Genomic DNA, 54,993 nt, shown 5'->3' on the forward strand with positions numbered 1-54,993 from the left:
AGACGATCAAGAAGAGCTTCCCGCCGGGGGTCGAGTATCGGATCGCCTACAACCCGACCGAGTTCATCGAGGAATCGGTCCACGAGGTCTACAAGACCCTGTTCGAGGCCGTGGCCCTCGTGGTCGTCGTGGTCATCGTCTTCCTGCAGAGCTGGCGCACGGCGCTGATCCCGGTGATCGCGATCCCGGTCTCGCTGATCGGCACCTTCGCGGCGATGGAGGCGTTCGGCTTCTCCATCAACAACCTCACCCTGTTCGGCCTCGTCCTCGCCATCGGCATCGTCGTCGACGACGCGATCGTGGTGGTGGAGAACGTCGAACGGAACATGGCGGAGGGGCTCTCGCCCGGAGACGCCGCGCACAAGACCATGGACGAAGTGGGCGGCGCGGTACTCGCCATCGCCCTCGTCCTGTCGGCGGTGTTCATCCCCACCGCCTTCATCCCCGGAATTTCCGGACAGTTCTACAAGCAGTTCGCGCTCACCATCGCGGCCTCGACCATCATCTCGATGTTCAACTCGCTGACGCTGTCGCCGGCGCTCTGCAAGCTGCTGCTCAAGCCCCACCACGAACATGCCAAGCCGAAGTTCTTCCTGACGCGGTTCGTCGCCTGGCTCGCCGACCTGTTCAACCGGGGCTTCGACAGGCTGTCGCATGGCTACGCCGCCACGATCCGATTCCTCACCGGCCGCACGATCGGCCTGCTCGGCATGATGGTGGTGTACGCCGCGATCATCGCCGGCACGCTGCATGTGGCCACCACGACGCCCACGGGCTTCATTCCGCAACAGGACCAGGGCTACCTCATCGGCGTCGTCCAGCTGCCCGCAGGCTCGGCGCTGGAACGGACCACCGCCGTGGTGCGGCGGGCCGCCGACATGGCCCTCAAGGTCGACGGCGTCGCCGATGCCGTCATCATCTCGGGCTTCGACGGGGCGACCTTCACCAACACCACCAACGGCGCGGTGATGTTCCTGGTTCTGAAGGGGGCAAAGGAGCGCGCCACCACGGGCAGAACGGCGGCGGCCATCACCGGCGACGTGTTCAAGGCCACCGCCTCGATCCAGGAGGCGCGGGTCCTGTTCATTCCGCCGCCCCCGGTCCGCGGCCTCGGCACCGGCGGCGGTTTCAAGATGCAGATCGAGAGCCGCCAGAACTCGGCCATCGCCCCCCTGCTGGCCGCCACGAACGAGATCCTCGGTCAGGCGAACCAGAGCAGCGACGTCCAGCGGGTGTTCACCACCTTCGGCAACGACACGCCCCAGCTCTTCATCGACATCGATCGCACGATGGCGCGGATGCTGAACGTGCCGCTGGCGTCGGTCTTCGCCACCCTGCAGACCAATCTCGGCGGCGCCTACGTCAACGATTTCAACACGTTCGGCCGCATCTACCAGGTGCGTGCGCAGGCCGACGCCGCCTTCCGCCTGGAGAAGGGCGACATCGAACGGCTCAAGGTCCGTTCCTCCACCGGCGCCCTGGTGCCGATGGGGACACTGGCTTCGATCCGCGAGATCAGCGGGCCGCAGATCGTGCAGCGGTTCAACCTGTTCTATTCGGTCCCGATCCAGGGCGACGCCAAGCCCGGCATATCCACCGGCCAGGCCCTCGCGGCGATGGAAAAGATCGCCCAGTCCCTGCCGGAGGGCTACGCCTACGACTGGACCGAGATCGCCTTCCAGCAGAAGGCGACGGGCAACACCGCGATCTATGTCTTCGGTCTCGGCGTGCTCCTCGTCTTCCTGGTCCTGGCGGCGCAGTACGAATCCTGGGCGCTGCCGCTGGCGATCATCCTCGTCGTCCCGACGGGGGTGCTCTCGGCCCTGGGGGCGGTCCAGTTCAGGGGGCAGGACAACAACATCCTGACCCAGATCGGACTGATCGTGCTCATCGGTCTGGCGGCGAAGAACGCGATCCTGATCGTGGAGTTCGCCCACCAGCTCGAAGAGACGGAGAAGAAGGGGCCGGTCGCCGCCGCGGTGGAAGCCTGCCGCCTGCGCCTGCGCCCGATCCTGATGACGGCCTTCGCCTTCATCCTCGGTACGGTGCCCCTCGTCATCGCCACCGGACCAGGCGCCGAGATGCGTCAGGCTCTCGGCACCGCGGTCTGCTTCGGCATGATCGGCGCAACGTTCTTCGGCCTGTTCCTCACCCCGGTCTTCTACGTGGCGATCCGCAACATCCTGATCTGGTTCGCCAAGAAGCGCGGCAAGGATCCGCACGACACCACCCCTGACAAGCACGACCCCCACGCGACGCCTTCGCACGCGTGACGACAGGCTCCGGCGCGTGAGGTCGCGTGCCGGAGCCACGGAAAAGGGGTTGCGCACAGGTGACCGTGAAGCTAAGACCCCTCTGCCCTTCACGGGGCGTCGACGCGTAGCGCGGCCCGGTCAGCGCACTGGTCTCAGGGCCAGTCACCGGAACGGCCATTGACGCGAACGACAGGTTCAGAGCGGTTCTTGACGGAGTATAGCGCAGCCCGGTAGCGCACCTGTCTGGGGGACAGGGGGTCGCAGGTTCAAGTCCTGCTACTCCGACCATTAAAACGCGGTGACATCGGCAAGACAGCAGATGTCCTCCGCTCTGACGTTGAAGGCCGGGGCGCGCTGTCCCCGGCCTTTTTCGTTTCCAGGTCGTGTCGGTCGGTCGGGAGCCGGGCAGCGATCATCCGGCTCGGGTACGAGCGTCAGGCCGACGCCCGGTTGAAGGTCGCGCCGATGGTCTCGTCGCCCCGCCAGACCACGCGGCACACCTCGATTCCCGCGATACAGGCCGAATGCAGGATGAAGGTTTCGGGGACCAGGGCGGTCTCGGGAAGGGTGAGTCGGACGCCGGAGGCGGAGACGTCGTAGACGATGCAGGGAAGCGTCGTGTGCTCGTCTACGGCGATGAAGCCGGCCTCGTCCTGGCGCTGCCGCTCCTCGATCCGACGCTCATTCATGATCACCTCGTTGCGAGCCTGATCCGGAGGATGGCCGGCGGTGTGCGAAAGAACCGAGAGCGCAATTCCTCAAATGCGACGGATCGGAGCTCAATTCAGCGCCCCCGGGGCCGTCAGAAGAAGATCGGCCGCGCTGCCGCGTGGTGTTCGGCGAGGATCGCGTCCGTGGCCGGATCGATCTCCTTGAGCACCGCGTCGTAGCCCCAGAGATCCGCCAGATGCTGCAGGACCCGGCGGGCATCGTCGGCCTGGAGCGTGATCCGGTTCAGCGCCTTGTGATGGACGATGAGGCGGCGGTCGCCCTCCAGATCGACATCCACGACCTCGATATCGGGATCGAGCCAGGCAACGTCGTATTGCCGGGCGAACGAGCGGCGCAGCTTGCGGTAGCCGCGCTCGTCATGGATGGCCTCCACGCGCAATTCCGCCTCGTCGGGGTCGTCGACCACGTGGAACAGTCGCATGTCGCGCATGAGCTTGGGGCTCAGGAACTGCGCGATGAAGCTCTCGTCCCGGTAATTCGCCCAGATGTCCCGCAGGGTCGCCATGGCGTCGCCCGTGCCCGCGATGTCGGGGAACCACTCGCGATCCTCCTCCGTCGGCTGCTCCACGATGCGGGCGATGTCCTGCATCATGGCAAAGCCGATGGCGTAGGGATTGTGCCCACCATAGCCGCGCTCGTTGTAGTTCGGCTGGCGGACGACGTTGGTGTGCGACTGCAGGAATTCGAGATAGGCCGCCTCGCCGATCAGCCCCTTCTCCGAGAGCGAGTTCATGATCCGGTAGTGGCAATAGGTGGCGCAGCCCTCGTTCATCACCTTGGTCTGGCGCTGGGGATAGAAATACTGTGCCACGAGGCGGACGATCCGCAGGATCTCGCGCTGCCACGGACGCAGGCGCGGGGCCGCCTTCTCGAGGAAGTAGAGCAGGTTCTCCTGCGGCAGTTCGAGGAGGGCCTTGCGCCGCTCCAGGGCGGCGTCGGGCCGGAGCCCGGCGCTCTTCTGCGGCAGGGTGCGCCACAGGTCGTTGTAGATCTGCTCGCCGTGCTCGGCCCGCTCGCGCTCGCGCCGCTGTTCCGAGGCGAGGTCCGGCCGCTTCTTGCGCGGATAGCGGTGGACGCCCTGGCTCATCAGGGCGTGGGCGGCGTCGAGCACCTGCTCCACCGCGTGGTGACCGTAGCGCTCCTCGCAGCGGGTGATGAACCCCTTGGCGAAGTCGAGGTAATCGAGGATGCCCTCGGCATCGGTCCATTGCTTGAACAGGTAGTTGTTCTTGAAGAAATGGTTGTGACCGAAGGCGGCGTGCGCGATCACCAGGGTCTGCATCGTCGCCGTGTTCTCCTCCATGATGTAGGAGATGCACGGGTCCGAATTGATGACGATCTCGTAGGCGAGGCCCATCATGCCGCGGCGATAGCCGGCCTCGTGCTGGGCGAAGTGCTTCCCGAACGACCAGTGCTTGTAGAACAGCGGCATGCCGATGGAGGCATAGGCGTCGAGCATCTGCTCCGCCGTGATGATCTCGATCTGGTTCGGATACCAGGATAGGCCGAGTTCCTGGCCGGCGATGGTCTCGCAGGCGTCGTGGATGCGGCGGATCGTGTCGAAATCCCAGTCGTTGCCGGTGAACAGAGGCGGCTGGCCGCCCGACATCGTCGGCGATGCGGGGAAATGGAGGTTCGTGACCATCGTCGTCCTTCTCTCCGAGCGTTCCGGCTCTCCTCCCCTCCCCCGTGCGGGAGGAAGGGGTCAGCTCATTCTACCGGGACCGGTTCGTCGCGGAGCCGGCTCCCCACCCTCGGTCCGATCTCCGCGCGTCACGCCTCCGCTTCGGCGCGCGCGTCCTTGCGCCCGAACAGTTCGCGGAAGACCGGGTAGATGTCGCGCCGGTGGTTGACCTTGCGCATGGCGATGGCGCCACCGGATTTGGCCAGAGCCTCGTAGGTGCGCCACAGGGTGGTGCGGTGCTCGACGAACCCGGCGCGGGGGCCGTTCTCGTCGCCGACTTCGAGATAGGCGAAGTGCTGACAGGCGGGCAGGATATGGGCACGCAGCAATTCGGTGGAGGTCGGGCCATCGCTCGACACGTTGTCCCCATCCGAGGCCTGGGCCGCGTAGATGTTCCAGTCGTTGGGGTCGTAGCGCTCGGTGATGACGCGTTTCATCTCCACCAGCGCCGACGACACCAGGGTACCGCCGGTCTCGCGCGAGCCGAAGAACGTCTCTTCGTCCACCTCCGTCGCCTTGTCGGTGTGGCGGATGAAAACGATCTCCACGTGCCGGTAGCGCCGCGTCAGAAAGATGTGGAGCAGGATGTAGAAGCGCTTGGCGAGATCCTTCATGTGCTCGGTCATCGAGCCCGACACGTCCATCAGGCAGAACATCACCGCCTGGGCGATGGGGCGCGGATAGGGCTCGAACCGGCGATAGCGCAGGTCGATCGGATCGACATAGGGGATCCGCCTGGTGCGTTCGCGCAGGGCCTCCAGGGCGAGCCTCATGTCGGGGAGAAGGGGGTCGCCGAGATCGGCCTCGTCGATGCGGCCCTCGAGCTCCGCGATCTCCTCCGGCTTCGGACGCTTGAGGGCGATGCGCCGCGACATGGAATTGCGCAGGGTGCGGGTGAGCGCGAGGTTGGCCGGCGAGCCCGACACGGTGTAGCCGGCGCGCCGCAGGCCTTCCGTCTCCACGATCGAGAGCCGACGCTTGGCCAGATCCGGCAGTTCTAGGTCTTCGAGGAACAGTTCGAGGAACTCGTCCCGCGTCAGCACGAAGTTGAACGCATCCTCGCTGTTCTCGGAGCCCTCTCCGCCCTGGCCCGACCCCTTGCCTCCGCCGCCGCCCGGCGGGCGCTCGATGCGGTCGCCTTCCACATAGGTCTTGTTGCCGGGCAGGATGTAGTCCTGCAGGCCGGTGCCGGACTGGCGGCTGAAGCGGGGCTCGCGCACGCCGTCTCCGGGAACCGTGACGCGCCCGTCCTTGCCCAGATCCTTGATGTCCTTCTCGCGGGCGGATTCGCGCACTGCGCGCTGGGCCATGTCCTTGACCCGGCGCAGGAAGCGCTGGCGATTTGGAAGGCTCTTGCCTCCGGGATTCAACCGACGGTCAACGATGTGCATCCGGTGCTTTCGTCCTCGCCCTCAAGACCCTGGCCCCTGAGACCCTAGCAGGTTCGACGGTCGTGTCCGGCAGGCATCCCGATGCCCGCCGGCCTTTCGCCGCGACCGGACGTGTCGCCGTCCTAACCCGCCTGCTTCACCCTCATGTACCACTCCACCAGACGGCGAACCTGCCGCTCGGTATAGCCTCGCGCGATCATGCGATCGACGAACTCACCGTGCTTCTTCTCCGTCTCTCCGTCCTTCTTGGAACCAAACGAGATGACCGGAAGCAGTTCCTCCACCTGGCTGAACATCCGCCGCTCGATCACCTCGCGCAGCTTCTCGTAGGACGTCCAGGACGGATTGCGCCCGCCATGCTGAGCCCGCGAGCGGAGGGCGAACTTGACGACCTCGTTGCGGAAATCCTTCGGGTTGGCGATGCCCGCCGGCTTCTCGATCTTGGTGAGTTCCTGGTTGAGAAGCTCCCGGTTGAGGAGCTGACCCGTCTCGGAATCCTTGAAATCCTGATCCTCGATCCATGCATCGGCGTAGTCGATGTATCGGTCGAACAGGTTCTGGCCGTAATCGTGGTAGGATTCGAGATAGGCCTTCTGGATCTCGTGGCCGATGAACTCGGCGTAGCGCGGCGCGAGTTCGGTCTTGATGAACTCGAGATAGCGCTTCTCGGTCTCCGGCGGCAGCTGCTCGCGGCGCAGGGCCTGTTCCAGCGTGTACATGAGATGGACGGGGTCGGCCGAGACCTCCGTCGTGTCGTGGTTGAACGTCGCCGCCATCACCTTGAAGGCGAAGCGGGTGGAGATGCCGTCCATCCCCTCGTCGACGCCGGCGGCATCCTTGTATTCCTGCATCGAGCGGGCGCGGGGATCGACCTCGCGCAGGGACTCGCCGTCATAGACGCGCATCTTCGAGAAGGCGTTGGAATTGGCGTGCTCGCGCAGGCGGGAGAGCACGGAGAAGCGGGCCAGCATTTCCAGCGTGCCGGGGGCGCAGGCGGCCTCCGCCAGTTCGGAACCCGAGACCAGCTTCTCGTAGATCCGCTGCTCTTCCGTCACCCGCAGGCAGTAGGGCACCTTGATGACGTAGATGCGGTCGATGAAGGCTTCGTTGTTCTTGTTGGTCTTGAAGGTCTGCCACTCGGATTCGTTCGAGTGGGCGAGAATGACGCCGGTGAACGGAATCGCCCCGATATTCTCGGTGCCGACGTAATTGCCCTCCTGCGTCGCCGTGAGCAGGGGGTGCAGCATCTTGATCGGCGCCTTGAACATCTCGACGAATTCGAGGACGCCCTGGTTCGCCCGGTTGAGGCCGCCGGAATAAGAGTAGGCGTCCGGGTCCGCCTGGGACAGGGTCTCGAGACGGCGGATGTCGACCTTGCCCACCAGGGACGAGATGTCCTGGTTGTTCTCGTCGCCGGGCTCGGTCTTGGCGATGCCGATCTGGCGCAGGCGCGACGGCCGGACCTTGATGACCTTGAACTGCGAGATATCGCCGTTGAACTCGTCGAGGCGCTTCAGGGCCCACGGGCTCATCAGGCCGGTGAGGCGACGGCGCGGAATGCCGTAGCGTTCCTGGATCTCGGCGCCCATCACCTCGGGGTCGAACAGTCCGAGGGGGCTCTCGAAGACCGGGGAGACCTCGTTGCCGGCCTTCAGCACGTAGATGGGGTGGACCTCCATCAGGGCCTTGAGGCGCTCGGCGAGGGACGACTTGCCGCCGCCGACGGGGCCGAGGAGGTAGAGGATCTGCTTGCGCTCCTCCAACCCCTGCGCGGCGTGGCGGAAGAACGAGACGATCCGCTCGATCGTCTCCTCCATGCCGTAGAACTCGGAGAAGGCGGGATAGACCCGGATCGTCCGGTTCATGAACACGCGGCCGAGACGGGGGTCCTTGGCGGTGTCCACGAATTCCGGCTTGCCGATCGCGTCGAGGATGCGCTCGGCCGCGGTGGCGTACATGAGGGGCTCGTCCCGGCACGCCTCCATGAACTCGGACAGGCTCATTTCCGTATCGCGGCGGGCCTCGTAACCGCGGGCAAAGCTCTGGAACAGGTCGTTCGTCGATGGCATTGGCATCCCGATCCCTTCACGACTGACACAGCTTCATCCTGTCTCGGCTCGGATGCAACTGACAGGCCCAGTTTTGTCGCAGTGCGGTCGCGACGGCAATCGAGCGTGGGAAGCATGCCACAGTGGGCGGCCCGGCGGCGGGAATCGCAGCCGCCGGGCCTCGCGTGTCGGAGGGGCTCAGGGCGGGATCAGAGGTCCGTGGCGCCCTTCTTGGTGTCGTCCCCACCCTTCGTGGCCGAGCCGCCAACGGTGATGTTGATCGTCTGCGTCATGGTCTTTCCGTCGGCCTTCTTCACCTCGACCACGACTTCGTCGGTCCCGGTGAAGCCGTCCTTGCTCTGATAGAAGACGCCCGTCGCGGCGGTCTTCTTGTTCGGGCATTTGTGGCTCGCCGGGGTGGTGACGCTGCCGGTCTTGGTGATGAGAGAGCCGTTCTTGGGCGAGGTGCTGATGCGGATCTCCGGCATCGAGCCCGGCTTGCAATCGTCCTTCAGGTTGGAGGCGATGAGGATGCGGACGCTCTTGCCGGGGGCCGCGGTCTCGGTGCGGGTCGCCGTGTCCTGGGCCAGGACCGGGGCGCTGGCGATGGCGAGAAACAGGCCGGCGGCGAGGAAGGCATTCGATTTGGCGGCGTACATCGGGCGGTCTCCGGTGATGCCTGGCGACCTTATGGGACGAAGAGGGTGCGACCGCCGTGGCCGGATGGATGTGGGAAGGGCGGAGCCCGCCGTCGAGGGCATCGAGGCGTTTCCTTCGAATCCCGAGCGCGCGATCGCTCCGGCCTGGATCGCCGGTTCAGGAGCGGATCGCGGGATCCGACGGGTCGCGGAGCTTTCTCAACGCGTCGCGGCAGGCATGGAGATCGTCGAGGACGGCCTGCAGGGTCGACCGGTCGGCACCGAGCCGGTCGTCCTCGCGTGCCGTGGCGTGACCGGCCTCGTCGTCCGCCTCGTCTTCCCCGGCTTCCAGATCCCGCGGGATCGGAGCCGCCACCTCGGCCTCGCCCCGCCCCACCGACTGGACGAAGCGGATGCCGTTCTCCTTCAGGACGCGCTGAGCGCCACGAATGGTGTAGCCCTGTTCATGCAGAAGGCGCCGGATGCCCTTGATCAGGTCCACGTCTTCCGGCCGGTAGTAGCGCCGGCCACCCGCGCGCTTTACCGGCCTGACCTGGGCGAACTTCGTCTCCCAGAACCGGAGAACGTGCTGCGGCACGTCGAGCTCGTCGGCCACTTCGCTGATCGTGCGAAAGGCGCCCGGGCGCTTCTCCACCGTGTCGCGGCCGTCAGCGGAGCCGGACAGGCTCACCTCGAACGGACCCTCTCCGCCCCGCGCCGTCTCGACCGGAACCTTGGCTGCCAACGGCATGATGGACCTCAATCGTCGTCTTGTTCGGCGGTGCCGTTGACGCCGTTAATCCGGGACTTGAGCACGTTGGACGGCTTGAACACCATGACCTGGCGCGGCTCGATGGCCACTTCGACGCCGGTCTTGGGATTGCGGCCGACGCGCCGGCCCTTGCCGCGAACGACGAAGGATCCGAACGACGACAGCTTCACCGTTTCACCGGAGGCGAGGCAGGTGCAGATCTCCGACAGCACGGTCTCGACGAGGGCCGCCGATTCCGTCCGCGACAGGCCGACCTGCTGATAGACGGCCTCGCTCAGATCGGCGCGTGTGACCGTCTTTCCTGCCATGCGTCATTCCCCAAACGAATCGTATTTTTTGACGTATCTCTATGATCGGACACGCTAATCTGCGTTGGGCCGCAGGTCAACAGGACTTCATGGTTCAGCGTCGGGACTGTGCCCGGCCACGCACTCGTCTCACCAGCGGATCAGCGCCGCACCCCAGGTGAAACCGCCGCCGATGGCCTCGATCATCACGAGGTCGCGGCGCTTGATCCGGCCGTCCTTCCGGGCCGCGTCGAGGGCGAGGGGGATCGAGGCCGCCGACGTGTTGCCGTGCCGGTCGACGGTGAGCACGACCTTGCTCCTGTCGATGCCGAGCTTGTCGGCGGAGGCTTCGATGATGCGCCGGTTCGCCTGATGCGGCACGAACCATGTCAGGTCGTCCGCGCTCGTCTCCGTGGCCGCGAAAGCGTCGGCGATGACATCCGTCACCGAGCCCACGGCGAAGCGGAAGACCTCCTTGCCCACCATCCGCAGGTGACCGGTGGTGCCGGTGGAGCCGGGTCCTCCATCGACGTAGAGCTTGTCGCGGTGCCGTCCGTCGGAGCGCAGATGGCTGGTGAGCACGCCGCGATCCTCGCTCGTCCCCTCCCCGTCCTGGGCCTCGAGGACGATCGCCCCGGCACCGTCGCCGAAGAGCACGCAGGTCGTACGGTCCTCCCAGTCGAGGATGCGCGAGAAGGTTTCGGCACCGACCACGAGGGCGCGGCGCACGCTCCCGCTCGCGATGAACTTGTCGGCCGTGGAAACGCCGTAGACGAAGCCCGCGCAGACCGCCTGGATGTCGAAGGCGAAGCCGGAGCGGATGCCCAGCCCCGCCTGGATCTGGGTCGCCACCGATGGGAACGTATGGTCCGGCGTCGAGGTGGCGCAGATGACGAGATCGATATCCTCCGGCCCAAGTCCCGCATCGTCCAGGGCGGCCTTCGCGGCCGCGATCCCCAGGGTCGACGTGGTCTCGCCGTCACCCGCCAGATAGCGCTGGCGGATGCCCGTGCGCTGGACGATCCATTCGTCGGACGTGTCGACGGTCCTCGTCAACTCGTCGTTCGTCACGAGACGTGCCGGCAGGGCAGAGCCCGTCCCCACCACTACGGAGCGTGTAACCGCCATGTCAGATCCGATCCGGCATCGACCACCTCATGCGGAGGCGGCAACGGGCGTGAGTTCGAGCATGTCGCGAATGGTCCGCATCAGGTCGTGCCGCGCCATGTCGTGCGCGAGATCGACGGCGGCCGCGAAACCGTGAGCGTCCTCCGAGCCGTGGCTCTTGATGACGATACCCTCCAGACCGAGGAAGACGCCGCCATTGGCCCGGCTCGGGTTCATCTTGTCGCGCAGGGCCTTGAAGGCCTGCCGGGCGAAGAAGTAGCCGATCTTGGCCGACAGGGTCCGGCTCATGGCCGCGCGCAGGTAGCTGGCGATCTGCTTGGCGGTGCCCTCCGCGGTCTTCAGGGCGATGTTGCCGGTAAAGCCCTCGGTGACCACCACGTCGACGGTGCCCTTGCCGAGGTCGTTGCCCTCGACGAAGCCGTGATAGGCGAGGTTCGGCAGGTCGGTCTCGCGCAGGCGCCGCGCGGCTTCCTTCACCGCCTCGTTCCCCTTCATCTCCTCGGTGCCGACATTGAGCAGGCCCACCGTCGGTTGATCGAGATCGAAGACGATCCTGGCCATGGCGGCACCCATCAGCGCCATCTCCACCAGATGCTCTGCGTCGGTGCCGATGGTCGCCCCCACATCGAGGACGACGCTCTCGCCGCGTACGGTCGGCCACAGGCAGGCGATCGCCGGTCGCTCGATGCCGGCCAGGGTCTTCAGGCAGATCTTCGACATGGCCATGAGCGCGCCGGTATTGCCGGCCGAGACGGCCGCATCGGCCTCCCCGTCCTTGACCGCCTGGATCGCGCGCCACATCGAGGATTTTCCGCGGCCCGAGCGGACCGCCTGGCTCGGCTTCTCGTCCATGGCGATCGCCACGGTGGTGTGGCGGATCTCCACGGCACCCTTCAGGCGCGGCTCGGCCGCCACCAGCGGGGTAAGGATGGCCTCGTCCCCGAACATCAGGAACGTCATCTCGGGATGGCGCTCGCGCGCGATGGCGGCGCCCGGCACCACGGTCGTGGGACCGTGATCGCCGCCCATGGCGTCGAGCGAGATGCACACTCTTTGAGACATGTGGTTCGGCCGGAGGCCTCTTTCAGGACGGGCAGACCCTTCTTGGCGAAGGGCCGGGCGAAGGATCGACGGGACGCCCTTCGGCGTGAAGGGATGGATGAGAGGCCTGGACCCGCATCGGCGGGCCCCTCCTCGGCGCGGCGGAAAATAGCGGTTCGAGCCCGGCGGGCAAACGAAATCTCAGTTTTTCCGGAATCCGCGGTTCGATGCCGGCTCCGTCACCCCGATCCTGCGCGGCCCGGGCCGGGCGTCAGGCATCGTCGCCCTTCAACGTCTTGAGGATCGCCAGCGGCGATTCCCGCTCCTCGGCCACCGGCTCGAAGGCGATACCGGGCTTGCGCGGATAGGGATCGAGGCCGAGGGCCAGGAACTCGGCGGTGACCTGCCCCAGGTCGATCGTGCCGTTGACGATCGGATCCGGGATATCGGCCTCCTCGTCGCTGGCTTCCTTCTCCGGGTCGCGATCGCTGAACACGATCTCGACGGGTTCGGAGACCTCCGCCTCGAACGGTTCGAGGCTGATCGTGCAGACCTGGGTGACGACGGCCGAGACCGTACCGGTGATGACGAGGTGAGCGGACGTCCCGCTCCATTCCAGCCGGCCCACGAGGTCGCGGACGGCCGGGATGCGGAAATCCGCGGCCAGGGCCGCCTCTTCCTCCGGTGTCGCCTTGATGACGATTCCGGCCCTGTCCCTGGGCAGGCGGTCGACCCGGAATGGCCGCGACAGGGGCCCGGCCGTCGACTTTGCCGTCATGTCAGATATCTCCCGATTGGTTGAGGTTCAGCGGGGATGGGAAGCCCGGCCCGTGCGATACGAGCCGGTCGAGGTCGCGTCCATCGAGGAGATCGACGCTTCTCAGCACGTAGCGGGCGAGGCCCGCACCCGCCTCCGGCATGTCGGTGCCGATGACGTTGCGCGCCAGGGCGGCCTTGAGGCCGTCCTCGTCCCGCGCATCCAGGGCGCCGTCATAGCCCGCCGCGCGACCGTAGAAGGCCGCTCCCAGCTTCTTCATGCGCTTGGGCACGCCGAAATCCCCCACGCCGAGTTCGCGCAACGAGGCATCGAGCTGAAGGAAGACTGCGTTCACCAGATCCTGGGCGATGTCCGCCGCCGGCGGCGGCAGCTGGTTCATCCGTCGCAGGACCAGGATGACGTGGAGCGTCAGGCACTCGAAGCGGCCTTCCACGCTGTCGGGCACACCGAGACCGGTATAGAGGGCCGGCACCCGCGAGGCCTCGTTGATCCGCAGGTGCAACGCCTCGACGACGCTGGCGCGGGCGGAGCCGCGCTTGAAGAATCGCGCGATCATGCCGTCCACCGGAGGCGAGAGGGGTGTGGCCGAGCTTGCCTTGTCAAAACCATAACCTCGCGGTACGGCAACCGGCAGCCACGGCGCAAGCTCCACCGGACCGTACAGGTGGGGATCAGCGCCGGGCCATGACGCTCACGCGTCGTGTTGTCTCAACGGATCAAGGGTGGCTGATGTCGCGCCGTTTCGTCTCGTCGATCAGCCGTCTCGCCGTCATCGGCTTCGTCGGTGTGGGAATCTCCGGTTGCATCGGTGAAGACCTCCGCCACGGATACCAGATCGATCAGGCCGCCCTCGCCACGGTGAAGCCGGGCATGAGCGCGGAGCAGGTCCTCCAGATCCTCGGCTCCCCGTCCACGGTCTCCACCGTCGGCAACAAGACCTGGTACTACATCACCCAGAACTCGCGCCGGACGGTGCTGTTCCTCGGTGAGCGGGTGGAGGACCAGAAGGTCACCACCGTCTATTTTAACGCCGCCTTCAAGGTGGAGCGCATCGCCCTCTACGGCCTGCAGGACGGCAAGGTGTTCGACTTCATCGAGCGCACGACGCCGACCAGCGGCGCGGATCGCGCCTTCCTCGGCCAGCTGTTCCGCGGCCTCACCAAGTACGAGCCGTTCGGCAGCGGCTCGGGCACGAGCATCGTGCCGGGTGCCAAGAACGGCCTCTAGCGCAGCAGCTATTCAAGCGAATTGAAAAAGCCGCGCGCCCCATGGGGCGCGCGGCTTTTCCGTGTCGATCGCGACGGTGGAACGACGAAAGCCTAGGCGGCCGCCTTTCGGGCGATGGCGGCGAGGGCCTCGCGCGGGTCGATGCGACCGTCATAGAGCGCCCGCCCGGTGATCGCGCCGGCCAGCATCGCGCAGTCCGGCTCCAGCAGGCGATGGACGTCCTCGATGGAGGCCAGCCCGCCCGAGGCGATGACCGGGATCGTGACGGCCTGCGCCAGGGCGAGGGTCATCTCGATGTTGAGCCCCTTGAGGATGCCGTCGCGGGCGATGTCGGTGTAGATGATTGCGGCCACGCCGGCATCCTCGAACCGCCGTCCGAGTTCCTCGGCCGTCGTGCTGGAGGTCTTCGCCCAGCCTTCCACCGCCACGCGGCCGTCCTTGGCATCGACACCGACGGCGATCTTGCCCGGATACAGGCGGGCCGCCTCGCGCACGAAAGCCGGGTCGCGCACGGCGGCCGTGCCGATGATGACCCGGCTCACACCCTTCTCGATCCAGGCCTCGACGGTGCGCATCTCGCGGATGCCGCCGCCGAGCTGAACCGGAAGGTTGGTGCGGGCGAGGATGGCATCGACGGCCGACGCGTTCATCGGTGCGCCGGCGAAGGCGCCGTCGAGATCGACCACGTGAAGCCAGGAGAAGCCCTGCTCCTCGAACACGCTCGCCTGAGCGGCCGGATCGTCGCTGAACACGATGGCTTGCGCCATGTCTCCCTGGACGAGGCGAACGCAGCGCCCTTCCTTGAGATCGATCGCCGGAAACAGGATCACGGTGGATGTCGCTTTCTGAATGTCGATGGGCCGATGGGCCGGTTACGGGCGCCAACGCAGGAAGTTCGCGAGGAGTGCCAGACCGAGATGCTGACTCTTCTCGGGATGGAACTGGGTTCCGGCCACGTTGTCGCGTGCCACCAAAGCGGTGACCGGACCGCCGTATTCGCTCTCGGCGACGACATCCGTCCGGTCCACCGGATCGAGGGCGTAGCTGTGGACGAAATAGGCGTGCAGCCCATCCTCCCCCGTATGGATGCCGTCGAGGAGGGCATGCGGCCGCTCGGACCGGAGGGTGTTCCAACCCATATGCGGGATCTTCAGGGCGGGGTCGGACGGGCGGATCTGGCGAACGTCGCCCGCGATCCAGCCCAGCCCCGGGGTGGTCTCGTATTCGAGGCCCCGGCTGGCGAGGAGCTGCATGCCGACGCAGATGCCGAGGAACGGGCGGCCTCGCTCATGTGCCGCACGCGTCATCGCCTCCACCATGCCGTCGACGGAATCGAGGCCCTTGCGGCAATCGGCATAGGCACCGACACCGGGGAGCACCACGCGGTCGGCAGAGGCCACCACCTCCGGGTCGCTGGTGACGACGATGCGGGTCGTGCTCAATCTGGCTTCCCGCCCCGCCCGCTCGAAGGCCTTCGCCGCCGAGTGCAGATTGCCCGACCCATAATCGATGATCGCTACGGTCTCGGACATCACGAACGACGGGGCTCAGCGAAGGGAAACATGCCGATGGCGGTCTCGCTCGGACGCACCGTGGCCGTGGAATAGGCGCTCGGACCCGGCCGGATCACCGCGGGCGTGGCCAGCCAGCGGTTCACGGCCTTGATTTCGGCGTCCTCGACGGACTCGGCGACGACGGCATCGCGGGCGGGGCGACCGCGCCTGGCATAGGTCCAGCGGCGCAGGCTGGACGCCTCCATCCCCACGAGGAGGAGGAGCAGGACCGTGACGAGGAAGCCCGAGACGGTGCCGAGGCCCAGAAACCGTCCGGCGAAACCGGCGGCCACCAACAGAGCCAGCACGCCGAGCCCCGCCAGCCAGAGCCGGTGGAAGAAGAACCAGAGCGGACCGAAGACGAAGGCCCGGAGCGAGAAGCCGTCCGGGACCAGGATGGCATTCTCGAGGCCGTGAGATTCGCCCGCGATGGCATCCGACGACAGATGGAACGTGTAGGTGCGCATGCGTGTGTCCGCCTCTTTCCGCCCGTGAGAGCCCTACAGAGACCCCTTCGTCGAGGGGATGCGACCATCCTCGCGCGGATCGACCACAACGGCTTTCCGCAAGGCGCGGGCCAAGCCCTTGAAGCAGCTCTCCGCGATATGGTGCGCGTTGTCACCGTACAAGGTCTCCACATGCAGGGTGATCCCGGCATTCATGGCGAAGGCCTGGAACCACTCGCGCACCAGCTCGGTGTCGAATTGCCCGATCTTCTCCGCCTTGAACGTGGTGCGGAAGACGAGGAACGGCCTCCCGGAAATGTCGATGGAGACCCGTGTCAGCGCTTCGTCCATGGGCAGATGGATGTCCGCGTAGCGGGCAATGCCGCGCTTGTCGCCCAGCGCCTGGGCGAAGGCCTGACCGAGGGCGATTCCGGTATCCTCGACGGTGTGGTGGTGATCCACGTGGAGGTCGCCGGTGACCTTGGCCTCCACGTCGAACAGCCCGTGCCGGGCGAAGAGCTCCAGCATATGATCGAAGAACCCGACTCCCGTCGAAATCGTCGCCTTGCCGGTTCCATCGAGCCCGAGGGACACGCTGACGTCGGTCTCCGCCGTGCGGCGGCTGATGCTCGCGGAACGCATCGTCGAGGGGTCGCTCATGGTTTGACCGTCACGTGAAGGGCCGTCTTTGGAAGGATCGGCCGAAAGACCGATGGCACGGCCCGGCCCGATGCCGGACGGCGACACCGGTCCATCGATCCGGATGGGATATCGGGATCAACGCTCTAGAGGCAAATACCGTCCTCTGGAAAGGCCTCGCCATCGAATGCCGGGTCGGTCAGGCGGTGAGCACGCGCCCCGCCACCGCGTCCAGCTTGGCCAGCAATTCGGGATCGCGGTGGGACGGGGCCGTCATGATCGCGCCGTCGAGGGCGCGATGCGAGCCGGCGGGACACTCCTCCCGCTCCGCCGGGAAATCGCGGGCGATCCGCGAGACGAGGCGGGCCGCCTTGTCCGCATTCGCGCGGGCGACGGCGACGACGGAGGCCACGTCCACATCGGCATGGCCCGGGTGCCAGCAATCGAAATCCGTCACCATGGCGATGGTGGCGAAGGTGATCTCCGCCTCGCGGGCGAGCTTGGCCTCGGGCATGTTGGTCATGCCGATCACGTCGTAGCCGAGGCCCTTGTAGGTGCGCGATTCGGCAAAGGACGAGAATTGCGGGCCTTCCATGCAGACATAGGTCCCGCCGCGATGGATCGGCAGGCCCTCCTCCGCCGCCGCCGCGGCGATGCGGGCCTGAAGTGCCGGTCCGACGGGATGGGCGAAGGGCACGTGAGCGACGCAGCCGTTGCCGAAGAACGAGGAGGCCCGCCCATGGGTGCGGTCGACGAACTGGTCCACTAGGACGAACAGGCCGGGATGAAGCTCGCTTCGGAACGACCCGCAGGCCGAGATCGAGACGAGGTCGGTGACGCCGGCCCGCTTCATCGCGTCGATATTGGCGCGGTAGTTGATGCCGGAGGGAGACAGGCGGTGCCCGCGTCCGTGCCGCGCCAGGAACACGACCTTGGTCGTTCCGATCCGGCCGATCCGCAGCGAATCGGAGGGCTCTCCCCAGGGCGAGGCGATCGCCTCCTCGCGGACGTCTTCGAGGCCCGGCAGATCGTAGACACCGGATCCGCCCATCACGCCGAGCACTGCTGCGGTCATGCCGAATCTCCTGTCGTCGTCTCGATGGCGCGCCGGGCGTGCCGTCACGGTGGAAACGAAAACGGGCCCGCGCCAGCGAGCCCGTTCGTCGTGATCCGCCTTTAAGGGGCTCAGCTCGTCTTGTGAAGCTCCGGCTGCAGGCCGTGAGCCTCGCCGCCCACATCCGCCCAGACCTTCTTCTTCACGTAGTAGAGGAGGCCCGACAGGATGATCAGGAACAGGATCACGCGGAAGCCCAGGGCCTTGCGGGCCTCCATGTGCGGCTCGGCGGCCCAGGACATGAAGGCCGCCACGTCGTGGGAATATTGCTCCGTCGTCTCGGGAACGACGGGATTGCCGTCGGCGCCCTTGGCGTAGGTCACCTGCCCGTCGCTGATGGGCTTTGCCATCGCGATGAGGTGGCCGGGATAGTACTTGTTGTAGTTCGTGCCCGCCGGCACATCCATTCCCTTCGGGGCGTCCTCGTAGCCGTTCAAGAGCGCGTGGATATAGTCGACGCCCTGCTCCGAATAACCGATGAAGGGCATCGCATCGAAGATGAAATACGGGAAGCCGCGCTCGTAGGTGCGGGCCTTGGCCAGGACCGAGAAATCGGGCGGGGCCTTGCCGCCATTGGCGGCGGCGGCGGCCTTTTCGTTCGGGAAGGGCGCCGGGAAGGCGTCGGCCGGACGGCCGGGCCGCTCGAACATGTCACCCGAATCGTTGGGGCCGTCCTTGATCTTGTACTCGGCCGCCAGAGCCTTGACCTGACCCGCCGTGAAGCCCGGCCCGCCATGCTCGGCGAGGTTGCGGAACTTCACGAGGTTCATGCTGTGGCAGTTCGAGCAGACCTCCCGGTAGATCTGGAAGCCGCGCTGGAGCTGGGCCTCGTCGAACTTTCCGAAGATTCCGGCGAAGCTCCACTTCTCGCGGGGCGGGTTCGGGGTCGAGTGGCCGTCCTCGGCGCCGGCCGAAGCCGAGCCGAGGAGGATCGCCACGAGGGTGGCGGCGAGGATGCGCGATGTGTTCATGCTGCTCACGATCCGCACCTCAACCCTTCGACGATGGCGCGGCGGCCGCACCGGCTGGCAAGCCCGAACCGCCATATTGCGGATGCGGTCCGGTCACGCTCTCCAGGATCGATCCCGGCATGGCCTTCGGCGTCTCGAACAGCCCCACCAGCGGCATCACGATGAGGAAATGCGCAAAGTAGTAGGCGGTGCAGAGCCGCGAGGCGAGGACGTAACCGCCTTCCGGAGGCTTGGCGCCCAGCCAGCCGAGCACGACGCACACGGCCACGAACAGCCAGAAGAACTGGCGGTAGATCGGGCGGTAATTCGCCGAGCGGACGCGGGACGTGTCGAGCCAGGGCGCGAAAGCGAGGATGATGACCGCGCTGAACATCAGGATGACGCCGCCGAGCTTGTCCGGCACCGCGCGAAGGATCGCGTAGAAGGGCAGGAAGTACCATTCCGGCACGATGTGAGCGGGAGTCACGGAGGCATTGGCGGGGACGTAATTGTCCGCATGCCCGAGGTAGTTCGGCTGGTAGAAGATCCAGTAGGCGAAGAAGACGAAGAACACGACGACGGCGAACACGTCCTTGATCGTCGCGTAGGGCGTGAACGGCACCGCGTCCTTGCCGGTCTTGATCGGGATGCCGGTCGGGTTGTTCTGGCCGGTGACGTGCAGCGCCCAGACGTGGAGGACCACGACGCCGAGGATCATGAACGGCAGGAGGTAGTGCAGCGAGAAGAAGCGGTTGATCGTCGGGTTGCCGACGGAATAGCCGCCCCAGAGCAGGCTCTGGATCGTGTCGCCGACGATCGGGATCGCGGCCAGGATGTTGGTGATGACGGTGGCGCCCCAGAAGCTCATCTGGCCCCACGGCAGGGTGTAGCCGAGGAAGGCGGTGGCCATCATCAGGAGGTAGATGATCACGCCCAGGATATAGAGCACCTCGCGCGGGGCCTTGTACGACCCGTAATAGAGCGCGCGGAAGATGTGGACGTAGACGGCCACGAAGAACATCGAGGCGCCGTTGGCGTGCATGTAGCGCAGCAGCCAGCCGTAGTTCACGTCGCGCATGATGTGCTCGACGGAGTTGAAGGCGTTGCCGGCGGACGGGTCGTAATGCATCGCCAGCCAGATGCCGGTGACAATCTGCGACATCAGCATGGCCATCAGGATGGCGCCGAAGGTCCAGAAATAGTTGAGGTTCCGCGGGACCGGGAAGGCGATGAACGACGAATGGACCAGCCCGACGATGGGCAGCCGCGATTCGAACCACTTGGCGATCCGACTCTTGGGGACGTAGGTGGCGTGACCGCTCATGTGGTTACCCGCTTCGAAGTCTGTTTCGCTCCGATCCGTCGCGTGCCCTCGCGCGCCGGACCTCCTCCCTCACCGCCCGAGGGCGATGGTCCCGAGATCAGGCGACGGCCTTGCCGCCGTCTTCGCCGATCCGGATCTTGGTGTCGTTCAGGAACGCATAAGGGGGAACCGGCAGGTTGGTCGGCGCCGGTCCACGGCGTACGCGGCCGGACGTGTCGTAGAGCGAGCCGTGGCAGGGGCAGGACCAGCCTTCGTACTGGCCCTGATGCCCGATCGGGACGCAGCCGAGATGGGTGCAGTTGCCGTAAACCACGAGCCATTTGGCGTGGCCTTCCTTGACGCGGGCGGAGTCGGGCTGAGGGTCGATGAGCTCGCTGAGCTTCACGTCCTCCGATTCCTTGATCTCCTTCTCGGAGCGGCTCCGCACGAAGATCAGCTTGCCGCGCCAGAACACGTTGACGATCTGGCCCTCCTGGATCGGCGTGAGATCCACTTCGAGGGGGGCACCGGCGGCGATCACTTCCGCGTCGGGCGCCATCGACGCCACGAAGGGCCAGGCCAGGGCGCCGGCGCCCACGGCGAGGCCCGCACCGGTCGCCAGGAACAGAAAGTCGCGCCGGGAGCCTTCGGGGCCGGGCTCGGGAGGGGTGTTCGCCAAGATGGACACTCCGTCAGGGTGGCGCCGGTTCGACGACCCGCAAAGAGAGGACGCGCCGCTTCCATTCGCCGAGATTTAGAGGCGCTCGAAAGAAGCACGCAGCGCAGACGCAGACACGATTGCACAGGTCTGTGCAATGCGACCGGGCGTCACCCGAGGCGAGCCTTCTGAGGCGCATTTTTCTGGCACGTCAGATGCGAATTTGTCCAGGGTAGGTCCGTGACGGCAAACCGTATTCGTCACGGGGGCGAAACGACGCTGCCGCTCAGCCAGAGCCAGCGCCGCACCAGCATCACCGCAACCACCGCCAATCCGGCGCAGAACCCCATCCAGATCCCCGATCCGCCGAAGCCGAGGCCCCAGGCGGCGAGGATGCCGGACGGAATGCCGACGATCCAGTAGCCGAACAGGGCGATGGCCATGGGAATGCGCGTGTCCTGCATCCCCCGCAGGGCGCCGAGGGCCACCGACTGGATGCCGTCCGCCATGGCGAAGAGCGCGGCAAAACCGATGAAGGTCACCGCATAGGGAATCACCGCGGCGTTGCCGGGGGCGTCGAGGTCGAGGAACAGCCCGATCAGCGGACGCGGCAGGGTCACCTGTGCCAGCGCGCACGCACTCATGAAGCCGAAGCCGAGGAGGATCGCGATGGTGCCGGCCCGGCGCATGGCCATGCGGTCCCCCGCCCCGAAGGCGCGGCCGACCCTCACCGTGGCGGCCTGACCGATGCCGTTGGGCACCATGAAGCAGATCGCGGCGATCTGGATCGTCACGGCATGGGCCGCGAGCGGCGCCGTGCCGAACAGACCCATGCCGAGGACGGCGGCCTCGAACAGGCTCGCCTCGGCGAGGCCCGTCGCCGCCATGGGCAGGCCGAGACGGAACATGGTCGCGAGGCGCGCGGCGTTGGGGCGCCAGACCCCGAGGAAGAGCCGCCGCCGCCGAAGGGACGGCGCCAGCGTCATTACGCCCACGAGGGCCGCGAGGGACAGGAACGCGGCCAGCGTCGTGGCGAGGCCGACGCCGACCAGGCCGAGGCCGAGAAGACCCGGCCCCTCGAAGGCGAGCCAGATCGCGAGCCCGACATTCACCGGCAGCGCCGCGAGGCTGATGGCGAGGGGCCAGCCGGGCCGCTCAAGGGCGGAAAGGCTGGCGCGCAGGGCCATGAAGGCCAGGGCCGGCCACATCGACCATTGCAGGGCCCGCATGTAGAGCCCGGCATCCTCGGCGAGCTTCGGTTGCTGCCCCATGGCCAGCAGCAGGGGTTCGGTGTGCCAGAGCGCCAGCATCACCGGGAGGACTGCGATGGTGACGGCCCAGAGGCCGGCTCCCACGATGCGGCGGACGTCGTGATCGGCGGTGTCGCCACGGCCGACCGCGCCCGCGATCAGGGGGGAGACCGCCGAGGCGAGGCCGATCCCGCAGATGAACAGGATGAAGTAGAGGCTCGTCGCCAGGGCGCCCGCCGCCAGCGGTTCCGCGCCGAGGCGGCCGAGGAGCACCACGTCGGCGGTGACGAGGCCGTGCTGCGCGAGGTTGGTGAGGATCAGCGGGGCGGCGAGCACCAGCGTCGCCCGCAACTCCGTCAGCCAGGGGCCGCGCGAGGGACGCCCCCGCTCGGCTGCCCCGGCGGTGAGATCGAGGGCGATCACTCCGCCGCATCCTCGTAGCGGGCGGGCGAGGCGTCGCCGAGGAAGCCGCCGGACTGGCGCTCCCAGAGGCGCGCATAGAGGCCGCCGCCGCGGATCAGCTCCGCATGCGTCCCCTCCTCCACGATGCGGCCGGCATCGACCACGATCAGCCTGTCGAGGGCGGCGATGGTGGAGAGCCGATGGGCGATGGCGAGCACGGTCTTGCCCTGCATAAGCGTGTCGAGACTGTCCTGGATCGCCGCCTCGACCTGACTGTCCAGGGCCGACGTCGCCTCGTCGAGGATCAGGATCGGCGCGTTCTTGAGGATGACGCGGGCGATGGCGATGCGCTGGCGCTGGCCGCCGGAGAGCTTGACGCCGCGCTCGCCCACCTGGGCGTCGTAGCCGGTGCGGCCCTTGTGGTCCACGAGGCCGGCGATGAACGCATCGGCTTCGGCCAGTTGCGCCGCCCGGAGGATTTCCTCCATCGACGCGTCCGGCCGGCCATAGGCGATGTTGTCCCGGATCGAGCGATGCAGCAGCGAAGTATCCTGGGTCACCATGGCAATGGCCCCGCGCAGGGATTCCTGCGTCACCCCGGCGATGTCCTGGCCGTCGATGAGGATCCGCCCGCTCTGGATGTCGTGAAGGCGTAGCAGGAGCGCGGTCAGGGTCGTCTTGCCGGCGCCGCTGACGCCGACCAGACCGACCTTCTCGCCCGGGCGGATATGCAGATTGAAATCCTCGATCACGGCGGGCGTGCCGTCGCCGTAGCGGAAGCCGACCCGGTCGAAGCGGATGTCGCCGCCGCCGACCGCGAGGGTCCGGGCGTCGGGGCGATCCACGATCCCGTGCGGCCGCGAGATCGTCTGCATGCTCTCCTGGATCACGCCGACATTCTCGAAGATGCCGCGCACCGTCTGCATCACCCAGCCGGACATCGCCATCAGCCGTAGGACGAGGGCGAGCCCCGCCGCCGCCTCGCCGGTGGTCATGCCGCCCCGTCGCCACAGGACGAAGCAGGCCGTGGCGGTGGCGACGATGAGCGCGCTGTTGAGGAAGCCGAGCAGCGTCGTGGTTGTGGTGACGAGCCGGAACTGTTGGAGATGGGCGACCGTATGCACGTCGATGGCGTCGCGCACGGCGGCGCGCTCCTCCCGGTCGCGGGCAAAGAGCTTCACGGTGAGGATGTTGGTGTAGCTGTCGACGATCCGGCCGATGAGGAGGGACCGCGTATCGGCGGTGACGAGGGAACGCGCACGGGCACGGGGCACGAACCACCAAGTGAGCGCCGAATAGGCGGCGACCCAGACCACCACGGGCAGGGCCATCCAGAGGGAGATGGAGCCGAACAGGCCCACCGCCGTGACGGCGTAGATCGCCACGTAGAGCAGCGTATCGATGAAGACGACGGCCAGTTCGCGCACCGCCGGGCCGACCTGCACGACCCGGTTCGCGAGTCGTCCGGCGAAATCCGCCTGGAAATACGAGAGCGAGTGACCGAGGGTGTAGAGATGCGTGCGCCAGCGGACCTGATTGGTCGCCTGCGGCACGAGGAGCTGGTTGGACATCACTTCGTGCAGCCAGATCGTGAATGGGCGAACCACGATGAGCAGCATCGCCGCAAGACCGAGCTTCCATCCGTGGTCCTGCAGCACCGTCGCGCGGTCGGCCGTGTTCAGGAGATCGATGAACCAGCCCATGAGCAGGTAGAGCGACGCTTCCACCGTTCCGGCGGCCACGGCCACGAGGAACAGCATCAGCAGGGCCGTCCGCATCGGCCTGAGATAGAAGGCGGCGAAGCCCGTCACCGTCTTGGGCGGCATCCGCCCGTCTTCGAAGGACGCGAACGGATCGATACGGCGCTCGAGCCAATCGAGAAACATGGTCTAGTCCGGTGTTGGAGGTCTGTCTCAGGTAGTCGGCCTTGACGGACCGCCAACCGTGAGGCGATGCCGCAGACGCAATGCAGCTGCCCGGTCCGATGCTCCGTCTCGCCCTCTACCAGCCCGACATTCCCCAGAATACCGGGACGATCCTGCGGATGGCGGCCTGCCTCGACGTCGCCGTCGACATCATCGAGCCGGCGGGGTTCGACGTTTCGGACCGTCACCTGCGCCGATCGGGGCTCGACTATCTCGACCATGTGGCGATCACGAGGCATCGCTCCTGGGCCGCGTTCTCACAATGGCGGACCGAGACCGGAACGCGTCTCGTCCTCGCCACCACCGCCGGCGCCCTCCCCTACACCGCCTTCGCCTTCCTTCCCGGCGACTGCATCCTGCTCGGCCGGGAATCGGCGGGCGTCCCCGCCTCCGTCCACGAGGCGGCCGATGCCAGGATCGTCATTCCGATCCGCGAGGGAATGCGCTCGCTCAACATCGCCGTGGCGGCGGCGATGATTTTGGGCGAGGGGCTCCGGCAGGTCGGCCCGATCCCGTGAACCACCGTTTGAACGGTGTGCAGTTCAGCACTTGAACGGTGTTCAAATATCGCCGAGACCATGAGTGTGAACAGCGTTCAAACGCCGGAGGCACACCATGCTCAAACTGTTTCGGCTTCTCACCCGCGGCGCGGCCGCCCGGGCCGAGGAAGAGGTGATCGATCGCCACGCCCTGCTCATCCTTGATCAGCAGATCCGCGAGACGCGGGTCTCGCTGGAGCGCAGCCGACTGGCCCTCGCCGCCGCTGTCGCCGGCGACAAGGCGGAAGAACGGCGTTTCGCCGAGGTGGAAACCCGCGCGGCAGATCTCGAAGAGCGCGCCCTGGCGGCCCTGGCGGCGGGACGCGAGGACCTGGCCACCGAGGCGGCGGAGGCCATCGCGGAGCTCGAATCCGAACGCGACGCCATCGGCGAGGCACGCCTGCGATTCGCCCGCGAGGTCGCCCGCATCCACTCCGTCGTCGCCGACGCGACCCGGCGGCAGGGCGAGTTGGAGCGCGGACGCCGAATCGCCGCCGCGGCGGAGGCGGCACGACGCCTGGGCGTTCAGGCCAACCCCGGCGAACGGGCGACACTCAAGGAGGCTGAGGCGACCCTGAGCCGGCTGCGTGCGCTCCAGACCGAGGCTGCCGACACGCAGGCCGCCCTTGCCGAGACCGAGCCCGGCCTCTCCATCGCCGAACGGCTCGAACGCGAAGGCTTCGGCTCCAGCACCCGCTCGAGCGGCGGCGCGGTCCTCGAACGGCTCCGTCGCAAGGTCGAGGCACGCGCCGCGACCTGAATCCCTCGCCAGTCTCACGCCACGCTTGGCTTCACCCTGTCACACCAAGGACACCAATCATGACCAACGAACCCACTCAGCATTCCGGCGCCTGGGTCACCTTCACCTACGCCTCGTTCATCGGCTCGGCGGCCATGGTCGGCCTCGGAATCCTGTTCATGCCCATGGACATCTGGATCAAGGGCTACCTCGCCATGGGCACGATCATGCTGGTCCAGTCCTGCATCACCGCCACCAAGACCATCCGCGACGTCCATGAGGGCCGCCGCATGGTCAACCGGATCGAGGATGCCAAGACCGAGCGCCTGCTCATGTCGGTGGGGAAAGATTGACCGGACCTCGATTGACGATGGGCGGGAGGGATGGGACATCCCTCCCCCATGACGATGTCCGACACGACCCCGCCGCCGCCTCCGGCCGCCGAACTCGCCCTCCTGAAGGACGAGGTGACCACATGGTTCGCGAGCCTGCGCGACCGGATCGTGGCGGAACTGGAGGCCATCGAGGCTGAGGCCGAAGGGCCGTTCCATCCCGATGCCCCGGCCGAGGCCGGACGTTTCGTGAAGACCCCCTGGCAACGCACCGACCATAGCGGCACGCCCGGCGGCGGCGGCACCATGGCGATGCTGCATGGCCGCTTGTTCGAGAAGGCCGGCGTCCACGTCTCGCAGGTCTTCGGCGAGTTCGCGCCGGAATTCCGTGCGCAGATGCCGGGCGCGGCGGAAGACCCGCGCTTCTACGCCACGGGCATCTCGCTCATCGTCCATCCCTGGAACCCGCATGTGCCGACGGTGCACATGAACACCCGCTTCGTCTCCACGACGAAGACGTGGTTCGGCGGCGGGGCCGATCTGACCCCCGTCCTCGACCGGCGCCGGACGCAGGACGACCCGGACACTCTGCGATTCCACGCGGCGATGAAGGCGGCCTGCGACGCCCATGCGCCGGCGGCGGATTACGACCGCTACAAGGCGTGGTGCGAGGAGTACTTCTTTCTCAAGCACCGCAACGAGCCCCGCGGCATCGGCGGAATCTTCTACGATTATCACTGGACCGGCGATCCGAAGGCCGATCTCGCCTTCACCAGGGATGTCGGCCTCGCCTTCCTGGACGCCTATCCGGCCATCGTGCGCGCGAATCTCTCGACGCCGTGGACCGAGGCAGACCGGCTCGAGCAGCAGGTGCGGCGCGGGCGCTACGTGGAGTTCAACCTCCTTTACGACCGGGGCACCATCTTCGGACTGAAGACCGGCGGCAACGTCGCCTCGATCCTGTCCTCGCTGCCGCCCACCGTCCGCTGGCCGTGAGCGACGACCTACCGACGCGCTATGCGCCGCAGCAGGATGCGGCGCTGAAAGCCATCGCCGAGTGGCGCAAGGCCGGCGGTCCGCAGGTGTTCCGCCTGTTCGGCTATGCCGGCACCGGCAAGACCACCCTGGCCCGCCGCATCGCCGACGATGTGGAGGGGACGGTCGTCTTCGGTGCTTTCACGGGCAAGGCCGCCTCGGTGATGCGGTCGAAAGGCTGCCACGACGCCGCGACGATCCACAGCCTGATCTATCGCAGCAAGGAGACCGAGGAGGGAGGGCCGGCCTTCACCCTCAACCGCACCGGGCCGGTCTCCAAGGCGGAACTCGTCGTCATCGACGAATGCTCCATGGTCGATTCGGATCTCGGCAACGACCTCCTCTCTTTCGACAAGCCGGTCCTGGTCCTCGGCGACCCCGCCCAATTGCCGCCGGTGCGCGGCGGCGGGTTCTTCACCGAGGCCGAGCCCGACGTGATGCTCACCGACGTCCACCGGCAGGCCGCCGACGACCCGATCGTGCGCATGGCGATGACGATCCGCGAGGGCGGCCGGCTCAGCATCGGCGAGTACGGCGAGAGCCGCGTCGTCTCGCGGCGCTCCCTCGACCCGTCGAGCGTGCTCGACTGCGACCAGGTGCTCGTCGGCATGAACAAGACGCGGCGGCTCTACAACAATCGCCTGCGGGAACTCGCCGGCCACACCGACCCGATGCCGGCGGTGGGCGAGAAACTGGTCTGCCTGCGCAACGACCGGACCAAGGGGCTGCTCAACGGCTCGACCTGGACGGTCCATGCCCTTCGGGCCGCGCCCCGCGCCGATACCGTCCGCCTCGACGTGGTGCCCGAGGACGACCCGGCCCTGCGCCGGCGGCCCATCGACATCAAGGTGCTGCGGGCGGTGATGTCCGGCTCCGAGGAGGAGATCCCCGCCTTCCTCAAGCGCGAGACCGACGAGTTCACCTATGGCTACGCCCTGACGGTGCACAAGGCGCAGGGCTCGCAATGGGACAACGTCGTGCTGTTCGACGAGTCCTTCGCCTTCCGCGAGCACCGCGCCCGCTGGCTCTATACCGGCCTGACCCGCGCCGCGCGGCGGATCACCGTGGTGGTGTGAACGGGGGCGCCAATGTCTTGCCCGAATCATCGTCCTCTGAGACAACGGATGAGAACGAAGGGGGAACCGACATGGTCTTGACGGGACGGTGCCGCTGCGGCGCGATTCATTACAGTGCCGAGGGCGAGCCGAGCCACTCCGCCCTGTGTCATTGCGCCGATTGCCGGCGCTCGTCGGGTGCTCCCGTGGTGGGCTTCGCCCTGTTTCCGGCCGAGCGGGTGGCGATTTCGGGCCGTCCGACCGATTACGAATCCTCGCCCGGAATCATCCGGCAGTTCTGCGGAACCTGCGGCACCGGGCTGTTCTACCGCAACGAGGCGGTCTTCCCGGGCCAGATCGACATCCACACCGCGACCCTCGACGATCCGGAGGCGCTGCCGCTCCAGGTCCGGATCCAGCTTGCGGAAGCGCCTTCATGGTTCGCCGGGTTCCAGACCCTGCCGGCCTTCGAGCGCTACCCCGCATAGGGCATTTTCAAGCGAGGTGGATGCCGGCTCGCGTGAAGACAATGCGACCACACAGCAGGCTGGAGCATGTTCCGTGATCCAGAGATGACGGAACATGCTCTAGCGCGGTAACGCCCCGGCGGTGGTTGGAGTCGGACGCCCGAACGACTACCTGACACCGGTCAGAACCAGACCGGAGCCAGCCTTGTCCCATTCCGAATCCGGCGGCCCGCCGCAGATGCACGCCACCACGATCCTGATGGTCCGCAAGGGCGGCAGGGTGGTCATCGGCGGCGACGGGCAGGTCAGCCTCGGCCAGACCATCGTGAAGGGCAATGCCCGCAAGGTGCGCCGCCTCGCCAAGGGATCCGTGATCGGCGGATTCGCCGGGGCGACGGCCGATGCCTTCACCCTGTTCGAGCGCCTCGAGGCCAAGCTGGAACAATATCCGGGGCAACTGACCCGCGCCTGCGTCGAGCTCACCAAGGATTGGCGCACCGACCGCTACCTGCGCCGGCTCGAAGCGATGATGCTGGTGGCGGATAAGGACGTCAGCCTGCTCCTGTCCGGCGCCGGCGATGTCCTGGAGCCGGAGGGCGGGGTCATGGCCATCGGATCGGGCGGGAACTACGCCCTGGCCGCTGCCCGCGCCCTGGAGGATGGCGAGCACGACGCGGAGGCGATCGTCCGGCGGGCGCTCGGCATCGCGGCGGAGATCTGCGTCTACACGAACGGCAATGTCGTCATCGAGCAGCTGGAGATTTCTGCATCTTAATGCCGACCCGAAGCTCGGATTAACGTAAACTTGTCGATGTTCCCCTAGCGCTATCGCCTGTCTTTCTCGGAAAGCTGGCCGACGACGATGCGCATCAGGACGAAAATTCTCGGTTTCGTGGGGCTCTGCTCGATGGTGACGCTCGTCGTCGCCACGATTAGCATCGTGTCGTTGCAAGCCTTCAACACAGCGCTGACGGATGCCAAATTCGCGTCTCAGCGGGCCCTCGATGCCGCGAACATGAACCGGCTCGTCACCAGCGTCGTGGTCGAGTCGCGCGGCATCTATGCCGCGAAAGACACGCAGGATGCCGAGAAATACGCGGTCCGGCTGAAGAAGAACCTGGAGGCGATGAACGCCCTCATCGCCGCATGGGCTCCGAAAGTGCCTGCGAGCGAGCGTGCGCTGTTCGACAAGATCACCGCCGAGGCCGCAAGCTTCACCACCCTTCGCACGGAAACCGCACGTCTCGGCACGCAGGTTTCGCCGAAGGCCGCCGCGGACCAGGGCTTCAACGAAGTCAACCGGGCCAACCGCCAGGCTTTCCAGGACGGTATCGAGACGCTCGTGGCCCACAGTTCCGCCGAGGTGGAGGCCATCGATCGACGGGTGGACGATCTCTACGACGAGCGCCTGAACCTGCTCCTGGCCCTGGCCATCGGCGGAACCCTCGGCAGCCTCCTCATCGGCGGTTTCGTGGGAACGCGGGAGATCGCCCGGCCCCTGGCCGGCGTCTCCGCAGCGATCCGCCGCCTGTCGGAGGGCGATCTTACCCTGCCCGAGGCGAAGGCCCGGCGGGACGAGATCGGCGAGATCTGGACCAGCATGCGGGTCTTCTCGGCGACGATGAAGGAGTCGGCGGAGCTGCGCACCAGCCAGGACCAGGCCGCCGGCATCGCGTCCCAGCGTCGCCGGGGCGAGAGAAACGAACTCGCGGATCGCTTCCAGGGCAGCGTCGGGAACCTCGTCGAGACCCTGGCCGGCTCGGCTGCCGAGATGGAGCTCACCGCCCGCTCCATGGCGGCCAACGCCGACCAGACCAACCGGCAGTCCACCGCGGTGATGAACGCGGCCAACGAGACGGCGATGAACGTTCAGGCCGTGGCGGCGGCCACCGAGGAACTCGCCGCCACCGCCAACGAGATCGGCGCACAGGTCAGTCAGACATCCGCCGCCGCGGCCGGCGCCGTGGAGAGCGCCCGCCGGACGACGGAGCGTGTCCGAATCCTCGCCGACAGCGCGTCCCGCATCGGCGACGTGGTCGCCCTGATCTCCAGCATCGCCAGCCAGACCAACCTGCTCGCCCTGAACGCCACGATCGAGGCGGCCCGCGCCGGTGAGGCCGGCCGCGGCTTCGCGGTGGTCGCCGCCGAGGTGAAGGGACTCGCCGCCCAGACCGCGAAGGCGACGGACGAGATCACGGCGCAGATCGCGACGATCCAGGACGCCACCCGCGATACGGTGGGCGCCATCGAGGAGATCGGCTCCACCATCGGCAGCGTGCACACGATCGCGATGGGCGTCGCGGCGGCGGTAGAACAGCAGCAGGTGGCGACGCAGGAAATCGCCCGCAGCGTCAACGATGCCGCCCGCGGAACCCAGGCTGTCACCGACACCATCGCGGACGTGCAGGTCGCGGCGGTTCAGACCGGAGCGGGCGCATCTCAGGTGCTGGCCGCGGCCGAACAGCTGACGCGCCAGTCCCTGAGCCTGGGACACGAGGTCGAGGGCTTCGTCGGCGGCATCCGGGCCGCCTGAGCGCTGTCCCGATGCATCTGGAAAGGACGGCCGCCGACGCTTAGATCGGGACCGTGCACGATCCCGATCCCATGCCGGCCCGCTCACATGGCACCGCCTTCGGCTCGCCCCGGCCGCGTACGCGCGGGCGGAGCGTCGTGACGGATCGACTGCGCGCCCTCCCCGCTTTCAGGGCAGCGCCGCTGCCGCATCCGACCGGAGCGTGATGACAACCTTCTCTCCCCGCGAAATCGTCTCCGAGCTCGATCGGTTCATCGTCGGCCAGCACGATGCCAAGCGCGCGGTGGCCATCGCCCTGCGCAACCGCTGGCGCCGGCAGCAGCTCGTCGGTCCCTTGCGCGAGGAGGTGGCACCCAAGAACATCCTCATGATCGGCCCCACGGGCTGCGGCAAGACGGAGATCGCCCGCCGTCTGGCCAAGCTCGCCGGCGCGCCGTTCCTCAAGATCGAGGCGACGAAGTTCACGGAGGTCGGCTATGTCGGCCGTGACGTGGAGCAGATCATCCGCGACCTCGTGGAGGTCGGCATCGGCCTCAAGCGCGAAGAGAAGCGTCGCTCGGTCCAGGCCAAAGCGGAGGCGGCGGCGGAATCGCGCATCCTCGACGCCCTGGTCGGGCCGACATCGGGCCAGGCCACCCGCGACAGTTTCCGCAGGAAGCTGAGGGCCAGCGAACTCGACGACAAGGAGGTCGAGATCGAGCTGTCCGGCGGATCGCCCTCCGGCCTGCCGATGTTCGAGATCCCCGGGATGCCCGGCGCGTCCATGGGGGCGGTCAATCTCGGCGACATGCTCGGCAAGGCCCTCGGCGGCCAGAAGGGCAAGCCGAAGCGCATGACCGTGCGCGAGGCCTACGCCCCCCTGCTCGCGGAGGAATCCGACAAGCTGGTGGACACGGAATCCCTCACGCAGGAGGCGATCCGCGAGGTCGAGAACAACGGCATCGTCTTCCTCGACGAGATCGACAAGATCTGCGCCAAGGAAGGCCGCTCGTCCGCCGATGTGTCCCGAGAGGGCGTGCAGCGCGACCTGCTGCCGCTGATCGAGGGAACCACCGTGGCGACGAAGCACGGCCCGGTGAAGACCGACCACATCCTGTTCATCGCCAGCGGCGCGTTCCACGTCTCGAAGCCGTCCGATCTCCTGCCGGAATTGCAGGGCCGACTGCCGATCCGGGTCGAGCTGCAGCCCCTCACCGTGGAGGATTTCAAGCAGATCCTCACCACCACCGAAGCGAGCCTGCTGAAACAGACCGTGGCGCTCATGGCGACGGAAGGCGTGATCCTGGATTTCACCGACGACGCCGTGGACGCGCTGGCACGGGTCGCCGTCGAGGTGAACAACTCGGTGGAGAATATTGGCGCCCGACGGCTCCAGACCGTGCTGGAGCGGGTGATCGACGACATCTCCTTCACCGCCACCGACCGGTCCGGGGAGACGGTGCCGATCGATGCGGCCTATGTCCGCGAGCGGGTGGAGAGCCTCGCCGCGAACGCGGATCTCAGCCGGTTCATCCTGTGATCCGCCTCATCCTTTCCGGCCGGCGCGGATGAGTTCACGGCCGATCGGCCGGCTCGGCTCGCTCTTCAGCACGACGGAGGTCGTGACCGGACCGAACCGGCCGATCGCGTCGACGATCGCCGCGAGGTCACCCGGCGTCGGCACGATCGCTTTCAGAATGAAGCAATCTTCGCCGGTCACGCGGTGGACCTCGCAGATATGCGGCAGGGCGGCGAAATGGGCGAGGCAGGCCCGGATATGCTCGTGGGCCGTCTTGAGCCGGATGATCGCCATCATCCCGAGCCCCAGCGCGGCATGGTCGAGCCGCGCACCGTAGCCGGCGATGATGCCGCTCTCCTCCAGTCGCTTCACCCGCTCGGACATGGCGGGTTGCGAGAGGCCGACGCGGCGGCCGAGTTCCGAGAGCGCGATCCTCCCGTCATCCTGAAGGATTTCCAGGATGGCGACATCCTTGTCGTCGAGATCGGCAGCCGGTCTTCCCACGCGCGTTGGACCTTCAAATCATCGGCATATACCGACCGGCACCGATGACTTGCCATAGTGCATCCGTTGCTGAACAGCCAAGCTCGTCCCCATCGATTCTCCAATCCGACGGGACGCCCCATGCAATTGATCGGCATGCTCGATTCACCCTATGTGCGCCGCGTTGCGATTTCGCTGAAGCTCATGGGGATTCCGTTCGTCCACCGGCCGCTCTCGGTATTCCGACATTACGAGGCGTTCGCGGCGATCAATCCGGTGGTCAAGGCGCCGACCCTGGTCACGGATGACGGCATCGTCCTGATGGAGTCGACACTCATCCTCGACCATATGGACGGTCTCGTCGGCGCCGATCGCCGTCTTCACCCGATCGCCCTGACCGATCGTGCCCGCTCGCAACGTCTCATCGGACTGGCGCTGGCTGCCTGCGAGAAGACGGTGCAGATCGTCTACGAACGCGATCTCCGACCGGCCGAGAAGCAGCACGGCCCGTGGATCGACCGGGTCCGCGGTCAACTCGTCGCGGCCTACGCGCTCATCGAGGACGAGATCGGCGATGGCGAAGGCTGGCTCCTCGCGGGCTCACGTCCGCTTCAGGCCGATGTCAGCGTCGCGGTCGCCTGGAGCTTCACGCGGATGATGATACCGGACCTCGTCGATGCCGGCTCCTATCCGAAGCTCGTCGCATCGACGGCCCGGGCGGAATCGCTTCCCCAGTTCCTCGACACGCCCGCCGCCTGAAGGCGTGCGTCTCCGGGCCAGGATCCGACGCCCTCTCAGGGGAGATCGGGTGACCAGACCTGGCCGGGTCGCAGGGGAATGAAGCGGGCGGGGTCGATCCCTTGCGCCTCGCAGGCCGCCAGCAAGGCCTCCGCCGGCTGCTCGATCCCCTCGTCGGTGAGGCGGAACGTGCCCCAATGGTGGCCGAGCATCTGGTCGGCCCCGAGAAGACGCCCGGCCTCGACGGCATCGGCCGGGTTCATGTGCTGGCCCTTCATGAACCAGCGCGGCTCATAGGCCCCGATCGGCAGGGTGGCGAGGCGCGGGGGACCGAAGCGTTCGCGGGCATCGCGGAAGATCGCGCCATCGCCGAATCCGGTATCCCCGGAATGATAGACGACGCCGGACGGACCCGTCAGGACGTAGGAGCACCAGAGCGCCATGCGCTTGTCGTTGAGGCCCCTGGCCGACCAGTGGTTGGCGGGGGTCATGTGCACCGTGAGCCCGCCGCCGAGATCGACGGACTGGCCCCAGTCGCAGGTCTCCACATGCATCGTGTCGTCGAAGGACCGCAGGATGCTGTCGTTGCCCAGGGGAGCCACGATCAGGGGCTGGTGGTCCTGCCAGAGGCGGGCGACTGTGGGACCGTCGAGATGGTCGTAATGGTTGTGGGTGATCAGCACGACGTCGATCGGCGGCAGGTCGCCGAAGGCGATGCCCGGTGGATTGACCCGCTTCGGACCCGCCACGGAAAGGGGGCTGGCGCGCTGGGCGTAGACCGGGTCGACGAGGATGTTGCGGCGGCCGACCTGAAACAGGTAGCTCGCATGGCCGATGAGCGACACCCGCAGGCCCTCCACCCGTTCGGGCGGCGTGTCGCGGAAGGGGCTCGGGAACGAGGACGGCCAACCGATCCCGGCCCGCTCCCGCTTCCAGCGCAGGATGTCGCCGAGCACCTTGTCCGCCGGCTGATTGACGCCGTGGAACTGCAGCCCGTCGAAATGGTCGGTCACCGGGCCGCTGTAATACGGGTTTCGGCCCTTGCTGCGCCGATGCGCCGCGTAGCCGACGCCGCCCAGCGTCATGACGGTGACCGCTGAGAGGGTCGCGAGAAGGCTTTGCCGTTTCATCGTTCCGAGATGGCGGTGGCGGCCGCGCAATCAAGACGCCTTCCGTCAGCCTTCCGAGGCCTTGGGCATCACGGCCACCAGTTCGCCGGCGAGAGCCCGGATCTTCCGGTGCGCCTCGACCTCGACTTCCTCGCGGCTCTTATTCTCGGTGGGGACGGCGACGACGCCGGTGATACGCCCATGCGCACCGATGAGCGTGAAGTTGAATCGCCCCATGCGACTGCGGCGAACGACGTAATGCGGCAACGGTCCCGTCCCTTTCCGAAAGTATCGGTCTGAAAGGACGGGCTACGGGGTGGAGGGCGGAAAAGTTTCAGGACCGCCAGCGCAATTCCTGCTGCACCAGCGGATTGCGGAAGGTCCGTGCCTCCCGCGCCGCCTGGAGAGCTTCCCGCTTGAGGCGGAAATACCATTGCGACGGGAGATCGCTCTGGCCGAACAGGACCATGGTGGGCTTGCGGTCGAGGCCAGCCTGGGCGTGCTGGAGCACCTGCTGGTCCTGGGTCAGGAACTGCCGCATGAGCGGTCGCGCCAGGGGCTTCAGCAGGTTGAGGAGCGGCATGTTCCAGTAAAGCGCGTTCGTCAGCAGGGTGCGGTTGTGCGTCAGGGGCGTTGCGAAGGTGTAGTTCGCCACGCGCTTGGCCCCGGCCTCGATCCGCTCCAGCCGGACGCCGGGCAGGCGGAATTCGATCTCCACCTCCGGCACGCCGCCGAGCAGCTTGTAGACCGGCGAGCTCGTCGTGGTGGCATGGCTCGACATGGTGAAGCCGTGCGGCGTCGGCGTGAAGGTCTTCACCTTCTCCCGCAGCTCCTTCGACGGGCGGAACCACCAGGAATCGTGGACGAAGGCCACATGGCCGGGGTCGACGAGGCTCAATGTGGTGAGGTCGAACGACGCCTCGACCACGAGTTCGACCACGAGGGAGCCCGCCGCCTCGAACCCGAGTTCCGGCAGGGGCGGCAGGTCGCCGCCCGGCGGCCCGAGATAGGGGTTCACCCAGACGAAGCCGGCACTCTCGCGAATGGGAAAGCGCTGGACGGCGATCCGGGTGAAGTCCGCCGCATCGGCGGAGGAGAGGGTGGGCACGTCGCGGCAGCGTCCGTCCGTGCCGAAGCGCCAGCCGTGGAAGGGACAGGTCACGGCGTCGCCGTCGAACCGCCCCTTCGACAGAGCCATGCCCCGGTGCGGGCAGCGGTCGCGCATGGCGAAGGCGGCGCCGGCCGTGTCGCGGCCGAGGACGATCTGCTCTCCGTTGAGTTCGACGGCGCGCAGGCCGCCGGGTTTCAGCGTGTCGGAGCGGCCGACGCAGTAGAACGCATCCGGCAGGGGTTGGCGCATGGCATCGGGGTCGAGGGCCGCTTCGTCGGTCGCCGGATTCTTCGCCGTATCGGCCTTTGCCTGGGTCGGCGGGGATGAGAGCATGATGGGCCGCGATTGTCCTGAAGCGATCTCGTCTCCGGGGCTGCCCCGGCCGGTCGGGTGCCGGACGATGCCCGGCGGAGTGCGCCCCGTCTTACGCCTCGGTGGCGGCGCTGGCCATAAGCGGTGAAGGACCGGCCGAGACCGTGATCCCCCCGCTCACCCGGCAGGATCCGAGCGGGTTTCGCAGACGTGCCCCCCGGTTCCGCGATCGAGACCTGCGGCACATCGGAAACTCAGCAGGGCAAAGCGTCGGTTTGGCCGCGCGGACCTGCTCGGCCGGCCCTCGGCATCACCCTGCGGCGCAGGAACACCCGGACCGCCTCGTCGACATTCGCCACGGAACAGGAGTGCCAGCGCAGCACGGAGAGCGCTCGAGCGTCAACGCCGTCGTACTGCGCGCGGGCGCTCCGACGCCATGCCCGGATGGGACCACGCATCGAGCGCGGGCGAGCGAAAGGAAGGCCCCCAGCGGCGAGGCGCCGCGCCCGCCGCATCGGGGCTTTTCAAGCCGCGGATCCGTGACTAGCTTAGGGTTCTCGCAACGAACGAAAGGAGGTGATCCAGTGTCTCATTGCCTAAATCAGCCGCTTACCTCGGCTTACCGGACCTGGACCGTCGCCTCCGGTGCGCACGCCTAGCGCGTCAGAGGACCCCTTACCGGGTTCGGCCGAACGGACAAGCGGTTCGGCAATGGAAGGGCCGCCCTCACGGGGCGGCCCTTCGTCGTTCGGGTTCAGAAAATGAGCGGTTCAGCGCTTCTGGAACAGGGGCTGCGCGAGCGCCTCGGCCCGAGCCATCCAGAGATCGCGTTCCGAGCGGGCCTCGCCCAACTCGACGGCCACTCTCTCCGAGCGTTCGCGCGCCTCGTCGAGTTCCTGGACGAAGAGAGCCTGGAGTTCGCTGAGGCGGTCGCGCTCCGCGCGCAGCTCCTGGAGCTCGACCATCTCCTTCTCCACATGCGACCGCAGGCGGCGCAGTTCCTGGGCGAGGAGACCCTGGAGCTGATCGTAGCGGTCGCCCTCGAGCTTGAGCTTGGCCTTGAGCATCAGGTTCTCGGCCATCAGTTCCGAGAGGTCGTTCTCGTCCGTGGCTTCGGTCCGGACGGGCGGCGGCACGACCCGGGGCGACCAGGCCGGAGCCTGCGGCTCGGGCCTCTCGGCCGCGGCGGGCCGATCGAACGGCGCGACCTTCTCGGCGGCCGGACGCTGCGGCTCGGCGTGCGGCGCGGCGACCGCGGCCTGCTCCTGCGCGGTGGTGGCCGCCTTCATGGCCGCCAGCCAGTCCCGCAGGGGGCCGGGTGTCGGACGACCATTTAGATCCTGTGCCTGGTAGTGACGGGCTGGTTCCGACATCGCTCACGTCCTCATGTACGAGGGCATAGGATCAAAGCATGCTTAACGAACCGTAAAAGTTAAGAAAAATCGGCTGTCCCAAATTGCGGGACATGAGAGTTCCGATGGCGAGGCGGGCCTCTTCGCGTCGGACGGAAGATCGGGTGGGAGGGAGCCTCCGGCTCCGCATCGGGGCGACCGGCGTTTCGAGGCCGCGGCCACGGATCGACGGGGGCCGATACGGCGCTCCCCCCTCGGGCCGGAGCCGATGCTATAGGACGTCCGACATTCTCCAAGGACGGACACGGCGCATGCATATCGAAGCCCCCAGCCTCGCAGGTCTGCCCGGCATCCGGCACGCCTTCTTCACCCGTCGCGGCGGCGTCTCGACGGGACTCTATGCCAGCCTCAATGGCGGTCTCGGGTCGCATGACGAGCCCTCTCTCGTCGCGGAGAACCGCCGCCGCATGGCCGAGCATATGGGGGTCCCGCCGAGCCACCTCGTCAGCCTGTATCAGGTTCATTCGGCGGAGGTCGCCGTGATCGAAGGCCCGCTGGCCCTCGCTGACCGTCCCCGCGCCGACGCCATGGTCACGCGGGTTCCGAACCTCGCCCTCGGAATCGCCACGGCCGATTGCGGCCCGATCCTCTTCGCCGATCCCGTCGCCCGTGTCGTCGGTGCCGCCCATGCGGGTTGGAAGGGAGCGTTGACCGGCGTGATCGCCGCCACCGTCGACGCCATGGTGCGGCTCGGATCGGAGCGGAACGACATCGTTGCGGTGCTCGGCCCGACGATCTCTCAACCCGCCTATGAAGTCGGGGAGGATTTCCGCAGCCGATTTTCCGCGGAGGTCCCGGGTTCCGACGTCCATTTCTCGCAGGGGCGCGAGGGGCACGCCCAGTTCGACCTGCCGGGTTTCATCGCCCGTCGCTTGAGCGAAGCCGGCGTCAGGACGGCATCGCTTCTCGGCCTGTGTACTTACGCCGACCCCGAGCGCTTCTACAGCTATCGCCGGACGACCCACCGGGGTGAGGCGGATTACGGCCGTCTGATCTCCGCGATCACCCTCGCGGCATAGGCGAGTTGCTCGCCCGTTCCGCGGGTGCGACAACTTGTCATGATTCGGACGTGAAAAAAGCGTAGCCGCAAGTGAACCTTGGCCGTTCGTCGGCGTTTTCGGAGTGCATGACCTCGAATGAGGTGGTCGCCGCCACAAAGGGGCCGTGTTCAACACACGCGGCGTGGTTGCGATGCAACAGCTTCCTGACTGAGGCTGGGATATAGACGGGGAACTGCGCAGGACCGCTCCCAAAAAGGCGGCCGCGCTAAAGAGTAGAGGACCAGACCATGAAATCCTTCCTTCGCGGCACGACCGCCCTCGCCGGCATCGTCATCGCCGGTTCCGCTTTCGCCGCCGACCTTCCGCGCCGCGCCGCTCCGCCGGTGTTCGTCCCCGTGCCGGTGTTCACCTGGACCGGCGCCTACTTCGGTATCAACGCCGGTTACGGCTTCGACGCCGGCAGCAACAGCGATCGCTACACCCTTCCGGGCGGTTCGGTGCTGAACTCCTTCACCCGCACCCCGGTGGTCGTCTCGACCAACGGCGGCAACGACCTCGAAGGCTTCGTCGGCGGTGGTCAGGTCGGCTACAACTACCAGTTCACCCCGGGTTCGGGCGTGGTCGTCGGTATCGAAGCTGACGCCCAGTACACCGACTTCGGCAACAAGAGCCGCACCGTGGCCGGCACCATCAGCCCCGTCGCCGGCGCCCTCGTCAGCCCCACCTCGGTCCGTATCCCGGGCAACGAGATGAACTTCTTCGGCACCGTCCGCGGCCGTATCGGTTACGCCTTCGACCGCACCCTCGTGTACGGCACCGGCGGCTTCGCCTACGGCGACGGCGCCACGGGTGGCGACGACTTCCGCACCGGCTACACCGCTGGTGGTGGTATCGAGTACGCTCTCCCCACCGACTCGTTCTTCAACTTCTTCAAGTCGTCGGCCGTGACCCTGAAGGTCGAAGGTCTGTACGTGAACCTCGAGAACGACAAGAACAACCGTGGCGGTCGCTCGGTGTTCAACGCGGCTGCCGGCCCCAACGGCCTCCTGACCATCAGCCCCTCGGTTGCTGCTCGCGAGTCCGAGTTCGCCGTCGTCCGCGCCGGCCTGAACTACAAGTTCGGCTCGTACTAGGACTTGGCGGATCCGGTCCCCGCCTCAGGGCGGTGACCTCCGTTTCCGATCAGGAGCCCGGCCGAAAGGTCGGGCTCTTTTTCGTTGCGCGACAGGGACTTGCCGGGGACCACCCGGTTTTCTGTCGTAAATTTCATGCCGGGAGGCGGCATCCCCATGCATCCGCAACGGCGAAGTTCGCGTTGACCCCCTGACAAAGCCTGAGGCGCCACCCCATCTCGGAGGCGCCGGGGCGGCATTAGCCCGCAGGCTTCTCTCAGGAGGACGACCCCATGAACAGCGAAGAACGCGAGGTCATCGGCGGCATTTTCCAGCGTCTGGAGCAGGCCGCGAGCCAGCCCCGCGACGCCGATGCCGAGCGCTTCATCGCGGACAAGCTCCGCGCTCAGCCCTACGCGCCCTATGCGATGGCACAGCTGATCTATGTCCAGGAAGAGGCGATCAAGAGCCTGAACGAGCAGCTCGAACAGGCCCGCCAGGCGTCCCAGCAGCCCCAGGGCGGCGGTGGCGGCTTCCTGTCGAGCATCTTCGGCGGCGGTTCGCGCCAGCCGGAACCCCAGCGTCCGTCTGGCCAGCCCTGGGGCAACCCCGGTGCGCCTCAGCAGGGATACGGTCAGCAGCCCGGCTATGGCCAGCAGCCCGGCTATGGCCAGCAGCCGGGCTACGGTCAGCAGCCCGGTTACGGCGGACCGCAGCAGGGTGGTCCCTGGGCCGGACAGCAGGCGGCGCCCGCGCGCGGCGGCGGCTTCATGGCGACGGCGCTTCCGATGGCGGCGGGTGCGGCGGGCGGCATGCTGCTCGGCAGCGCCCTGTCCAACGCCTTCGCCGGCGGGCATTCGGCCCTCGGCAGTGCGGCGGCGGCGGGCCTTCCCTCGGCGGGAGCCGCGGCCGGTAACGACGATCTCGGCTCGGCCCTCGGCGGCGGAAACGACTTCCAGGACGCGTCGTTCGACAGCGATCCGGGCGGCGATTTTGGTGGCGACCTCGGTGGCGGTGGCGACGACGATTGGGTGTAAGCCCGAGCCGCGCACCTTACCGCGCGTGATGCTTGATTGACGAGAGAGGCCCGGCCCGTGTCCCCACGCGCCGGGCCTTTTCCATGACCCGCCGGCCGTCGCTTACAGGACTTCGACCCGCGTCCCTACGGGCGTGCGTTCATACAGGTCGATGACGTCCTCGTTCATCATCCGGATGCAGCCCGACGAGACGGATTGTCCGATCGTGTGCGGCTCGTTGGTGCCGTGGATGCGGTAGAGGGACGAGCCGAGATAGAGCGCCCGCGCTCCCAGCGGATTGGCCGGTCCGCCCGCCATGTGGCGCGGCAGGTCGGGGCGGCGCTGGAGCATCTCCGCCGGAGGCGTCCAATCCGGCCATTCGCGCTTCTGGCTGATCGTCTTCATGCCCGACCACGCGAAACCGGGACGACCGACGCCGATGCCGTAGCGGATGGCCTGGCCGCCGGGCTGGACGAGGTAGAGAAACTTCGTCCGGGTATCGATGACGATGGAGCCGGGTTTCTGCTGACCATCGAAGGAGACGACCTGCCGGGCATAGCGTGGGTCGGGCGTCCGCTCGATCGCTGCGGCCTGCATCTCCGGCACGGCCTGTCCCGGCAGGGCGGCGAGCCGCGTGCGCGCAGGAGCCAGATAGGGATCGACGTCGGGCACGCGATCGCCCGAGTAGAGCACCCGCGGCATCGGCTCGCCGCCATAGCCCTGGGCGGCGGGGTGGCGCGGGAGCACGCCGTCATCCGCGAGGCCGGCCCGTCGGGCGCGCGGCGGCGTTCCGTTGCCCGTCACCAGGAATTCGATGAAGCCGCCACCGTACTGGCCGGGAGACGTCTGAGCCTGTGCGGCTCCGCCCGTCACCGTCGCCGCCAGGCATGCCATGGCGACGCACAACTCGATCCGCTTCAACACGCGACTACTCCCGGCCATCTACGTCCTGACTTCCAGGCTGGCGGGATCGGCCGAGAATCGCGTGAAAGAACGTGGTGAATCGTTCAGTCCACTGCGGCTCGATTGGTGGCTTTCGAGAACAGCATGAATCGTCCGTAAAAATGCACACGACCATTTGCCTGTTGAAGAAATGGCAACCACTTGGTCGCATGGTGGCTGGCAGGCGTCTCGTCTCGGGTTCCGCGTCGTTCGTGAGGATGACGGTGCCCGAGCCACGCGTGCCCCGCCCTACGACCCAGTTACTCCTGCCGGCTGATCGTCCCCGATGAACATGAAGCGCTACCGCATCGAAGACAGCCTCGGTTTGGCAAGCGTCCGACCCGTCTTGGAGATCGCGCACGCCGTGGAACGGCCCGGCGCCGATAACGTGAAGCTCGACGAGATCCTCTCGGCGATCCAGGACCTCCGCCGCGTCACGCAGACGAGCACGGTGGAGACGATCGAAGCCTGCCGGAAGGAGCTCAACGAGGCCTTCGCCATGCGCTCCGAACTCGACGTGATGAAGGGCGCGATCACCCGGACCAAGCAGGAGATCGCGACGCTCTATCACTCGGAGAATACCGGAAAGGGGATGAAGCGGGTCGCCGGCGAACTCGACGCGGTGGTGGAATCCACCGAGCTCGCCACGAGCACGATCCTCGGCGCCCTCGAAGAGATCGAGACCAATGCCGGCGTCTTGCGGGCCATGCGGAATGCCGCCGGGCGCGAGAACGTCGACACGATCCTCGAGCGCGTGATCGTCGCCTACGAAGCCTGCAACTTCCAGGATCTCACCGGCCAGCGCATCAACAAGATCGTGGGGGTGCTCAAGTTCATCGAGGAGCATCTGGATCGCATGATCGACGCCTGGGGCGGCCTCGATTCGTTCAGCGAGATTCTCGGCGTCGTGCCGCAGGGCCCCAGCATCGACGACGAGAGCTCACTCCTCAACGGACCCAAGCTCGACAGCGATCCGGGCCATGTCGACCAGGGCGATATCGACGCGCTGTTCGATTAGGACGCGCACGCGCCGACCTTCGCGGGTGGATGGGGTCCGCAGGCCCTTCCTTCTCGAATCCCCGGCGCTTAAGTCTCGGGCATGAGCCGCCAGCCCGCGAAAGACCCGTCTTCCCATCAAGACCTGCCGCCGGATACGTTCGACGAGCGCGAGGATGCGGACGAGACCCCGGAACGCATCGACGACGGGCCCGAGATCGACTTCGATTTCGAGGAAGGAGCGGTCAAGGCCGGCACGGAGATCATCCGCCGGTTCTGGAGCACGCTGCCGTCGGGGCCGGGCGTCTACCGGATGTTCGACGAGAAGGGCGACGTGCTCTACGTCGGCAAGGCCAAGAACCTGAAGGCGCGCGTCGGCTCCTATGCCAGGGGCCAGGCCCATTCCAACCGCATCGCCCGGATGATCTCGCAGACGGCGGCGATGGAATTCGTCACCACCGCCACCGAGACCGAAGCGCTGCTGCTGGAGGCCAACCTCATCAAGCAGCTGAAGCCCCGCTTCAACGTGCTGATGCGGGACGACAAGTCGTTCCCCTACATCCTGGTCACGGCGGATTCGGAAGCGCCGCAGATCGTCAAGCATCGCGGCGCGCGGCGGCGCAAGGGCAGCTATTACGGCCCCTTCGCCACCGTCTGGGCGGTGAACCGGACCGTCAACGCGCTGCAGCGCGCTTTCCTGCTGCGCACCTGCACCGACAGCTATTACGAGAACCGCACCCGGCCCTGCCTGCTCTACCAGATCAAGCGCTGCGCCGGCCCCTGCACCGGCGAGATCGCCCTGCCGGAATATCAGGCGCTCGCCGAGAATGCGAAGGGCTTCCTCTCGGGCAAGTCGAACGCGGTGAAGGACCGCATGCGCGAGGAGATGCAGGACGCCTCGGAGAAACTCGAATTCGAACGCGCCGCCCGCTTTCGCGACCGGATCTCCGCCCTCTCGGCGATCCAGGGGACGCAAGGGGTCAACACGCAGGGCATCGAGGAGGCGGACGTGTTCGCCCTCGACGAGCAGGCCGGCCAGTTCTGCATCGAGGTGTTCTTCTTCCGCAACTTCCAGAACTGGGGCAACCGCGCCTATTTCCCGAAGGCCGACCGGTCCATGACGCCGGACGAGGTGCTCGCCTCCTTCATCACCCAGTTCTACGACGACAAGCCGGCCCCCCGGATCGTCCTGGTTTCCCATGCGATCGAGGATGCGGAGCTGTTGGCGGCCGCCCTGTCGAGCCGGGCCGAGAACCGGGTGGAGGTCCACCAGCCCCAGCGCGGCGAGCGCAAGGCCCTGGTGGACTACGCCCAGCGCAACGCCAAGGAGGCTTTGGCCCGACGACTCGCCGACACCGCCTCGCAGGGCAAGCTGCTGGTGGCCCTCGGACAATCGTTCGGATTGCCCGCCGCACCCCGTCGCATCGAGGTCTACGACAATTCCCACATCATGGGCACGAACGCGGTGGGGGGCATGATCGTCGCCGGCCCGTCGGGCTTCGCCAAGACGCATTACCGCACCTTCAACATCAAGTCCGAGGAGCTGACGCCGGGCGACGATTTCGGGATGATGAAGGAGGTGCTGCAGCGCCGCTTCAAGCGACTCGTCAAGGAGAACCCGCGCACGCCGAACGAGGCGGCTTTGGCGGCCAGCGAAGGCGGCGTGCCCGAGCCGGTCCCCGAACCGGACGGCGAGACCATGCCGGCCTGGCCCGACCTCGTCCTCATCGACGGCGGCAAGGGCCAGCTCGAAGCCGCCCGCACGGCGCTGGAACAGCTCGGCGTCACCGACGTCGCCCTCGTCGGCATCGCCAAGGGCCGCGACCGCGACGCGGGGCGCGAGACCTTCTTCGTGCCCGGCAAGGCCCCGTTCAAGCTGCCGCCGCGCGACCCGACCCTCTACTTCGTCCAGCGCCTGCGGGACGAGGCCCACCGCTTCGCCATCGGCACGCACCGGGCCAAGCGCAAGCGCGAGATGATCAAGAACCCCCTCGACGAGATCGCCGGCATCGGCCCGACCCGCAAACGCGCCCTCCTCCACCATTTCGGGACGGTGAAGGCGATCCAGCGCGCCTCCCTGGAGGATCTGGCGACCACGCCCGGCGTCAACGCGGCCACGGCGCGGGCGGTGTATGATTACTTCCAGGCGGGAGGGTGAACGCGAAGCCCGCCCGCGTCAGGTCGCGTCGGTCCCGGAATCGTCGTCTGAGGGGCGATACAGAGCCTCGTAATCCTTCCCGCCATAGAAGACGTTGGTGATGCGAACCCTGTCGTCCTCGATCAGATAAGCGATGACGGCGGAACGCTCGAACGGCACCGTGCGAAGGCCAGATATGAGGTCGTCGCGCGGTCGACCGGCACGGGGCGCATCTCCGATCCGATCACAGCGGGCCTTGATGCGTCGTACGAATGACGCGGCGACCGAGGTGTTTCCGCTCGCTTGGCGAACGAAGCGGAAAATGTCGCCGAGGTCGTCCAGCGCTTCCGGCCGGAAGAAGACCGCGAGTCTACGCACTCGCGGACCCGGTCCCCTCGTTGGCGAACAAGTGGGCGAGGTGCCGGTCCGCGTCCGTCGTCGTCAGGTCCGGCCGCGGGTCATCGAGGGACCGACTTACACGAGACCGTATCTCGTTCAGACGCTCGGCATCTTCCAGACGTTGCCGTTGCCAAAGACGGACCGCATGACGCATGACCTCGCTTGTCGATGCATACTCACCCGCTTCGATGCTCTCACGCACCGCACGAAGGAGCTCCGGTGTCATGGTAACGCTGATTTCATCTGCGGACGGCATGCGCGAACATCCTGTGCGATCCACCCATCGGTAGCATGAAATCGGACCCGGCACATTCGCAGCGTGATGCGCCCGGCGCGACGGCATGGGCGGTATGAAAGTGGCATGACCGTCTGCATCATCGCGGTTGACCCCTCCCCCCGCCCATGGTTTCACCGCGTCGATGACTGTCCTCCCCCTCCGACGCCGGTCACCGGCCTGGACGCTGGCGAATTGCCTGACTTATGGGCGGCTGGTCGCCGTTCCCGTGGTCGTGGCGCTGTTGTACTGGCCGGACGAGCATGCGGCGCGGTTCGCGGCGCTCGGCGTCTTCATCGCCGCGGCCATCACGGATTATCTCGACGGCTATGTGGCCCGGACCTACGACCAGAGCTCGGCCCTGGGGCGCATGCTCGACCCGATCGCCGACAAGCTCCTCGTCGCCGCCTGCCTGCTGATGCTGGTGGCCGACAAGACGATCCACGACTGGAGCCTGTGGGCGGCCATCGTCATCCTGTGCCGTGAGATCCTCGTCTCGGGCCTGCGCGAGTATCTGGCGGAGTTGAAGGTCAGCCTCCCCGTCAGCCGCGTCGCCAAGTGGAAAACCACCCTTCAGCTGGTGGCGATCGGCTTTCTCGTGGCCGGCGAGGCGGGGGAGACGATCCTGCCCCATACCGTCGTCACCGGGGAGACCCTGCTCTGGATCGCCGCGGCCCTGACGCTCTACACGGGCTACGATTATATGAAGGCCGGCATCCGGCACGTGATCGACGATCCGCGCTGACCCGCCGATGCCACAGCCGGAAGGGCAGACCATGAAGCTCGTGTATTTCGCCTGGGTGCGCGAACGGATCGGCAAGGCAGAAGAGACGGTGGACCCGCCCGCCGGGACCGAGACGGTGGCCGACCTCGTCGGCTGGCTGCGCGGCCGGGGCGAGGAATACGCCTATGCCTTCGAGAATGCCGGCATCGTGCGCGCGGCCATCGACCGGGTTCACGCCAAGCCGGACGCGGCGATCGCCGGTGCCACGGAGATCGCGTTCTTCCCGCCGATGACGGGCGGCTGAGCGGACCGGCTCGAATCGTCCGCGGAGAGGATCGGCTATCCATGACCACCGTGATCCGCGCGTTCCAGGACGGCGATGTCGACGCGGTCGTGGCCCTCTGGCTCGCAGCCGGAGTCTCGCGGCCGTGGAACGATCCGGCCAAGGACATCGCCTTCGCCCGGCGCGATCCGCATTCGACCATCCTGGTGATCGAACGCGAAGCGGCCATCGCCGCCACCGCCATGGTGGGCGAGGACGGGCATCGAGGCTGGGTCTATTACGTCGCCGTCGACCCGCAACACCGCGACCTCGGCCTGGGCAGGGCGATCATGGAGGCGGCCGAGGAATGGCTGTCCGCGCGCGGCGTCTGGAAGGTCCAGCTCCTCGTGCGCGAGGACAACGGCGCGACCCGCCATTTCTACGAACATCTCGGCTACCGCGACACCCGGACGATCTGCCTGCAGAAGGTGATCGGCGAGACGACGGGGTGAGTGGACCCCCTCACCGTCGCGCCGGGTGCTTACTTCGTCCCCAGGGCGGCGCTGAAGGCGGCGAGGTTGCTGCGCATCATCGCCACGTAGGTCGGCGCAGGGCCGCCGGGGCCGGACAAAGCGTCGGAATAGACCTTGCCGCCGAGCGCGGCGCCGCTCTCCCGCGCGATCTGCTGCATCAGGCGTGGATCGGCGACGTTCTCGAGGAAGACCGCCGGGATCTTGTCGCGACGGATCTGGCGGATGATGCGGGCGACGTCCTTCGGACTCGCCTCGCTGTCGGTGGACACGCCCTGAGGCGCGATGAAGGCGAGGCCGTAGGCGGCGGTGAAGTAGCCGAACGCGTCGTGCGTGGTGATGATCCGGCGATGGTCGGGGGGAATCGCCGCGATGGCCTTACGGATGTCGGCCTCCAAGCCGTCGAGGGTGGCGAGATAGGCCGTGGCATTGGCGGCGTAATCGGCGGCTCGGCCGGGATCGACCTTCGACAACCCGTCCCTGATGTTGGCGACGTAGATCCTCACATTGGCGATGCTCTGCCAGGCATGGGGATCGTCGTGATGGGCGTGGCCCGCATGCCCGCCCCCGTCGTGGTCGTCGTCGCCCTCGATGGGCTTCACCCCCTTGGAGGCGACGATGACGGGGGCCTTGGTGCCGGAGGCCTTGATCAGCCGGTCGAGCCAGCCCTCGAAGCCGAGGCCGTTGACCACGACGAGATCGGAGGCGGCGAGCTTGCGCGCATCCGCGGGCGCGGGATTGTAGCCATGCGCGTCGGCATCGGGGCCGACGAGGGTCGCGACCTCGGCATGGTCACCGGCAACCTGCTTCACGAGATCGCCGAGGATGGAGAACGTGGCCACCGCCTTCAGCGGTTCCGCCGCCTCCGCCGGTGTCCCGGCCGGGGCGAGGGCCAGCATCAGGCCGAAACAGGCCGCTGCCGCCGATCTCACGATGTGGCGCCTCGATTGCATGCATCCCGCTCCTTGACCACGCCACCGCCGGATCCCGGCCCCCTCCCGTCCCTCCCCTGCCCCGGTGGGCCATCGCCTGCCGTAGCGGCTTCACACGATCGAAAGGCGACAGGATGGGGTTGGCGAAGGGTGCCCGATGGGCGGCTGCCCTCTGTAGTGTAACAGTATCACATTGCCAAGATGGAGAGCGTCGCTTGATCTTCCCTTCATCGCCCGGCAAACCCCCGCCTGAATGTCGGGCGCCTGCCCGCGCGCCAGACAACGGATGATCATGGGCCGTAGGCCACTTCTCAGGGGTGACACCCTTCCCCTCATCGGCCGGGTCTGGCGCGATTGGCTGCGGCCCCACCGGGCGACCCTCGCGGTGGTTCTGGTGCTGATCGCCGTCATCGGAATCGCGACGGGGCTGTATCCCGCTCTGATCAAGGGGGCCTTCGACGCCTTCGACCACAAGGACCCCTCCGCCCTCACCTATGGCCCGATCATCGTCATCGCCATCACCTCGATCCGGGGCTTCGCCCTGTTCGGCCAGACGGTGCTGACCAACCGGGTGGTGACCCGGGTCGAGGCCGACATGCAGGCGGCGCTCTACGGCCATCTCATCGAGTCCGACCTCGCCCAGCTCGGGCGCGAGAGCCCGGCAGCCTTCACCCAGCGCTTCACCACGGATTTCGCCTTCATCAAGGAGGCGCTGACCCGCATCTCCACCGTGCTGCTGCGCGATCTCGCCATGCTGATCGCCCTCGTCGTCGCGCTGCTCTGGATGGATCCGGTGCTCACCCTGGTGGCGGCCGTGGTCGTACCCTTCGTGGCCGGCCCGATCGGCCGCATCGGACGGAAGCTGCGCCAGGTCTCCACCACGACGCAGGAGCAGATGGGCCTCACGGCGAGCCTCATCACCGAGAGCCTGCAGGGCGCCCGCATCGCCAAGACCTACGCCCTAGAATCCTACCTGAAGGGCCGCGCCTCGGGCGCGTTCGACAATGTCCGCCGTCTCAAGATGAAGGCGGCCAATGCCCGTGGACGCCTCGATCCGCTCTTGGAGATCGGCGGCGGCTTCGCGGTGGCGGCGGTGCTGGTGCTGGTGGGCCAGCGCGTCATGTCCGGCGACCGCACGGTGGGCGATTTCACCGGCTACGTCGCCGCCTTGCTCCTGGCGGCCCAGCCCGCCCGCGCGCTCGGTACGCTCAATGCCATCCTCCAGGAAGCCGGCGCGGCGCTCCAGCGCTACTTCGCGCTGATGGACGAGGCGCCGCGCATCCGGGAGAAGCCCGATGCCGTCCCGCTGGTCGTCACGGGCGGAGAGATCCGGTTCGAAAGCGTCCGCTTCCGCTATCGCGAGGATGCACCGGCCCTGGAGGGCATCGACCTCACCGTCCCCGCCGGAGCCACCGTCGCCCTGGTCGGACGCTCGGGCTCCGGCAAGTCCTCCCTGCTCAACCTCGTTCCGCGGCTCTACGACGTGACCGCCGGGCGGGTGCTCATCGATGGCGCGGACCTGCGCGACGTGACGATCCCCTCCCTGCGCGCGGCCGTGGCAGTGGTCTCCCAGGACGTGGTGCTCTTCGACGACACGGTCGCGGCCAATATCGGGTTCGGCCGTCCCGGTGCGACCCGCGCGGAGATCGAGGCGGCCGCGGAAGCCGCCGCCGCGCACGGCTTCATCAGCCGGCTGAACGAGGGCTACGAATTCCGCGTCGGCCCCTCCGGCGGACGCCTGTCGGGAGGCGAGCGCCAGCGTATCTCCCTGGCCCGCGCCTTCCTCAAGGACGCGCCGATCCTGCTCCTCGACGAGGCGACGAGCGCCCTCGACTCCGAATCCGAGCGGCTGGTCCAGGGCGCGTTGCTGCGCCTGATGCAGGGGCGGACCACCCTCGTCATTGCGCACCGCCTCTCCACCGTGCGCGATGCCGGTTTGATCGTGGTCATGGAGGCCGGCCGGATCATCGAGACCGGAACGCACGACGCCCTTATGGCGTCGCAGGGCGGCTATGCGCGCCTGCATCGCCTGCAGCTCTCCGGCGATGCGGACGACCCCGCCGCTCCCTGATCCGCATCCCGCGCGTTGAGGCCCGACGATTCCTCGCGCGAAACGGATGCCGGCATGGCAGCACAGACCTTTGGAGAGACGAAGGACGGGAGCCCCGTCTCGCGATACAGGCTCGCCCGGTCCCGCCTGCGCGTCGACATCCTCGATTACGGCGGCGTGATCAGCCGGATCGACACCCCGGACCGCGAGGGCAACTGGGCCAATGTCGTCCTCGGCCCCCGCGACGTGGCGGGCTACGAGGCGAGCGACGCGCATTTCGGCGCCATCATCGGCCGCTACGCCAACCGCATCGCCGGAGGCCGCTTCCACCTCGATGGACGCGAGTACCGGCTGCCGCTCAATGCCGGCGGCAACACCATGCACGGCGGGACGCGCGGGTTCGACCGGCGCATCTGGCAAGTGATCCGGGCGGACGACGCGTCCCTGGTCCTCGGCTACCGCTCGGTCGACGGAGAGGAGGGCTTTCCCGGCAATCTCGACGTCGAGGTCGCTTATACGCTCAGCGACGACGCGACCCTGCGGATCGACTACTCGGCCCGGACCGACCGGCCGACCATCGTCAACCTCACCAACCACAGCTACTTCAACCTGTCGGGCGAGGGCTCCGGGGACGTGATGCGGCACCGGGTCGCCATCGCGGCGGACCATTATCTCCCCACCGATGCCGGGCAGATCCCCACGGGGGAGATCAGGCCCGTGGCGGGCACCGCCTTCGATTTCCGCGCGCCCGAAGCGTTGGGCACCCGCATCCGCGACGCCGATCCGCAACTCGTCTTCGGGCACGGCTACGACCACACCTTCGTCCTGCGCGATCCCGGCCGCCTGCGGCACGCGGCCTGTGCCTTCGACCCGTCGAGCGGGAGACGGCTCGACGTCGCCACCACCCAGCCGGGCATGCAGCTCTACACCGCCAACATGCTTGACGGCACGGTGACCGGGTCCGGCGGGCGGCCGTACCGGGCCGGCGATGCGGTCTGTTTCGAGGCGCAGGGGTTTCCCGACGCGCCGAACCGGCCGGATTTTCCCTCCACGACGCTCCGCCCCGGCGCGGTCTTCATGGCGACGACGACCTATCGTTTTAGCGCGGACTGACACGGCGCTCGCCGTCGCCGGTCGCGAGTGCCGCTTGACTTGTTTTCAATTATGTCTGTAATTTCTGTCATGACAGAAATTACAGACATACCCGAAAAGCTCCCCGTGGCGGTGGAGCGCTTCATCCTCCACTGGGGGGATCTCGGCGGGCAATGGGGCGTCAACCGCTCCGTCGCCCAGATTCACGCCCTGCTCTACCTCTCGGACAAGCCCCTGGCGGCGGAGGAGATCGCGGCGACCCTCGGCATCGCCCGCTCCAACGTCTCGACGTCGCTCAAGGAACTCTCCGGCTGGAACCTGATCCGGCGCGTCCCCGTGCTGGGCGAGCGCCGCGATCACTTCGTCGCCGAGACCGACCTGTGGGAGATGGTCACGCGCATCGCCGCCGGCCGCAAGGAGCGCGAGATCGATCCGGCGATCGCGGCCCTGCGCACCTGCGTGGCGCAGGCCGAAGGCGATCCGGCCATCGGCGCCGTCGCCTCCCGCCGCCTCAAGGCGATGCTCGACTTCACCGAGACCATGGACCGCTGGCACAGCCAGATGCTCGGCGTTCCGCACGCGACCCTCGCCAAGCTGATCCGGCTCGGCAGCCGGATCGTGCGTTTCCTGCCCTCCAAGCCCGAAAGCTGAACCGGGGAGCCGAGATCATGTCCCTGCCGGTAAAGAGGGCGCCTCCCATCGGCGAAAGCCCCGTGGCGGCCCGTGCGCAGGAGGCCGACCTCCGCGACCTGCGCTTCCGCAGCCTGATCGCGGACGAGGACTGGACCGGCCTCCCGCCCGCAATCCGCCGGCGCTTCACCAAGCGTCTCCACCCCGGCACCAGCGCCGTCTATGTGGGAACCGTGGTCGAGACGCGGATGAGCCGCCTCGGCTGGGCCGTGGCCCAGATGGCCCGGATCGTCGGCGGGCCGCTGCCCACCTCCCGGGCCACGGGCTACGCCAGCGTCGTCTCCGTCACCGAGGATGCGGCGGGTGGCGGGCAGGTCTGGACGCGGCTCTACGCGCGGCCGAACGGATTTCCCCAGACCATCAATTCCGCCAAGCGTTTCGCCGGGCCCACCGGCCTCGAAGAGCAAGTGGGCGGCGGCCTGGGCATGAGCCTCGATGTCGCCGTCGTCGACGGCAGGCTGGTCTTTACGAGCCGCCGCTACTTCCTGCGGCTGGGCGGATGGCGTCTGCCGCTGCCCGGTTTCCTGACGCCGGGCAGCCTCACCGTGACCCACGGCGAGACCGGGGCGAACCGCTTCGCCTTCATCCTCACCATTCGCCATCCCTGGTTCGGCACGCTGATCCGCCAGGAGGCGGAGTTCCGCGACGTCGTCGACGCCTGATCCATCACGCGGGAGACCCGACATCATGACCTCGACCTTGCTCTGGTCGCTCATCGCCGTGCAGATCGCCATGGGGGCGTTCGACACCCTCTACCACCACGAACTGACCGAGCGCCTCGCCTGGCGCCCGTCCCAGCGCGGAGAGCTGCGTCTCCATGCCGTGCGCAACTGGCTCTATGCCCTGCTCTTCCTCACCCTCGGTTTCGCCGAGCCGAAGGGGCCGCTCGCCTGGGCCGTCATGGGCGTCCTCATCGTCGAGGTGGTCATCACGCTCATGGATTTCGTGGAGGAGGATCTGAGCCGGCGCCTGCCGGCCACGGAACGGGTGAACCACACCCTCCTCGCGCTGAATTACGGTGCGATCCTCGTCCTCATCCTGCCGGTGCTGCTCGACTGGGCCGGCGAAGCGACGGGCATCGCCTGGGTCAGCCACGGGGCCTGGAGCGTTCTCGCTCTGGCGGCCTCGCTCTCCGTCGCGGTCTTCGGCCCGCGCGACTGGTTCGCGGCCGAGCGGTCCGAGCGCCTGGGCCTGCCCGCGCCGGCCGAGCTCGCGGATGCGCTCGCACCCGCCAGACGGATCCTCGTCACGGGGGGCACCGGGTTCGTCGGCCAGCGCCTCGCCGCAAGTCTCGTGGCAGCTGGCCACGAGGTAACCGTCCTGACCCGCGACGGGGCGAAGGCGGTCGCGTTGCCGGCGCCGTTGAGAATCGTCACCAGCCTTGACCAGTTGCCGGCCGACACGCGGCTCGACGCCATCGTGAATCTCGCCGGCGAAGCGATCGCCGACGGGCTGTGGACCCGCGCCAAACGTCGGGCGATCCTCGCATCGCGACTGAGGACGACCCGGAGGCTCGCCAGGCTGGTGGGCCGCCTCGACCGGCCACCGTCCGTCGTCGTCAGCGGCTCGGCCGTGGGATGGTACGGCTCGCGCGGGGATGAGAGCCTCACCGAATCGAGCCCGGCCGCTCCCGCCTTCACCCACAGGGTGTGCAAGGCCTGGGAGCGGGAGGCGATGGCGATCGCGTCCCTCGGCCCACGGGTCGTCCTCCTTCGCACCGGGCTGGTGCTCGGCGTCGAGGGCGGCCTCCTCGCGCGGCTTCTCATGCCGTTCGAGTTCGGCCTCGGGGGACGGATCGGCTCCGGGCGGCAATGGATGTCGTGGATTTCCCGCGACGACCTCGTCCGCCTGATCTGCCATGCCATCGCGACGCCGTCCCTGAACGGGCCGGTGAACGGCACCGCGCCAGAGCCGGTCCGCAATGCCGATTTCGCCGCGTCCCTGGCGCGGCAGCTCCGCCGCCCGGCGATCCTCCCCCTTCCGGCGCTGCCCCTGCGCCGCCTGGGCGGCGACTTCGCCGAGGAGATGCTCCTGGGCGGTCAGAGGGTGCTGCCCGAGAAAGCGCTCGCCAGCGGGTTCACCTTCCGGCATGCCCGGCTGGATTCGGCACTCGGATCCATCCTGGGCCTGAATGTCGGGCGGGAGGCCGAGGCCCGGCCCTCGCGGGTCGTCGTCCCCGCGGGAGGCTGACCGGCATGGGACCGCGGCGCGCGGCCCCCTTCGTGATGGAGCGAATTTTTGATCACCGCCCTCGTCTATGCCGGTGCCGCGCTGGCCGAAATCGCCGGGTGCTTCGCCTTCTGGGCGTGGCTTCGGCTCGGCCGCTCGGCCTGGTGGGCGCTGCCGGGCGTGGCGTCCCTCGTCCTCTTCGCCGTGCTGCTCACCAGGGTGGAGAGCGACGCGGCGGGGCGGGCCTTCGCGGCTTATGGCGGCGTCTACATCGCCGCCTCGATCCTCTGGCTCTGGCTCGCCGAGGGCCAGAGGCCGGACCGGTGGGATATGACCGGAGCCGCGATCTGCCTCGTCGGCACCGGGATCATCCTGATGGGTCCGCGCGCCTGACGGGGCGCGTCACATCTCGTGCGGATCGGGCTCCACCAGGATCTCGCGCTTGCCCGCGTGGTTGGCCGACCCAACGATCCCCTCAACCTCCATGCGCTCCATGAGCGAGGCGGCACGGTTGTAGCCGATCTGCAGGCGGCGCTGGATGTAGCTGGTGGAGGCCTTCTTGTCCCGCATGACCACCTGCACCGCCTGGGCGTAGAGGTCGCCGCCGCTCTCGCCGAAGCTGCCCTGGTCGAAGACCGCGCCGTCGACCTCGATCTCGTCGATCGAGCCCCTGGCCGATTTCCCGCCGCCCTTCCCCCCCTTGTCGTCGTCCTCGGCATCGTCGGCGGTGACGGCTTCGAGATAGGAGGGCCGGCCCTGGCGCTTCAGATGGGCGACCACGCTTTCGACTTCCGAATCCGAGCAGAACGGACCGTGGACGCGGGTGGTACGGCCGCCGCCGGCCATGAATAGCATGTCGCCCTGGCCCAGCAGCTGCTCGGCGCCCATCTCGCCCAAGATCGTCCGGCTGTCGATCTTCGAGGTGACCTGGAAGCTGATCCGGGTCGGGAAGTTCGCCTTGATCGTGCCGGTGATGACGTCCACCGAGGGACGCTGCGTCGCCATGATCAGGTGGATGCCGGCGGCACGCGCCATCTGCGCCAGGCGCTGGATCGCCCCTTCGATGTCCTTGCCCGCCACCAT

The 54,993-nt window shown here is 67.5% G+C and carries 57 protein-coding genes and 1 tRNA gene (2 of these 58 only partly in view); 27 read left to right on the forward strand and 31 right to left on the reverse strand.

What is annotated here, in order from left to right; genetic code table 11:
* Positions 1-2,273, forward strand: partial view of an efflux RND transporter permease subunit gene (locus MKK51_RS24890; protein WP_243982049.1) — the 3' portion only. Its footprint begins 937 nt before the window's first position; only the last 2,273 of its 3,210 coding nucleotides appear in the window; its start codon lies off the left edge, out of view; the stop codon is at positions 2,271-2,273.
* A gap of 193 nt (positions 2,274-2,466) precedes the next feature.
* A tRNA-Pro gene (locus MKK51_RS24895) sits at positions 2,467-2,543 on the forward strand.
* Positions 2,544-2,689: 146 nt separating this feature from the next.
* On the opposite strand, the gene MKK51_RS24900 is transcribed toward MKK51_RS24895, so the two are convergent.
* The 11 genes from MKK51_RS24900 to MKK51_RS24950 all read right to left on the reverse strand — a co-directional run bounded on the left by MKK51_RS24900 (position 2,690) and on the right by MKK51_RS24950 (position 13,310).
* Positions 2,690-2,944: a PilZ domain-containing protein gene (locus MKK51_RS24900; protein ID WP_243982051.1), complete on the reverse strand. Its 255-nt coding sequence runs from the start codon at positions 2,942-2,944 to the stop codon at positions 2,690-2,692.
* Positions 2,945-3,057: 113 nt separating this feature from the next.
* On the reverse strand, positions 3,058-4,632 hold the full coding sequence (locus MKK51_RS24905) for a SpoVR family protein (protein WP_243982053.1): 1,575 nt from the start codon (positions 4,630-4,632) through the stop codon (positions 3,058-3,060).
* Positions 4,633-4,760: 128 nt separating this feature from the next.
* Entirely contained in the window at positions 4,761-6,062 is a 1,302-nt protein-coding gene (locus MKK51_RS24910) for a YeaH/YhbH family protein (protein ID WP_243982054.1), read from the reverse strand.
* 122 nt (positions 6,063-6,184) lie between these two features.
* On the reverse strand, positions 6,185-8,137 hold the full coding sequence (locus MKK51_RS24915; protein ID WP_243982056.1) for a PrkA family serine protein kinase: 1,953 nt from the start codon (positions 8,135-8,137) through the stop codon (positions 6,185-6,187).
* A gap of 182 nt (positions 8,138-8,319) precedes the next feature.
* A complete protein-coding gene (locus tag MKK51_RS24920; RefSeq protein ID WP_243982058.1) occupies positions 8,320-8,769 on the reverse strand; it encodes a 4-aminobutyrate aminotransferase in 450 nt (149 codons plus the stop codon).
* 157 nt (positions 8,770-8,926) lie between these two features.
* Complete coding sequence (locus MKK51_RS24925) at positions 8,927-9,499, reverse strand: MerR family transcriptional regulator (protein ID WP_243982060.1); 573 nt, start codon at positions 9,497-9,499, stop codon at positions 8,927-8,929.
* Between the two features lie 8 nt (positions 9,500-9,507).
* Positions 9,508-9,828 (reverse strand): integration host factor subunit alpha, encoded by a 321-nt coding sequence (locus tag MKK51_RS24930; protein WP_243982061.1) that lies wholly within the window; start codon positions 9,826-9,828, stop codon positions 9,508-9,510.
* Positions 9,829-9,957: 129 nt separating this feature from the next.
* Positions 9,958-10,935 carry a beta-ketoacyl-ACP synthase III gene (locus MKK51_RS24935; RefSeq protein ID WP_243982063.1) on the reverse strand — a complete coding sequence of 326 codons (978 nt, stop codon included), beginning with the start codon at positions 10,933-10,935 and terminating at the stop codon, positions 9,958-9,960.
* A gap of 27 nt (positions 10,936-10,962) precedes the next feature.
* On the reverse strand, positions 10,963-11,997 hold the full coding sequence (gene plsX / locus MKK51_RS24940) for a phosphate acyltransferase PlsX (RefSeq protein WP_243982065.1): 1,035 nt from the start codon (positions 11,995-11,997) through the stop codon (positions 10,963-10,965).
* A gap of 250 nt (positions 11,998-12,247) precedes the next feature.
* Entirely contained in the window at positions 12,248-12,754 is a 507-nt protein-coding gene (locus MKK51_RS24945; RefSeq protein WP_243982067.1) for a YceD family protein, read from the reverse strand.
* Position 12,755: 1 nt separating this feature from the next.
* The gene (locus MKK51_RS24950; RefSeq protein ID WP_243982069.1) at positions 12,756-13,310 is read right to left on the reverse strand and encodes a ubiquinol-cytochrome C chaperone family protein; all 555 of its coding nucleotides are present in this window, start codon (positions 13,308-13,310) and stop codon (positions 12,756-12,758) included.
* Between the two features lie 173 nt (positions 13,311-13,483).
* Here MKK51_RS24950 and MKK51_RS24955 point away from each other — a divergent pair, with 173 nt between their 5' ends.
* Positions 13,484-13,981 (forward strand): outer membrane protein assembly factor BamE, encoded by a 498-nt coding sequence (locus MKK51_RS24955; protein ID WP_243982071.1) that lies wholly within the window; start codon positions 13,484-13,486, stop codon positions 13,979-13,981.
* A 92-nt stretch (positions 13,982-14,073) separates the two neighbouring features.
* Here the strand turns inward: MKK51_RS24955 and hisA are convergent, their stop codons facing one another.
* From hisA to MKK51_RS25005, 10 genes are all read right to left on the reverse strand, one after another.
* Entirely contained in the window at positions 14,074-14,811 is a 738-nt protein-coding gene (gene hisA / locus MKK51_RS24960) for a 1-(5-phosphoribosyl)-5-[(5-phosphoribosylamino)methylideneamino]imidazole-4-carboxamide isomerase (protein ID WP_243982073.1), read from the reverse strand.
* A gap of 42 nt (positions 14,812-14,853) precedes the next feature.
* Complete coding sequence (gene hisH, locus MKK51_RS24965) at positions 14,854-15,513, reverse strand: imidazole glycerol phosphate synthase subunit HisH (RefSeq protein ID WP_243982075.1); 660 nt, start codon at positions 15,511-15,513, stop codon at positions 14,854-14,856.
* Entirely contained in the window at positions 15,513-16,001 is a 489-nt protein-coding gene (locus MKK51_RS24970; RefSeq protein ID WP_243982077.1) for a DUF2628 domain-containing protein, read from the reverse strand. The genes hisH and MKK51_RS24970 overlap by 1 nt, the downstream gene beginning before the upstream one ends.
* A 33-nt stretch (positions 16,002-16,034) precedes the next feature.
* On the reverse strand, positions 16,035-16,622 hold the full coding sequence (gene hisB / locus MKK51_RS24975) for an imidazoleglycerol-phosphate dehydratase HisB (protein ID WP_243982281.1): 588 nt from the start codon (positions 16,620-16,622) through the stop codon (positions 16,035-16,037).
* Between the two features lie 196 nt (positions 16,623-16,818).
* Positions 16,819-17,694 (reverse strand): S-methyl-5'-thioadenosine phosphorylase, encoded by an 876-nt coding sequence (locus MKK51_RS24980; RefSeq protein WP_243982078.1) that lies wholly within the window; start codon positions 17,692-17,694, stop codon positions 16,819-16,821.
* A gap of 110 nt (positions 17,695-17,804) precedes the next feature.
* Positions 17,805-18,704 (reverse strand): cytochrome c1, encoded by a 900-nt coding sequence (locus MKK51_RS24985; RefSeq protein WP_243982080.1) that lies wholly within the window; start codon positions 18,702-18,704, stop codon positions 17,805-17,807.
* A 19-nt stretch (positions 18,705-18,723) separates the two neighbouring features.
* Entirely contained in the window at positions 18,724-20,007 is a 1,284-nt protein-coding gene (locus MKK51_RS24990; RefSeq protein ID WP_243982082.1) for a cytochrome b, read from the reverse strand.
* Between the two features lie 97 nt (positions 20,008-20,104).
* On the reverse strand, positions 20,105-20,665 hold the full coding sequence (gene petA, locus MKK51_RS24995; protein ID WP_243982084.1) for a ubiquinol-cytochrome c reductase iron-sulfur subunit: 561 nt from the start codon (positions 20,663-20,665) through the stop codon (positions 20,105-20,107).
* Between the two features lie 239 nt (positions 20,666-20,904).
* Entirely contained in the window at positions 20,905-22,317 is a 1,413-nt protein-coding gene (locus MKK51_RS25000; protein ID WP_243982085.1) for an MATE family efflux transporter, read from the reverse strand.
* A complete protein-coding gene (locus tag MKK51_RS25005) occupies positions 22,314-24,182 on the reverse strand; it encodes an ABC transporter ATP-binding protein (RefSeq protein ID WP_243982087.1) in 1,869 nt (622 codons plus the stop codon). The genes MKK51_RS25000 and MKK51_RS25005 overlap by 4 nt, the downstream gene beginning before the upstream one ends.
* A gap of 98 nt (positions 24,183-24,280) precedes the next feature.
* On the opposite strand from MKK51_RS25005, the gene MKK51_RS25010 reads away from it, so the two are divergent.
* The 9 genes from MKK51_RS25010 (at position 24,281) to hslU (ending at position 32,440) form a co-directional block, all read left to right on the forward strand.
* On the forward strand, positions 24,281-24,739 hold the full coding sequence (locus MKK51_RS25010; protein WP_243982282.1) for a tRNA (cytidine(34)-2'-O)-methyltransferase: 459 nt from the start codon (positions 24,281-24,283) through the stop codon (positions 24,737-24,739).
* A gap of 97 nt (positions 24,740-24,836) precedes the next feature.
* A complete protein-coding gene (locus MKK51_RS25015) occupies positions 24,837-25,520 on the forward strand; it encodes a PspA/IM30 family protein (RefSeq protein WP_243982089.1) in 684 nt (227 codons plus the stop codon).
* 59 nt (positions 25,521-25,579) lie between these two features.
* The gene (locus MKK51_RS25020; protein ID WP_243982091.1) at positions 25,580-25,852 is read left to right on the forward strand and encodes a YiaA/YiaB family inner membrane protein; all 273 of its coding nucleotides are present in this window, start codon (positions 25,580-25,582) and stop codon (positions 25,850-25,852) included.
* A gap of 54 nt (positions 25,853-25,906) precedes the next feature.
* A complete protein-coding gene (gene hemF, locus MKK51_RS25025; protein ID WP_243982283.1) occupies positions 25,907-26,827 on the forward strand; it encodes an oxygen-dependent coproporphyrinogen oxidase in 921 nt (306 codons plus the stop codon).
* A complete protein-coding gene (locus MKK51_RS25030; protein ID WP_243982093.1) occupies positions 26,824-27,942 on the forward strand; it encodes an ATP-dependent RecD-like DNA helicase in 1,119 nt (372 codons plus the stop codon). Before hemF ends, MKK51_RS25030 begins: the two co-directional genes overlap by 4 nt.
* Positions 27,943-28,013: 71 nt before the next feature.
* Positions 28,014-28,409 carry a GFA family protein gene (locus MKK51_RS25035; RefSeq protein WP_243982095.1) on the forward strand — a complete coding sequence of 132 codons (396 nt, stop codon included), beginning with the start codon at positions 28,014-28,016 and terminating at the stop codon, positions 28,407-28,409.
* Positions 28,410-28,626: 217 nt separating this feature from the next.
* The gene (hslV, locus tag MKK51_RS25040; protein WP_243982285.1) at positions 28,627-29,163 is read left to right on the forward strand and encodes an ATP-dependent protease subunit HslV; all 537 of its coding nucleotides are present in this window, start codon (positions 28,627-28,629) and stop codon (positions 29,161-29,163) included.
* An 87-nt stretch (positions 29,164-29,250) separates the two neighbouring features.
* On the forward strand, positions 29,251-30,921 hold the full coding sequence (locus MKK51_RS25045) for a methyl-accepting chemotaxis protein (protein ID WP_243982100.1): 1,671 nt from the start codon (positions 29,251-29,253) through the stop codon (positions 30,919-30,921).
* 205 nt (positions 30,922-31,126) lie between these two features.
* Entirely contained in the window at positions 31,127-32,440 is a 1,314-nt protein-coding gene (hslU, locus tag MKK51_RS25050; RefSeq protein ID WP_243982102.1) for an ATP-dependent protease ATPase subunit HslU, read from the forward strand.
* A 6-nt stretch (positions 32,441-32,446) separates the two neighbouring features.
* On the opposite strand, the gene MKK51_RS25055 is transcribed toward hslU, so the two are convergent.
* The gene (locus tag MKK51_RS25055) at positions 32,447-32,923 is read right to left on the reverse strand and encodes an Lrp/AsnC family transcriptional regulator (protein ID WP_243982104.1); all 477 of its coding nucleotides are present in this window, start codon (positions 32,921-32,923) and stop codon (positions 32,447-32,449) included.
* A gap of 120 nt (positions 32,924-33,043) precedes the next feature.
* On the opposite strand from MKK51_RS25055, the gene MKK51_RS25060 reads away from it, so the two are divergent.
* Positions 33,044-33,661 carry a glutathione S-transferase gene (locus MKK51_RS25060; protein ID WP_243982106.1) on the forward strand — a complete coding sequence of 206 codons (618 nt, stop codon included), beginning with the start codon at positions 33,044-33,046 and terminating at the stop codon, positions 33,659-33,661.
* Between the two features lie 35 nt (positions 33,662-33,696).
* On the opposite strand, the gene MKK51_RS25065 is transcribed toward MKK51_RS25060, so the two are convergent.
* The 4 genes from MKK51_RS25065 to MKK51_RS25080 all read right to left on the reverse strand — a co-directional run bounded on the left by MKK51_RS25065 (position 33,697) and on the right by MKK51_RS25080 (position 37,545).
* Positions 33,697-34,770: an MBL fold metallo-hydrolase gene (locus tag MKK51_RS25065; protein WP_243982108.1), complete on the reverse strand. Its 1,074-nt coding sequence runs from the start codon at positions 34,768-34,770 to the stop codon at positions 33,697-33,699.
* Positions 34,771-34,815: 45 nt separating this feature from the next.
* The gene (locus MKK51_RS25070) at positions 34,816-35,016 is read right to left on the reverse strand and encodes a hypothetical protein (protein ID WP_243982110.1); all 201 of its coding nucleotides are present in this window, start codon (positions 35,014-35,016) and stop codon (positions 34,816-34,818) included.
* 67 nt (positions 35,017-35,083) lie between these two features.
* Positions 35,084-36,193, reverse strand: a complete 1,110-nt coding sequence (locus MKK51_RS25075) for an aromatic ring-hydroxylating oxygenase subunit alpha (RefSeq protein WP_243982112.1) — start codon at positions 36,191-36,193, stop codon at positions 35,084-35,086.
* A gap of 749 nt (positions 36,194-36,942) precedes the next feature.
* Entirely contained in the window at positions 36,943-37,545 is a 603-nt protein-coding gene (locus MKK51_RS25080; protein WP_243982114.1) for a hypothetical protein, read from the reverse strand.
* Between the two features lie 290 nt (positions 37,546-37,835).
* Between MKK51_RS25080 and pgeF the strand changes: the two genes are divergently transcribed.
* The 3 genes from pgeF to MKK51_RS25095 all read left to right on the forward strand — a co-directional run bounded on the left by pgeF (position 37,836) and on the right by MKK51_RS25095 (position 40,734).
* Positions 37,836-38,603 carry a peptidoglycan editing factor PgeF gene (gene pgeF / locus MKK51_RS25085; protein WP_243982115.1) on the forward strand — a complete coding sequence of 256 codons (768 nt, stop codon included), beginning with the start codon at positions 37,836-37,838 and terminating at the stop codon, positions 38,601-38,603.
* 269 nt (positions 38,604-38,872) lie between these two features.
* Complete coding sequence (locus tag MKK51_RS25090; protein ID WP_056255698.1) at positions 38,873-39,718, forward strand: outer membrane protein; 846 nt, start codon at positions 38,873-38,875, stop codon at positions 39,716-39,718.
* 272 nt (positions 39,719-39,990) lie between these two features.
* Positions 39,991-40,734: a DUF2076 domain-containing protein gene (locus MKK51_RS25095; RefSeq protein ID WP_243982117.1), complete on the forward strand. Its 744-nt coding sequence runs from the start codon at positions 39,991-39,993 to the stop codon at positions 40,732-40,734.
* Positions 40,735-40,836: 102 nt separating this feature from the next.
* Here MKK51_RS25095 and MKK51_RS25100 read toward each other — a convergent pair whose 3' ends face one another.
* Positions 40,837-41,655, reverse strand: coding sequence for a L,D-transpeptidase (locus tag MKK51_RS25100; protein ID WP_243982119.1), 819 nt, complete (start codon positions 41,653-41,655; stop codon positions 40,837-40,839).
* Between the two features lie 286 nt (positions 41,656-41,941).
* Between MKK51_RS25100 and MKK51_RS25105 the strand changes: the two genes are divergently transcribed.
* Both MKK51_RS25105 and uvrC read left to right on the forward strand, forming a co-directional pair.
* Positions 41,942-42,673 (forward strand): chemotaxis protein, encoded by a 732-nt coding sequence (locus tag MKK51_RS25105; RefSeq protein ID WP_243982121.1) that lies wholly within the window; start codon positions 41,942-41,944, stop codon positions 42,671-42,673.
* Between the two features lie 81 nt (positions 42,674-42,754).
* The gene (gene uvrC, locus MKK51_RS25110; RefSeq protein ID WP_243982123.1) at positions 42,755-44,809 is read left to right on the forward strand and encodes an excinuclease ABC subunit UvrC; all 2,055 of its coding nucleotides are present in this window, start codon (positions 42,755-42,757) and stop codon (positions 44,807-44,809) included.
* An 18-nt stretch (positions 44,810-44,827) separates the two neighbouring features.
* Here uvrC and MKK51_RS25115 read toward each other — a convergent pair whose 3' ends face one another.
* Both MKK51_RS25115 and MKK51_RS25120 read right to left on the reverse strand, forming a co-directional pair.
* Positions 44,828-45,166 carry a type II toxin-antitoxin system RelE/ParE family toxin gene (locus MKK51_RS25115; protein ID WP_243982125.1) on the reverse strand — a complete coding sequence of 113 codons (339 nt, stop codon included), beginning with the start codon at positions 45,164-45,166 and terminating at the stop codon, positions 44,828-44,830.
* Complete coding sequence (locus MKK51_RS25120) at positions 45,159-45,530, reverse strand: ribbon-helix-helix protein, CopG family (protein ID WP_313898838.1); 372 nt, start codon at positions 45,528-45,530, stop codon at positions 45,159-45,161. The genes MKK51_RS25115 and MKK51_RS25120 overlap by 8 nt, the downstream gene beginning before the upstream one ends.
* A 76-nt stretch (positions 45,531-45,606) precedes the next feature.
* Between MKK51_RS25120 and pgsA the strand changes: the two genes are divergently transcribed.
* From pgsA to MKK51_RS25135, 3 genes are read left to right on the forward strand one after another with little or no spacing between them, the layout of a single operon-like run.
* On the forward strand, positions 45,607-46,206 hold the full coding sequence (gene pgsA / locus MKK51_RS25125) for a CDP-diacylglycerol--glycerol-3-phosphate 3-phosphatidyltransferase (RefSeq protein ID WP_243982129.1): 600 nt from the start codon (positions 45,607-45,609) through the stop codon (positions 46,204-46,206).
* A 31-nt stretch (positions 46,207-46,237) separates the two neighbouring features.
* Positions 46,238-46,489, forward strand: a complete 252-nt coding sequence (moaD, locus tag MKK51_RS25130) for a molybdopterin converting factor subunit 1 (RefSeq protein WP_243982131.1) — start codon at positions 46,238-46,240, stop codon at positions 46,487-46,489.
* 41 nt (positions 46,490-46,530) lie between these two features.
* Entirely contained in the window at positions 46,531-46,959 is a 429-nt protein-coding gene (locus MKK51_RS25135; RefSeq protein ID WP_243982133.1) for a GNAT family acetyltransferase, read from the forward strand.
* Positions 46,960-46,988: 29 nt separating this feature from the next.
* On the opposite strand, the gene MKK51_RS25140 is transcribed toward MKK51_RS25135, so the two are convergent.
* Entirely contained in the window at positions 46,989-47,930 is a 942-nt protein-coding gene (locus tag MKK51_RS25140; protein ID WP_243982135.1) for a metal ABC transporter substrate-binding protein, read from the reverse strand.
* A 265-nt stretch (positions 47,931-48,195) separates the two neighbouring features.
* On the opposite strand from MKK51_RS25140, the gene MKK51_RS25145 reads away from it, so the two are divergent.
* The 6 genes from MKK51_RS25145 (at position 48,196) to MKK51_RS25170 (ending at position 54,303) form a co-directional block, all read left to right on the forward strand.
* On the forward strand, positions 48,196-49,980 hold the full coding sequence (locus MKK51_RS25145) for an ABC transporter ATP-binding protein (RefSeq protein ID WP_409565767.1): 1,785 nt from the start codon (positions 48,196-48,198) through the stop codon (positions 49,978-49,980).
* Between the two features lie 54 nt (positions 49,981-50,034).
* Positions 50,035-51,072 (forward strand): aldose epimerase family protein, encoded by a 1,038-nt coding sequence (locus MKK51_RS25150; protein ID WP_243982139.1) that lies wholly within the window; start codon positions 50,035-50,037, stop codon positions 51,070-51,072.
* Positions 51,073-51,141: 69 nt separating this feature from the next.
* Positions 51,142-51,702, forward strand: a complete 561-nt coding sequence (locus tag MKK51_RS25155; protein ID WP_243982141.1) for a GbsR/MarR family transcriptional regulator — start codon at positions 51,142-51,144, stop codon at positions 51,700-51,702.
* 17 nt (positions 51,703-51,719) lie between these two features.
* Positions 51,720-52,403, forward strand: coding sequence for a DUF4166 domain-containing protein (locus MKK51_RS25160; RefSeq protein WP_243982143.1), 684 nt, complete (start codon positions 51,720-51,722; stop codon positions 52,401-52,403).
* 25 nt (positions 52,404-52,428) lie between these two features.
* Complete coding sequence (locus MKK51_RS25165) at positions 52,429-53,931, forward strand: TIGR01777 family oxidoreductase (RefSeq protein ID WP_279601301.1); 1,503 nt, start codon at positions 52,429-52,431, stop codon at positions 53,929-53,931.
* 48 nt (positions 53,932-53,979) lie between these two features.
* Positions 53,980-54,303, forward strand: coding sequence for a YnfA family protein (locus MKK51_RS25170; protein WP_243982145.1), 324 nt, complete (start codon positions 53,980-53,982; stop codon positions 54,301-54,303).
* Positions 54,304-54,312: 9 nt separating this feature from the next.
* Here the strand turns inward: MKK51_RS25170 and MKK51_RS25175 are convergent, their stop codons facing one another.
* Positions 54,313-54,993: the 3' portion of a DNA translocase FtsK gene (locus MKK51_RS25175; protein ID WP_243982147.1), read on the reverse strand. It continues 2,082 nt past the right edge of the window; 681 of the gene's 2,763 nt are visible here — the last part of the coding sequence; its start codon lies beyond the right edge, outside the window; the stop codon is at positions 54,313-54,315.

The organism is Methylobacterium sp. E-045 (genome assembly GCF_022829685.1).
GTDB lineage: Bacteria > Pseudomonadota > Alphaproteobacteria > Rhizobiales > Beijerinckiaceae > Methylobacterium.

Excerpts from the sequence above, each read along its gene's own strand:
- MKK51_RS24900 (WP_243982051.1), bottom strand. The coding sequence starts at position 2,944 with ATGAATGAGCGTCGGATCGAGGAGCGGCAGCGCCAGGACGAGGCCGGC.
- MKK51_RS24905 (WP_243982053.1), bottom strand. The coding sequence starts at position 4,632 with ATGGTCACGAACCTCCATTTCCCCGCATCGCCGACGATGTCGGGCGGC.
- MKK51_RS24910 (WP_243982054.1), bottom strand. The coding sequence starts at position 6,062 with ATGCACATCGTTGACCGTCGGTTGAATCCCGGAGGCAAGAGCCTTCCA.
- MKK51_RS24915 (WP_243982056.1), bottom strand. The coding sequence starts at position 8,137 with ATGCCAATGCCATCGACGAACGACCTGTTCCAGAGCTTTGCCCGCGGT.
- MKK51_RS24920 (WP_243982058.1), bottom strand. The coding sequence starts at position 8,769 with ATGTACGCCGCCAAATCGAATGCCTTCCTCGCCGCCGGCCTGTTTCTC.
- MKK51_RS24925 (WP_243982060.1), bottom strand. The coding sequence starts at position 9,499 with ATGCCGTTGGCAGCCAAGGTTCCGGTCGAGACGGCGCGGGGCGGAGAG.
- MKK51_RS24930 (WP_243982061.1), bottom strand. The coding sequence starts at position 9,828 with ATGGCAGGAAAGACGGTCACACGCGCCGATCTGAGCGAGGCCGTCTAT.
- MKK51_RS24935 (WP_243982063.1), bottom strand. The coding sequence starts at position 10,935 with ATGGCGGTTACACGCTCCGTAGTGGTGGGGACGGGCTCTGCCCTGCCG.
- plsX (WP_243982065.1), bottom strand. The coding sequence starts at position 11,997 with ATGTCTCAAAGAGTGTGCATCTCGCTCGACGCCATGGGCGGCGATCAC.
- MKK51_RS24945 (WP_243982067.1), bottom strand. The coding sequence starts at position 12,754 with ATGACGGCAAAGTCGACGGCCGGGCCCCTGTCGCGGCCATTCCGGGTC.
- MKK51_RS24950 (WP_243982069.1), bottom strand. The coding sequence starts at position 13,310 with ATGATCGCGCGATTCTTCAAGCGCGGCTCCGCCCGCGCCAGCGTCGTC.
- MKK51_RS24955 (WP_243982071.1), top strand. The coding sequence starts at position 13,484 with ATGTCGCGCCGTTTCGTCTCGTCGATCAGCCGTCTCGCCGTCATCGGC.
- hisH (WP_243982075.1), bottom strand. The coding sequence starts at position 15,513 with ATGTCCGAGACCGTAGCGATCATCGATTATGGGTCGGGCAATCTGCAC.
- MKK51_RS24970 (WP_243982077.1), bottom strand. The coding sequence starts at position 16,001 with ATGCGCACCTACACGTTCCATCTGTCGTCGGATGCCATCGCGGGCGAA.
- hisB (WP_243982281.1), bottom strand. The coding sequence starts at position 16,622 with ATGCGTTCCGCGAGCATCAGCCGCCGCACGGCGGAGACCGACGTCAGC.
- MKK51_RS24980 (WP_243982078.1), bottom strand. The coding sequence starts at position 17,694 with ATGACCGCAGCAGTGCTCGGCGTGATGGGCGGATCCGGTGTCTACGAT.
- MKK51_RS24985 (WP_243982080.1), bottom strand. The coding sequence starts at position 18,704 with ATGAACACATCGCGCATCCTCGCCGCCACCCTCGTGGCGATCCTCCTC.
- MKK51_RS24990 (WP_243982082.1), bottom strand. The coding sequence starts at position 20,007 with ATGAGCGGTCACGCCACCTACGTCCCCAAGAGTCGGATCGCCAAGTGG.
- MKK51_RS25005 (WP_243982087.1), bottom strand. The coding sequence starts at position 24,182 with ATGTTTCTCGATTGGCTCGAGCGCCGTATCGATCCGTTCGCGTCCTTC.
- MKK51_RS25010 (WP_243982282.1), top strand. The coding sequence starts at position 24,281 with ATGCTCCGTCTCGCCCTCTACCAGCCCGACATTCCCCAGAATACCGGG.
- MKK51_RS25015 (WP_243982089.1), top strand. The coding sequence starts at position 24,837 with ATGCTCAAACTGTTTCGGCTTCTCACCCGCGGCGCGGCCGCCCGGGCC.
- MKK51_RS25020 (WP_243982091.1), top strand. The coding sequence starts at position 25,580 with ATGACCAACGAACCCACTCAGCATTCCGGCGCCTGGGTCACCTTCACC.
- hemF (WP_243982283.1), top strand. The coding sequence starts at position 25,907 with ATGTCCGACACGACCCCGCCGCCGCCTCCGGCCGCCGAACTCGCCCTC.
- MKK51_RS25035 (WP_243982095.1), top strand. The coding sequence starts at position 28,014 with ATGGTCTTGACGGGACGGTGCCGCTGCGGCGCGATTCATTACAGTGCC.
- hslV (WP_243982285.1), top strand. The coding sequence starts at position 28,627 with ATGCACGCCACCACGATCCTGATGGTCCGCAAGGGCGGCAGGGTGGTC.
- MKK51_RS25045 (WP_243982100.1), top strand. The coding sequence starts at position 29,251 with ATGCGCATCAGGACGAAAATTCTCGGTTTCGTGGGGCTCTGCTCGATG.
- hslU (WP_243982102.1), top strand. The coding sequence starts at position 31,127 with ATGACAACCTTCTCTCCCCGCGAAATCGTCTCCGAGCTCGATCGGTTC.
- MKK51_RS25060 (WP_243982106.1), top strand. The coding sequence starts at position 33,044 with ATGCAATTGATCGGCATGCTCGATTCACCCTATGTGCGCCGCGTTGCG.
- MKK51_RS25065 (WP_243982108.1), bottom strand. The coding sequence starts at position 34,770 with ATGAAACGGCAAAGCCTTCTCGCGACCCTCTCAGCGGTCACCGTCATG.
- MKK51_RS25075 (WP_243982112.1), bottom strand. The coding sequence starts at position 36,193 with ATGCTCTCATCCCCGCCGACCCAGGCAAAGGCCGATACGGCGAAGAAT.
- MKK51_RS25080 (WP_243982114.1), bottom strand. The coding sequence starts at position 37,545 with ATGTCGGAACCAGCCCGTCACTACCAGGCACAGGATCTAAATGGTCGT.
- pgeF (WP_243982115.1), top strand. The coding sequence starts at position 37,836 with ATGCATATCGAAGCCCCCAGCCTCGCAGGTCTGCCCGGCATCCGGCAC.
- MKK51_RS25090 (WP_056255698.1), top strand. The coding sequence starts at position 38,873 with ATGAAATCCTTCCTTCGCGGCACGACCGCCCTCGCCGGCATCGTCATC.
- MKK51_RS25095 (WP_243982117.1), top strand. The coding sequence starts at position 39,991 with ATGAACAGCGAAGAACGCGAGGTCATCGGCGGCATTTTCCAGCGTCTG.
- MKK51_RS25100 (WP_243982119.1), bottom strand. The coding sequence starts at position 41,655 with ATGGCCGGGAGTAGTCGCGTGTTGAAGCGGATCGAGTTGTGCGTCGCC.
- MKK51_RS25105 (WP_243982121.1), top strand. The coding sequence starts at position 41,942 with ATGAACATGAAGCGCTACCGCATCGAAGACAGCCTCGGTTTGGCAAGC.
- uvrC (WP_243982123.1), top strand. The coding sequence starts at position 42,755 with ATGAGCCGCCAGCCCGCGAAAGACCCGTCTTCCCATCAAGACCTGCCG.
- MKK51_RS25120 (WP_313898838.1), bottom strand. The coding sequence starts at position 45,530 with ATGCCGTCGCGCCGGGCGCATCACGCTGCGAATGTGCCGGGTCCGATT.
- pgsA (WP_243982129.1), top strand. The coding sequence starts at position 45,607 with ATGACTGTCCTCCCCCTCCGACGCCGGTCACCGGCCTGGACGCTGGCG.
- moaD (WP_243982131.1), top strand. The coding sequence starts at position 46,238 with ATGAAGCTCGTGTATTTCGCCTGGGTGCGCGAACGGATCGGCAAGGCA.
- MKK51_RS25135 (WP_243982133.1), top strand. The coding sequence starts at position 46,531 with ATGACCACCGTGATCCGCGCGTTCCAGGACGGCGATGTCGACGCGGTC.
- MKK51_RS25140 (WP_243982135.1), bottom strand. The coding sequence starts at position 47,930 with ATGCAATCGAGGCGCCACATCGTGAGATCGGCGGCAGCGGCCTGTTTC.
- MKK51_RS25145 (WP_409565767.1), top strand. The coding sequence starts at position 48,196 with ATGATCATGGGCCGTAGGCCACTTCTCAGGGGTGACACCCTTCCCCTC.
- MKK51_RS25150 (WP_243982139.1), top strand. The coding sequence starts at position 50,035 with ATGGCAGCACAGACCTTTGGAGAGACGAAGGACGGGAGCCCCGTCTCG.
- MKK51_RS25155 (WP_243982141.1), top strand. The coding sequence starts at position 51,142 with ATGACAGAAATTACAGACATACCCGAAAAGCTCCCCGTGGCGGTGGAG.
- MKK51_RS25160 (WP_243982143.1), top strand. The coding sequence starts at position 51,720 with ATGTCCCTGCCGGTAAAGAGGGCGCCTCCCATCGGCGAAAGCCCCGTG.
- MKK51_RS25165 (WP_279601301.1), top strand. The coding sequence starts at position 52,429 with ATGACCTCGACCTTGCTCTGGTCGCTCATCGCCGTGCAGATCGCCATG.